A 57,671-nucleotide genomic window follows, 5' to 3' on the forward strand; every position below is an offset into this window, starting at 1 on the left:
GCTACTTAACTTGCAAGGTGTTTTGATCCCTGTCTCACAAAAGGGGTGCAGTCCCAAGATTCCTTGAGCGGGTTTTTGAATGCTAATCCTTATCGCTTTCACTTTATATAGCCCGCATCATGCCTTCCCGTCGCGCGGCTGTCTGGTTAAGAGCAGCATGATAAACGAAATGATAATAATAGAGCCGGTCCACATCCAGGCCATCGTCTGATTGCCCGAATCCACAGCAACATAGATCGCAGTGGGTACGGTTTGCGTTTTGCCCGGAATATTACCTGCGATCATGAGTGTGGCCCCGAATTCCCCCAGTGCACGAGCGAAACCCAGGATGAACGCCGTCATCAACGCTCTCCCTGCAAGCGGAAGTGAGATATAACGAAATACCTGCCATTCATTCGCTCCGATGGAGCGGCCTGCATCTTCCAGATCCTTATCAATCCCGCTAAAGCCGGATTTCATCGTCTGATATACCAATGGGAAAGCCACCACCACCGAGGCAATCACGGCAGCCCACCAGGAGAAAATGACAGGTGCGGAAAAGATGGCTTCAATCCACTGTCCGAGCAGGCTCTTACGCCCCAGTAACACGAGTAAGATGAATCCGACCACGGTCGGCGGAAGCACGAGCGGAAGCATAAATGCCGTTTCTAGAAAAATTTTGCCACGGAACGAGGTACGCGACATCTTCCAGGCCACAGCGATGCCAAACACTGCTGCGATCACACTGGACAGCAACGCAACTTGAAGAGAAAGACGAACCGGTGGCCAGAATACCGCCCAGTCTATTGCGCTCACATTCATTTCGGAATGGAGAACCCGTATTTAGCAAATACATCAAGCACTTCAGGCGTTTGCAAATACGTGTAGAATTGTTCTGCTTCTGTCCGGTGCTTCGTACCTTCAATAATCCCTACTGGATAATTGGCTGGTGTATAGCTGTTCTTGTCCACTTCAAATGCAATTTTCACCTGATCAGAAGTGAGTGCATCCGTTTTGTACACAAACCCCGCATCTGCATTGCCGGTTTCTACATATTGCAGAACCTGTCTGACATCCTTGCCCTGTACAAGCTTACCTTCCAACTGATCCCAAAGTTTGGCATTGGTCAGTGCTTCCTTCGCATAGGTTCCTGCAGGCACACTTTCCGGTATACCAATCGCTACGGTCTTGATAGAATCAGCCGTCAGATCCTTCTCGCTTGTTACGGTATCTGAACGATCCGCTGGAATGATGGCTACCAATGAATTTTGCAGCAAATTCGTCTGATCACCGGATGCAATCAGCTTCTCATCCACGAGCGCGTTCATATTTTTGGTCGCAGCCGATACAAAAACATCTGCTGGCGCGCCTTGTTCAATTTGCTGTTGTAATGCACCGGATGCACCAAAGTTGAAGTTAAGCTCCACATTGGGATTCGCGGCTTCAAAGTTCGTTTCAATTTCCTTCATGGCATCCGTGAGACTGGCTGCGGCTGAGATGGTTAGCTCCACCTTTTCCTGAGGATCTGTTGCCCCAGCCGTTGAACTCTCACCTGATGTCGCTGGTGTTGTACCCGTTTGTTCCATTGCTGTGGATGTATCTTTACTGTCTGTGCTTGCACCACAACCGGCCAATACGAGAGCCATTCCAAGTGACATACTCCCCAACACATATCCAATACTCTTTTTCATCTACTTCTCCCCCGATGTTATGTTTAGTTATAACTAGATATAATTAATTATATTTCATTATACATAAGATCATTGAAATAGGAAGGTAGTCTTTGACGCGTCTGTTGATGGGCAAGCCATCAATAGCTGAATTGTGGTGGGCGAGTTTATCCCCTCTGGCTGTTAATGGTATAGTACAAGAGACCCCAGCGTTTATCTGGGACGATGAGCGTTGATGAACGAAACGTTATATGATCTGTACCTTGAAGGAGGATCTTCACTGATGACGGAGGAGCAATCCTATACCACCGAAGAAATATCCAAGCTACTCAAAATATCCAAACTGACGGTCTACGATCTAATTAAAAAGGGAGACCTCGTCGCTTATCGCGTCGGCAAACAAATGCGTGTTGACGCCACCGATCTGGAGGCTTATAAACAGCGCTCCAAGCAGCTTCAATCGCCAGCGCACCGGGCCGCTGTGGATTCAGTTCCCCCTTCTGAGTCTTATTCCGGGACGGGAAGTGATCCGACCACTCATGTCGTTCATTCCGCTACAAGTACATCACCTCTATCCAGAGGGACATTCGCAGCTTCAAGCTCCATGACGAGCAACCCTTCGACAGCGCATTCGGCCCGTCATCTGGTCATCACGGGACAGGATGTCAGCCTAGATATTCTCATGCGATATATGGAAAAACAAACACGGGATATTCGTCCGCTGCGTTCGTTCATGGGCAGTCTCGACGGCTTGATATCCATGTACCGTGGGGAATCCGATCTGGTCAGTACCCATCTGCTGGATGGAGATACAGGAGAATATAATCTGCCCTACATTCGCAAAATCCTGATTGGCTGGTCATATGTCGTCGTGAATCTGCTAACACGGCCTGCCGGGCTGTATGTGCAACGAGGTAACCCGCGGGGCTTGCAAAACTGGACAGATCTGAAGCAGCCTGAGCTGCGATTGGCTAACCGGGAGAAAGGGTCGGGTGCACGTGTATTACTGGATGAACAATTGCGTCTGCATGGTATCCCTGCTTCCCAGCTGATTGGGTATGACGTGGAAGAAACCAGTCACATGGGTGTAGCTGCCAAGGTCAGTTCCGGTGAAGCCGATGTAGGGATCGGCAGCGAGAAGGCTGCACGACTTGTCGGTCAGGTTGATTTTATTCCACTTGTTCAAGAACGTTACGATCTGGTCATGCTGAAGAAACAAGGGAACGAAGCGTGGATCGAATCAGTACTGCGCATTCTGCAATCACCGGAATTCAGGCAGGAACTGCAATCATTTGAGGGGTATGATGTATCCCGAACGGGTGAAATTTTGTATGAAGTCTAGTGCAATGGCACTTGGATTGCTCATAGGATCGCTAAAAAAAACAGAAGAACCGCCGCTGAAGCTCTGACGGTGGTTCTTCTGTTTTCTCTTCATATTGTAAAGTGATATAAATGAATTCCTTAGCCCTCACACTATCGTTATCTCGACTTGTCATATACGATACGAGCTACGGCATCATGTTGATGAATGGACTCTTCATTTTTGCAGTCTACCTTAAATTTATTTACCCAGTGCTTCTCATACAGATCTGCCGCCACCAGCCGGACGATATCTTCCACAAATCGCGGGTTCTCATATGCACGTTCCGTGACCCGTTTCTCATCAGGTCTTTTGAGTATGGGGTAAAGACAGCTGCTTGCATTGGATTCGGCCACATTCAACAGCCCTTCCTTCCAATAGCCCGGCAGTGCTTCTCCCGGGTTGGCTTGTACCTGGATACGCAATAACCCCCGCTGATTGTGCGCGCTATATTCGCTGATCTCCTTCGAACATGGGCATAACGTCGTGACCTGTATATGTAAACCTGTTCTCAAAACAGGGGATTTTCCAGCTTCCCAGATGACATGAACCGTAGCCAAAGAATGATTTAGTCCAGACAAACCGGTTACGGGGGCGGTTCGTTCGTAGAACCAGGGATAGGTCACTTTCAGCTCTGCCTTCGCCTGATTCATCTGTTCGGCCATCTGCTGCGTCAGCGCAACCAGATCCGGAATCCGGTCACTTAACCCTTCTCCGCGACTGTGCTGAAGCTGCTCCATCAAGCGGCTCATGTTAATGCCTTTCGCTTCGCGATCCAGCGAAGTCGTCAGCCGGAACGTTCCGATGCTGGACAATCGAACGGGATCTTTGGCCGAAATGACATCCAAAGGATACTTCACCTGATCAATACCGACTTGCTGCAGCCCAAATAGAAAATCATTTTTGCTATTCTGCAAATCTTGCATCTCTTCTTTCCGTACAGGCTTATCTCCCTGTATCGGATCAACGGAGCCGAATAACCGCAAGCGCTCGGCTTTATCCGGCATGTTAAAGGAATCATTCACTACTCGGCTAATCCTGTTATTCTGTTGTACCTTTTGCATTACAAACCCTCCCTCCAGCACATATTTGCGTTAAAAACCGTCCATTCAGCGCCAGAACAGACCCGCTTCGTCCCGCTCAACCTGCTCCAGCAGATCTTCAAAATCAGGATAAGGCTCAATAACGTCTACCACATTCCAGCTACTGTGTTCGTCTTTGGCATATACCTTCCAATTATTCTCTTCCCAGTAAAATCGGGCAATATGCAGTTTGTCCCACTGATATCGTTCTTCAGCAGGCCTTTCCTCGGTCAAAATCAGTTCATTGTCATTCATCTCATACGTTAATTTCACCATGGTGCGCAGTGGTGCCGGGACTTTCTCATGGATATAACCGTTCATCACCGATTGAATTCTTCGAATGGTAAACAAGTCCAGCATGGAGATCACACCCTTTCATCAACATCGTTATGCAATCCAGTTCCATAGCCATGCCAGTACAAATGCACTGCCCAGTGATGTTACGAGCTGTTTGCCTGCCAGTTGCATGCCAAAGACTGTTCCCAACTCCTTGCGAATGGTCCACATCGTCACCAAACATGCCGTTAACGTGGAAGCCAGGTACACAAGAATAAACAGCTGCCCGCCGCTCAAGTCTTCAACGAAGGAACCCTGATCCTGATTCAGCACCAACAACCCGTCTTTTCGCAAAATGGAAAACAGAACGCCGCCCGCGGCATCGCCCGGCAGATGAAAGATTGCAAGTGCCGGCGTCAACTCGTCAGACAAGGGCAGACAGTGCCCCTGTCTGCTCCAGCAACGTGGCCACCACACAAATACCGATGAAAATAGGCATCGCCTGTACGAGAAATTGTTTCATGACAGACCGAACACGCCAGCTAATAGAGCGCCATGATGGCTTTTGCAGAAATGTACGGTTGGCATGTAACGGGAGCGTGTCATCCAGCCGATTTCGATTCCACAGACGTGTATGCAGTGCGCCTGCAAGTACCAGTACAAGCATATAAGGAAAGAACAGCCACGGCTTGCCGCCGGAACTGAATATGGATAGAGAAGCTCCAATCTGGTAGCTACATGCAGAACCGAAGGAGATCATTGAAACACAGGCCTTTCGTGTACAGGAGCTGCAGGTACGGCTCTGGAACACAGCCACGACATTGCATCCAAAACCACTGAGGACTGGAATCAGATCTTTGCCGTTCAAGCCGATTTTGCGCATCCACCCATCCAGCGAGTCGGTAATCCGATCTTTCAGTCCACTTTCCTCCGTCACTGCCACACTAACCCCAATCAGGAATACGACCGGAAATGCCCATATAAACGAATACAAGCCCAGACTAATCATGCCGTAATCTCCGAGCATTATCGCCTGCAGCGGGCTCCATAATCCCGCAGTCATGCGATGGAGCGGTTCAAGAATCCAGGCATCTGCGAGCGGTTGTATCCAGCCGGAGAACAGATAGGCCACATACACTGGTGCTGCAAATAATAATATCAATGCAGCCAAAGCCAAAAAACGTCCCCAAACCGTATGCTCAAACATCGTAGTCTGCGGTTCGATCACAGAGGATTCAGGAGGTGATGCGAGCTCAGGATGCCTCTTCATGGATCTGGCGGCAACAATCGCACGGCATATCAGGTCTTGAGCGTTTCCATCCATTTCCCTTGTATTGAGCGGCAGAACGGAAATGCCCAGACCTTTACGGTAATAGTTAACCTGAGCCGATAATCCGGGACCACATTTGTCGGCAAACGTAAGCACCAATACAGCATTTTTGCCTGTGACATCCAGCATACCGAGCAGTAAAGGCAGTTCCTGCACCACATCCGTGCCGCGGATGACCAAGATCACTGTGTCACCAGCTGCGAGCTGATTTAACGTCAGCATGGTCGTGACACTGTCATCCTTCATCCGGATTCCAGGTGTATCGAGTAGTTCAAGCTGGTGCTCAAGCAACTCCGCCCTGCGGACGGTCACCGTGGAGCCCCGCACATTGGATTCCTCGCCTGTATCTCTGCCCGTAAGTCCCCGAAACAGAGCCGATTTGCCCGCGGATTCGAAGCCAACCAGCACCACTTTACGAAGTTCTTCAGGTTGCTCCACAACCGAATTCAGCATGTGCAGTCTTCACCGCAGCAGGACAGATCATCAAGGAACATGCCTTCATTGCGATAGGTTTCCAGCGGAGCCAGATCCAACCCAAGTCTCTCACCCATGGCCTGGGCCACAACCGCAAAGCGCTGTCTGAATTTATAAATGAAGCAAAATTGGAGTTGACCATGCATGACCTGTGGTCCAGTAATGAACAGTCCGGGGGCAATCGTCGATTCATCCGCCGCTCCCAATTGCAGCTGACCTTCCTTGTTGCGCTCGACGAGATTCTCAATCAGGTGCAAACTGCTGCGGAACCCGGTCGCCAGAATAGGAGGCTGACCCGTCTTAAGCAAGCGGGACTCTCCGGAATCGTTCTCGCAATAGAGAACATAACCGCCCGGTTCATCCGGTTCAATCCACTTGACCTCATAACCTTGCATCATGTGTATTCGCATATCCATCATCGCCGCGCGCAGGCGATCCTTCGTATAGGGACTTAGTTCCACACTTGGATCACTGCTGCCCTTGGCGAGTCCTCGTCCGTTTCGGTCGATTACCGTTACGTTTTTCCCTAGTTTACTCAGGTGAATAGCTGCATCCACACCGCTCTCATAGCCACCAACGATGACACATTCTTCTCCTTGAACCGCCGTCCAGCTAGAAAATAAACTGCTGTGCACACCATACTCAGCCCCAGGAAACAAGTCCAGTCTCGGATATTGAAATTCACCTGCTGCCCAGATGACATAGCGTGTCCACAGTTGTCCATTGGATGTCACGACCCTGAAGCCTTTCTCCTCCGGAATAACCTCCGAAACATCTACTCCCGTTTGCACAGGCAATTTCTTGAACTGGCTCACCACCTGCAAATACTTCGCATACTCCAACCCTGTTGGGTGTTCTGTTCCTAGTGTGTACGCTGGAGACGTATTCAAAGCCACGGCGTTCAGATCCATCATGCCATAGGCATTACTTGTGAACGAAGGGGTGATCAGACGCATTTCCTCCGGCCACGCCAGAAAAGTTGCCCCCACCTCACTGCGTTCCAGCACAGTAAAACGAGACATTCCCAGATCCTGCAGGACAGAGGCCATGCCGATCCCCGCTGGCCCCCCTCCAACAATTACACAATCATAATCAAATGGATCATGCATGTGTCTTACCAGCTTGACTTCGTGACGCCCGGAATTTGCCCTTGATGAGCCAGCTCACGGAACACAATCCGCGATACCTTGAACTTGCGCAAATATCCTCTCGGACGGCCTGTCAGTTCACAGCGATTTTTCAATCGGGTTGGGGAAGCATTGCGCGGCAGTTTCTGCAGCGCTTCATAATCCCCTTTTTCTTTCAGTTCCCGGCGCAGCTCCGCATATTTGGCTACGGTTGCTTGACGTTGTTTTTCACGTACCACTTTTGATTTTTTAGCCATGGTTTACAGCTCCTTTTATAAATTTATTTTTTATACGACTTCAACTGGCCAAGGCAGAGGATTGTCGAAATGCCCCCAATCGGCCTGCATTTCTTCATCACTGAGCAGACATTGGTCAAGTTCGTCTTCAATGATGACGCGTTCCATTTCAATCCCGATCATGACCAGCTCGGTCTGACGGTCTCCCCACTGCGCATCCCACTTCTCCAGCACATCTGGCTCCGCACGCAAAATTTCTTCCTTATCAGCTTCCGGCAATGCCGCAACCCAATGTCCGGCAGGGCCAAACTGAATCGACGATCCCGCCTGACTCAGACTTGCAGCAACATCCCCTTTAGCCGCGAGCCAGACCATCCCTTTGGCACGCACCACTTCTTCCGGCCAGTAGCTCATGAATTCAGCCAGACGAGAAGGATGGAATGGTTTTCGACGACGATACACGAAGGAGCCAATACCGTATTCCTCGGTCTCCGGTGTATGGGATTCCTTCTCCAGCTCCTGAATCCACCCGGCGGACATGCTTGCTTTCTCGAAGTCGAAGAGACCTGTACTTAAAATTTCAGACGGGTTGACCTGTCCGTTCACAGTCCGAATGATTTTGGCCTTAGGCTGAAGCTTGCGGATGACACCTTCAAGCTTGTTCAGCTCCACGTCATCGACCAGATCACATTTGTTCAGCAGCAGAACATCACAAGTCTCTATCTGATCAATCAGCAGGTCCACAACATCGCGGGTATCTTCCTCACCTGTGGCCTGGTTCCGATCCAGCAGACTCTGCCCTGAGGCAAAATCATGCCAGAATCGATGGGCATCCACGACGGTTACCAGACAATCCAGCTTCGCCAGACTTGTCAGATCAATACCTGACTCCTCGTCTGCATATGTAAAGGTCTGTGCTACCGGCACAGGTTCACTGATGCCTGTGGATTCAATCAGGATATAATCAAACCTGCCTTCGTTCACCAGCTTCTCAATCTCCTGCATCAGATCATCCCGCAAGGTGCAGCAGATGCAGCCATTGGACAGCTCCACCAGCTTTTCTTCGGTGCGCGACAACGTCGCCTCACCCTTCACCAGAGCGGCATCGATGTTGACCTCACTCATGTCATTAACGATGACGGCGACCTTGAGCCCCTGCCGATTGTGCAGTACGTGATTAAGAACGGTTGTTTTACCTGAACCGAGGTAACCGCTAAGAACAGTTACCGGAACCTGCTTTTGTGTCATGTGTATCTACTCCTTATGGTTGTGGTCCATATACCCCTGACCTTAATAGTAATTATTACGATTAACAACAATGACTATAATCCTGTTGAACCATGTTGTCAAATCATTTTTGTTTTTCTCGCGCGAGGTGGCCGCTTGGGTCACGGATCGTCCTCCGATCGTTGTTGTCTCATATCTGGAATCGGCAGGCAGCATATATGACAAATAGGTCATCGTTAAAAACACCCCCGCTCTCCTTCACGGTCGATACCATATACAGCGGAAGAAAGGTCGTGGTGGCTCCAAATACGTATGAAGCAAACAGCATGACTACACTGCTGATCAGCCGTGGTCTGCTGCGCCCGATGTCAGAATGATCCCGCACTCTTCGTTCATACAATATGGAGAACCACAACTACTAAATTAAAAATACGGAAACAGTAAAAAACGGTCACCTGATTGAGGTCACCGTTTTTTGCGTCATTCGCTATTGTATTAGCATATTAACTTATTAATTAATCATTAAATTAATCACTTATTCACGTAACTGTTATCGGTTACTCGCCGTTTGACTGCAATTTCTGCAGTGAATCTTCAGCCAGCGCTGCCAGAAGATGTGCGCCAAGTGGCAGTGCCCGTTCGTCCACATCGAATGCAGGATGATGCCATTCGTGTGGGCCTGACGTTCCGAGGAAGAGGAACAGTCCCGGAACCTCCTTTTGGTAAAAGGAAAAATCTTCGCCAGCCGGGGAAGGTATCGGCCGGATACTGTTCAATCCAACTTCGCTCGCGACTTGCTCAGCCGCTGCAGCCAATGACGCATCATTGACCACGGCAGGTGGTCCCTGAATCCAGCGCACGGTAGCCCGTGTCCCATAGGCTGCTGCGACACCGGCAACCACCTGATTGAAACGCTCGCGAATCCGGGCACGCACCTTCTCGTCAAAGGTACGCACGGTGCCGTCCAATATGGCTTCTTCGGGAATGACGTTCCAGGCGGTGCCGCTGTTAATTTTGGTCACACTGATCACGGCGCTCTCCTGTGCTCCAACATTACGACTCACGATGGCCTGTAATGCAGTCACAATATGAGAGGCCACCACAATCGGGTCAATGCCCGCTTCCGGAACTGCCGCATGGGTTCCGACACCCTCCACTTTAACCACAAAACCATCTGCCGCTGCAAGCAGCGCTCCTTCACGGATACCTACCGTACCGACCTGCAGATCCGGTTTGTTATGCAACCCAAAAATAGACTGAACTTCGGATAGCGCTCCGCTCTGAATAACCTGCCGTGCCCCCGTCGCCTTCTCCTCCGAAGGCTGGAAAATCAAACGAACCTTGCCCGGCAGCCGGGACTCTCGCTGTTTCAACAATCGTGCAGCACCGATCAGAATGGCGGTGTGTGCATCATGACCGCAGGCGTGCATCCGGCCAGCGATTTGCGAGGCATACTCCAGCTTCGTTTCTTCCTGGATCGGCAGGGCATCAATATCTGCGCGTAAGGCCACTACCGGGCCATTACCCTGCCCAATTTCAGCGATAAGGCCCGTTCGCAGTGAATATTCATCTGCGATCCGTACCCCTTCCTCCACCAACCAGCCTCGAATAGCTTCTGTCGTTTCCCGTTCCTCTCCGGATAGCTCGGGGTTACGATGCAAATGTCGCCGAATCGCGGTTAAGTGCTCTGCAAATCCTTCATCCTGCCCAACGTAAAATTCATGCTTGCGGCTCTGTTCTTCTTGCTCTGCCTGTTGCTCAGGCTGTTTCAGATCACTGCTCACGACATTGCCTCCTTTTATCATCGTATGTGCCATGTAAGATGGGTTAATATAATACACGGGTCACTTCAACAGGTATGCTCTATACCATGTATATGCCTAACCGATCACCGCTTGCGCAGGTGTCGACTCATGCGCAAATTCGCCCAGTCCCTGCTCATCCAGCGCCTCACGCAATAATTCAAATGAACGAATACGCTTGGCAAAATCACGTGTGGCTGTGGTAACAATCAGTTCATCCACGGCAAAATCCTGCTGGAACTTCGCCAGAGTCGGACCAACCGTTTCCTTCGTACCTCTCGTCACACTTGGCTCCAGAATCTCGATCCGATACTTCTCGTTCGATTGCCGTCCGAATTCTTCCGCCTGCTCCACGGAACCAACCGTCAATACCTTGCCATTCTCCAGATGGATCTTGACCAGCATGTGTTCACTTGCCAGTCCTTCCGCTTCTTCCGCACTTTCCGCCACAATCAATGATATAGCGAGGATGGCATATGGCTCCCGTCCATGTGAGCGGTCGAATTGTTCCCTATAAGTTCGCAGAGCCTCCAGAGCAACCTCCGTATTGCTATTAATAAACAATGAAAATACATAAGGCAGTCCCAATTCTGCCGCCATGCCTGCGCTATCGATACTTGCTCCAAGCACGTATAGCTCGGCCGGGATTTCGGATACCGGCGCAGCGCTCAAGCCGGCCAAAGGATGTGTTTCGTCTTCATACGGTTCATTATGAATGAACTGCTTCACCTGATTGATTTTCTCTTTCAGTGAAGCGGCCTCCTGAATCCCTTGCTGTAGTGCCTGCGTGGAGCGGGGCAATCCTCCCGGTGCACGTCCAATACCCAGATCAATTCTCCCCGGACCAAGCGCAGAAAGCACATTGAAGTTCTCGGCCACTTTGTAAGGACTATAATGTTGCAGCATCACCCCGCCAGAACCGAGACGAATCCGCTCTGTATGCGCCAGCAAGTGAGAAATGAGCACTTCCGGTGAGGAGCCGGCAACATGACCTGAATCATGATGTTCCGATACCCAGAAACGATGAAATCCAAGCTGTTCAGCCCGCTGTACCAATTCAATCGTATGCCGAAAAGCATCAATCGGCGTCTCCCCCTCAAAGATCGGGGTTTGATCTAATATGCCAACACGAATACCCATCATATTCTCCTCCTTCGATCATGCCGAACCTGACTTTTTAAAATCCGTTCTTACTTCCGTTAATAAGTCTCTATAGCTGCCGCAGCAGTTCCCCGAAAGGCTCTGCAAAAGGCGAATGTTCTTCTTTTAACGTAACGACGCTGATCTGCAATGATACACCTGCAACCTCATGTACCTGAATAGGAAACAGCTCCTGATCCTGCACTTCCTTTTGCACTGTCAGACCTGGGAGAAACGCAATACCTGCTCCTTGCTTCACCAGCTTCTTCGCCGTTTCCGAATTATCAACGTGATATGTAATATCCGGCGGGTGCTCCAGCGAGTCAAAGGCCCGGTGAATGCGCAGCCAGTCCAATGAACCACATTCAAAAAAGACCAGCTGCTCATTCCTGATCGCCTCCATGCTGACATGCCCGCGTTCAATAAATGGATGGCCTTTGTACACGTATAACTGGATTGGATCTTCATAAAAAGCAACCGTACGGATCGCAGGATGCATGACCTTCCGCACAAAAGCAAGATCGATTTCCTGACCCAGCAGCTTGGCGACGAGTTGGTCCGTCGTCGCTGTAGTCAGTTTGATGTTCACCTCAGGGTAAGCTTCCTTGATTTTGGGCAGAAAGTCGGGAATGACATAGTTAGATACGGATACCGTACTGCCGAGTCGAAGTGCATCGGGCGTCGTACGGCGTTGCTGTATTTTCTGTCTGCCCTTCTGAATCACTTGCAGCACCTGCTGGGCGTAGGGAAGGAACTTTCTCCCCTCTTCCGTGAGCACAATCTGTTTGCCAAGACGGTCAAACAATTTGCAGCCGAGTTCACGTTCAAGGGACTGAATACGAGCGGTGACAGAAGGTTGGGACAAAAAGAGTACCTCGGCAGCCTTATTGAAGCTTCCGTAATGATTGATGTATACAAATGCTTCAATGTTCTCAATATTCATAAGCGCCCCCCGAATCCACGTCCGCAGACGTTATCTATATCTATTTATCCAATGAATTTACTTGGTTTTATGATATCGTAATACCATTCTTTTCCAGAGTCAATATCAATTCTTCCAGGGAACGATTCAATCTTGTAGTAATGTCCGCCGAAAGCACATATTTTCCGTCATCAAGTCGATCAATTCCCTGATCAACTGCATATACTCCGCCGAGAATATGTCTTCCGCCAAGTGCTGCCAGAACAGGCTTCAATGCATAATCGATGGCGAGCAGATGGGCAATCGAGCCGCCGATGACTAATGGAAGAGCCAGCTTGCCTCGCAGTCCTTCCTGTGGAATCAGATCCAGGAACAGCTTCAGCACGCCAGAGTACGATGCTTTGTATACCGGTGTTGCCACGATGACTGCATCCGCGGCTTCAACAACAGCGAGCGCATCCCGAATGAATGAGCTATCGAACTTGGCCTGCACCAGATCTTCCGCTGGCAGGTCGGCTACATGAATCACCTCAACGGTAATGCCTGCCTCTCTTAATTTATTGCTGCTGTAATCCGTAAGGCCTGTCAGACGCGAACGTTTGGAAGGCGATCCGGCAATAATAACGACATGTGACATCATGATTCCTCCTTGGAATAGCGGTCAAGCCGCTCCATTTACTTTGGGGTCCAGCCGATCGCGGATATCGTCTCCAATCAGATTAACCGCCAGTACAAACATGGTAATTGCCAGTCCCGGGAAGGTACAGATCCACCAGGCAACCGTCAGATAACCTCTCCCTTGAGAGAGCAACGCTCCCCAGTCGGGAATTTCCTTCAACACGCCAAGTCCGAGAAAGCTGAGCCCGGAGCCAGTCAGAATGGAGGTACCCACGCCCAGCGTCGCCATAACCAGCAAAGGTGACAACGAATGAGGCAGTACATGCTTCCAGAAAATACGGGCATTGGAGCCCCCAAGTGAACGTGTAGCTGTAATAAAAGGCAAACCTTTAACGGACATGACCTGCCCACGCATTACCCGTGCATACCCCGGAATGGAGGATACCGCAACAGCCAGTGCAATGTTAAGCAGTCCAGGCCCCAACGCTGCCGCGACGGATAATGCCAGTAACACACCTGGAACAGCCATCAGAATATCGACGGCTCGCATGGTGATTGTATCCAAACCCCCTCCGGCATAGCCGGCAATAATGCCAAGGGCACTGCCCACAAGACCACCCACCAGTACCGAGGCAAATCCAATCAGCAGTGAATCCCTGCTGCCATGCACAACCACACTGAAGATATCCCTGCCAAAATAATCGGTCCCAAACAGGTGCGCAGCAGAGGGAGCCTGCAGGATGGCATCCGTCATCATCTGAGTTGGATCATAAGGAGCAATCCATCCCGGCACGATTGCACAAGTGACGGTAAACACCACGACCAGCAAAGCTGCATAAAAGAATAAACGGGATACCGCGAATGAGACGCGGTGACGCAGGGGACGGCGACTCCAGAGGCGTAAACGCCCTGTTCTGGCCGTCCAACCTTTTTCGTCACCCACCAATGGTTTCATGCTCATAAGACTCCTCCTTCCTCACTACACGTTCAGATGTTTCAGACTGTTCCATCCGTCCTCACGTTCGGACTGCACGCCTAACTCTGGGATCAATGTACGCATAAGAGATATCCACCAGTAAATTCAACACGACATAGATAATTGCTGTGAAAAAGACTACGCCCTGCACAACAGGCAGGTCTTTGGCCATCAACGCATCCGCGATGATTCTGCCTATGCCCTGTCTGGAGAAGACCGTCTCCACCACGACGGTTCCTGCAAGCAAATCACCAATCAACATGCCGATGACCGTCACCGCAGGAATCAGTGCATTACGCAGTGCATGACCGTACATGATGGTCCGCTGTGAAAGACCTTTTGCTCGTAATGCCACGATAAACGGCTCGTTCACCACTTCCAGCATGCTGTTACGCACCATACGTACGATGAAACCCGCACCGACGAGGCCTAGTGTTGCAGCAGGAAGCACCAATGAACTGAATCCGTCTGAGCCCATCGCCGGGAACCAGCCAAGCTGAACCGAGAACAACAGGATCAACAGAATGCCGGTCCAGAAGGTGGGCATGGAGATGCCAAACAATCCAACGAGCCGGGCGATGAAATCAATCACGCCATTACGATGAATGGCAGACAATACGCCGAGCGTAATACCAATGGTTATCGCTATGATTGAGCTGAGCGCGGTCAGCGCCAGTGTGGCAGGGAAATGTTCCAATATTTTGGGCAGCACCGGGTCGGAATTGATCATTGATTTGCCGAAATCGCCGCGCAGCATGTCTCCGAAATAGTTGGCAAACTGGATGTAAAACGGCTGATCCAGTCCCAGCTGAACCCGCAGGTTCTGAATCATCTCGGGTGTTGCCGATGACGGGTCCAGCATAAGCAGGACCGGATCACCCGGCAGCAGATACATGATGCAGTACACCAACACCGAAGCTCCCAAAATAACCAGAAGCGATGTAGTAAGTCTTGTCAGTATCGTTTGAACCATACCGGGTCGTCTCCTTCCTGTCTGCATAATTGACGTTTCGTATTATGGCTGAATCCGAACATCGTTGAACAACGGATAACCGAGTGAATCAAACTTGATGCCCTGCACCGACTTGGATGCAGCCACCGTATAAGGGAACACATAGATTGGCAAAATTACAGCCTGCTCGATCAGATATTGTTGAATCTGATTATAGATATCCACGCGTTTATCCGGATCAGTCTCCACCGCTCCCTGTTCCAGCAGTTTATCGATCTTCGGATCAGATAAACCGGATAAAGTCGGACGTTCACCTTCTGCACTCGTATGATAGAAGGCATAGAGCGCATTCGGATCAGAATTGACCTGGCTGTTGCCATAGAGATCATAATCCCAGTTCTGATAAATGACCGTAGCAACGTCCTTCGTAATTTCAACCTCAACAGCTATACCCACCTGCTTGAGTTGCTGCTGAATAATCGCTGCAATGTCGTTACGCTTCTCCCGGTTCGGCGAACCGTCCACATAATGCAGGGTCAGCTTCTTACCATCTTTTTCACGAATGCCATCTGCTCCCTTGACCCAACCTTGCTCATCAAGCAGCTGATTGGCCTTGTTGATATCCGGATTGATACTTCCTTCCAGAGAAGTATCATAACCGAGGATTCCCGGAGACAGTGCAGACCACGCGCGTTCGTAGTTGCCCAGATACAGTGTCTTCACGATGGACTCCACATCAACTGCAGATTGCACCGCCTGTCTGACTTTCACATCATCCCAAGGCGCTTTGCGCAGATTGAAGAAGAGGGTATACGGCAAGCCAACGGTATTGGCTTGAAGCAATTGCTGGTTCGGATCGTTCTTCAGGGCAGCAATATTTTGCGGCGGAACAGTCTCCGCTGCGAGTACTTGCTTACTCTGAACACTGCCGATACGCGTTGCTTCTTCCGGTACAATTTTGAACGTAATCGTATCAATATGCGGGGCACCTTCGTTTTCAACGGTTGCGGGAGCCCAGCTGTAATCCTTGTTTTTGGCGACAACGATATCCGCATTTTCATCCCATTTCACGAAGGTATACGGACCAGTCCCCACCGGATTTTTACCCAGTTGATCCCCATATTTCTTGGCGGCTGTAGGTGATACGATTCCTAGCAAGGCCTGACTCAAGTTACCGAGAAAAGCTTGCGAAGGTTGTTCCAGATTCACCTTAATGGTGTATTCATCAATGACCTCCGAGGAGCTATAAGGTCTAATCAAGGCAAGGGAATTGGCGGCTTTGGTGGCCGGATCGATTACCCGATCCAGATTGAACTTCACGGCTTCCGCGTTAAATGGTGTGCCATCATGGAACTTCACATCTTCACGCAGTTTAAAAGTATAACTTTTGCCATCCTCCGATACACTCCACTCCTTGGCTAGCCAAGGTTTAATGGAACCATCCGGCAGCTGTACCACCAGATTGTCATAGATCGTTCGGATCGCGCGTACGGTTACGGCAAGGCCACTTCGATGCGGGTCCAGCGTATCCGGCGATGTGGCGAGTGCGTAGGTCAGGTTCCCACCTTCTGCTTGCCCAGCCGCCTGCTCCCCACCGGAAGCCTGAACTGCACTGTTCGAGTTACCTGCCGCTCCGCAACCGGATAATACCAGTACCAATACTGCCGCCAATGCCATATATTTCATCCATGAGATAGACCTGTTCATATAGCTTCCCCCTCTGTGTATACAGGTGTCATTGATTCATTGAATTAATGATTTAATGAATTATAGATTTTTTATCAACATAACCTATCCGTTAACTTGGTTTTAGGTCATCATTCGGCACCTTCCGCATATGCAATCCGAATATTTCATCCGGATACCTCATTCCTAGACTACTGCCGAATTTCAGCTATCTAATTGTTTCTCAAGCCTCGGTTCCAACTTGCTCCCGGGCAGCCGTGTAACGATTCACCGGAATTTGCACACCGAGATTGCCACGCAATGTGTCATGCTCATATTCGGTGCGATAGATGCCACGCTCTTGCAGAATCGGAACAACCAGTTCCACAAAATCGGCCAATCCACTTGGCAGTTCGGAATGAATAATGAATCCATCCGCCGCTTCGGCTTCGAACCATTCCTGGATCTTGTCAGCCACCTGCTCCGGTGTACCAAGGAATTTGCTCTTCGGTGTTGCTGCCCGCAGGGCTACTTCACGCAGCGTCAATCCTTGCTCTTTGGCATCCCGCTTGATTTTGTCCGTACCACTACGGAAGCTGTTGCTACCGATGCCATTCAATTCAGGGAATGGTTCATCCAGCGGATACTGGGAGAAGTCATGATGCTCGAAGAAACGTCCCAGGTAATCCAGCGCTTTATCGATAGTGACCAGGCTGGCAATCTCCTGATATTTCTGTTCTGCTTCTTCTTCTGTCCGTCCGATAATTGGATTGATCCCTGGCAAAATGACGATATCCTGTGTGGAACGTCCATAGGTTGTTGCGCGGGTTTTGACATCTTTGTAGAAGGCCTGTGCATCCTCAATTGAATCATGTCCTGTGAAAACAGCATCCGCTTCTTTGGCAGCAAGGGTCTTGCCATCTTCTGAAGAACCTGCCTGGAAAATAACCGGCTGCCCCTGCTTTGAACGTGCAATGTTAAGTGGACCCTGTACGGAGAAGAACTCTCCTTCATGATTGAGTGTGTGCAGCTTGGATGGATCGAAGAAAACGCCGCTTTCTTTGTCTCTTACAAAAGCATCGTCTTCCCACGAATCCCATAAGCCCTTGGTCACCTGCAAATATTCCGTTGCAATCCGGTAACGTTCCGGGTGGGTAGGATGGTTGCTTTTACTGTAGTTTTTGGCTGAGCCTTCAAGCGGGGATGTAACCACGTTCCAACCAGCGCGGCCATTACTGATCAGATCAAGGGAACCGAACTGTCTGGCAACTGTGAATGGATCACTATAGGAGGTGGAAAGTGTTCCAACCAGACCGATTCGTGACGTAATGGCGGCCAGGGCGGACAACAAACTGATTGGCTCAAATCGATTCAAGAAGTGAGGTATGGATTTCTCGGTAATATAAAGACCGTCAGCGATAAAAACGAGATCGAATTTGCCTTCTTCTGCCTTCAACGTTTGGCGTTTGTAAAATTCAAAATTCACACTGGCATCCGATTGAATCTCCGGGTGTCTCCAAGTCGTCATGCTACCTCCGACACCGTGGACAATCGCTCCAAATTTCAAACTGCGCTGAGCCGTCATATTACATTCCGCCTTCCTTGGATTAGGATATATCAAGAAATTTCTAAAGTCCGATCTGATATGGATTACGAATGAAGAAAATTCAAAAGTTAACTATTCCTATGAGTTTGGTCAGCTTTAATTTCACAAATCTTATCACTGCCCCGCACATCGGTCAACAGCGTTGCTTATAGAACTTTTCTATATAAGGATTGGATATCTGAATAAGAGGATGGATTAGAGCTTATAAAAGTCCCCGACTGCTGCACACTGATATGTCAGCCTTTAGCAGCCGGAAACTGCTTTATCAAGAAATCCGCCACGTCCGGTCAGACTGCTGCTTCATCAGGCTGGGCGAGAAGTTCCGCCAGTTTCTCCAGATCGGGCTCCAGCAATGCTTCATACTTGCCGTCTCCACCCACCTCAATGACAGGTACATGTCGAATGCCATATTTGGCTTCAAGCACGTCCCTCAGCACATCGTTCCCTTGCACTTCGATGTTCTCAAAAGGCTGGTTGCGGGCCGTTAGGAATGCCTTAACCTCTCCGCAGAAATGACAGCCTGTTTTGCTCCAGAGCACTACTTTTTTCGATGTAGAAGACATCGGCATACCTCCTGATTGATTCATTGTCAGATCAGGATGGATTACCACCCAGACCATTAATTCCTATCTGTTAAATAAGAATTATGGCTATAAATGTACTCCTCACCTCTTCAAGCGTCAATGGATCTTCCAATAGAATAAACCTATAAGAGGATAGAAAGATTAAATTTTAAATTTGAAAAGAGCTCTGCAAGAGCTCCCATTATCCCTTGAACGCATCCCTAACCATGTTGAAAATGTTCGGATGACGCTCTTGGAGTTTATACCAAATGCTCGTGGAAAAGTAATTTGCTAATCTCTCTATCGTTTCATTTCGTGATTCGTGATATATGTATAGTTCGGATGCGGACAGATGTATAGCGATACGCTTTACATCACATTCCGCATCATGCTGTCGTGCCGATATACAAGGCAGCCGAACCCGGTCATTACAAATCTTCGTTCAAGAGCTGGGGAGGAGCTATAATGGGCCAGCCTTCTTCGATCGTACGCAATTGGTTCGCAGATACATGAACGATATGCCCGAATTGCACTCCCCACCGTTCCGCAGCATAAGGGGTTGCAAACCTCCTGCGTTTATTGCCACTAATCTGGTACCATGTATCCCTTTCATTCGTCGCGGCAACAATCATGCCTTCCTCCAGCGCATCCCGGTTGCTCTGAACGGGTTGAGCATGAACATGACTTCTTTCCAGGGGCCAGCCCTGTACCTCACCCGCAGATACCAGCGGCTCACCTGCGGGTACGCCGAGCAGATCCGGTTTTGCAACCAAAACAGGAGAAATGCCGCGTGGAACCGGGATATTCAGCTTACGTCGCTGTCCACGCATTAGTCGATAAACATCGCCCTTGATATCAGAGATGAAACAACCCTCCGGGTAAAAGTCCGTACTGCGTCTCAGCTTATGAGTTACATCGCTGCTGCCCTTAGTGGAAATGCGCTGTCGCAGGTCAGGGGTGTCTGTCTTGCCCAGGGGTGTCTTGTTCTCCTGCTGACTGGTCGACACCTTGGCACGCAACGAGAGCCGGGAAGTATCGGCAACCAACGCATGGGGATCTCCCCATTTTTGAGTATAAAACTGTTCATTATCCTTATTTACGACTTCATAATCCTGTTCTCCCAGCGCCTTCATGCTTACACTTCCGTAGTGATGTATGAAGGCATCTCCGGCTACCCCCAGCCTGTATCCCGCCAGCTTCGCCCGAATGATCCAGTCGTCATCTTCAAAATTGCCCACGGCGTAACCTTCATCAAGATAACCTACCCGCTCCAGCAATTCCCGTGAGAACAGCCAGCAAAATCCGACCAGCCTGTCGGTCTCCCGATGTTTCGTGGCATCCGGGCGATTATGTCGGGCAGCAAAAGACCACATGTCCTCCACATCACTGTACGGGACTTCAATCTGCTGATCTCCGCCGATGTAATTTGTAACCGGACCCACAACTCCCATCTCGGGATGACTGTCAAGACAGGTCATCATGTTTTCCAACCAGCCCGGGGTGACCAGTGTATCGTTGTTTAGCACGACGATATGTCGCCCCCTAGCCATCATCAGTCCATGATTGACACCGCCGGCAAAACCACGATTCTTATCCAGCGCAGCGACCCTTACCATGCCACCTTTGCGAAGCATGGCTTCCGCCGTGCCATCCTTGGATGCGTTATCCACAACAATAATTTCAAAGGGGGCCGGTGTATGCTTTTCAATACTGGACACACATTGCAGGACATATTCGCGCTGGTTATACGTCGGAATAATAATGCTAACGCCTTCGAATACCAGCCCGAATGAGCTTTCCCCCTGTCGCACGCCCTCATCGTAGCCTCTATGGTAGCCCTGCTTATACAGTTTTGCGTTCTTGGCTGCCCGTTTACCTGAGCCTTGGCGTCTAATCTTCCCTCCACTCCGGCTTCGAGCTGCATGCAAAACAACGGTTTCAGATGACGATGCTTTCCGCTGTTTTGAACGTCTGCCTGATGTGCTCATGTTGCTTCCTCCATTTCCCCTCGTCTGGATACACATTACGATGAACGTTGCACCAGACCGTCCATTAGAGATGAAGCTCTCCTGTAACCAATTTGTCAGCCAAATGTCCAAAATCTATGGCAACCCGCCCCAGTTCACCAGCGATTCGGCGGCACAGAATGACGGCCGGAATTCCCGCTGCTACCAGAGCGATATCGAACGAATGCTCCGCAGTCTGCTGCATCACTCTCTGGATATCCACAACACCATCCACTGTTCCTATGATGCCTGTCACTTGCACCCCGTGGCCGTTCAACAACGCCCCGAGCTCTGCAGCTTGGCTTCCAATCAGCAGCACCCGGCGCCCCTGTACCACAGGCAACAACAGACCCGAATGATGCAGGCTGTAGTTAATCGTGGAACTGGTCAGATTCAGACGGGACCAGTCAATGCCGAAATGGCGCAATACTGGAAATAAAAGTCCCTGAAAAGTAGGCGCACGCGAGATGGGGACACCGATCCAATCCGCGCCGCGAATGGCTTCCGCGAGCTCAGCGCGGATGTCTGGGGTGGAGCGTGGCACCCCTGCATAAGGCAGAAACGGTGCCAGCTCCTGCACTTGCTCGCCGGGCAGCACCGTATCGGCTGCCAGGGTCAGCAGTTCGCCATCTCCGAGGCGAACGACAGACAGGGGGCGCTGCGCATCCAGCGCCCCCTGGATATGGACAGCCATCTCATGAGGGCTGGCCAGCCGGGTTAGGGTGGGCGCATATTGGCGGAATCCCGCCTCGATCAGATCTGCCGCCGCCACGGCAGGCAGAATATGATCGGGCGGGATGTGCTGCGCCACCAGCGCCTCCCCGCCCGCGAACACGCCGTCGCGGAAGCCCTCGGCGTAGCCGCTCTCGGGCGCTGCTGCCGGCTGCGCAGGCGCCATTGCCCTTGCGCTGCCAGCATGCGCGGCAGCGCTTTCCCGCCCCGCGGGGGCGACACCACCGTGTCGGTGTGTCGCTTGCGGCGGGGCGGGGCCAGCACCGCTGGCAGGCAGCGCCTGTGGCGTGCTGGCTTGCGGTGCTGGCCCGGGCGCACGCTGCGCAGCCGTGCGCTGTTTGGCGCGGGCGCCTGCGGCCCGCCCGCCCCGCGGCGCAGCATGCCTGCGGCCTGCAACTGCGCGCTTGCCCGTTTTGGCTCGCGCCCCTTTACGGCCACGGCTCACGCCTGTACGCTCGCCTGCTTTCACGCGGGTGCCTGCAATGCCACGCCCTTCGCCTGTTTTCGCTCCCGTTTTGGTTCGTGATCCAGCGCTCGCACCACGTCTTGCGCCGGTGCGCCCGCTGGCTTTGCCTTTCGGTTCTGCAAGAAGCTTGCGCTCTATTCCTGCGAGTTCCACATTCCCCTGCTTCGCGCCTTGGTTTCCCCATTCGTGATTCGAACTTGCTTTGGGCTGCACTCCCACAGATACGTACAAGGAGCCGGCATGACCGCCCAGTGTCTTCTTCCTGCCCAAGTCGCTGCGTTTTGCTACTCTCACGGCATTCCCTCCCTTGGCATGCACGAGGAGTGCCGCCGCTGCACAAAGCGCCGGAGCATTCTTCCGGCTCCGGCGCAGGTTGTTCTGCTCTCATGGGACCTCTCACAGCGGCAGCATCAGGCGCATATATTTTAGGGCAGTTGACCCTTCATGCGGATGGCTGCTTCCTGAAGCGATTGGAACGTCCCGGCATCACTCCAATATTTTTGCAAAATATCGTATTCCAGTCCTCCAGCTGCTGCATAATGATTGTTCACGTCCGTAATTTCGAGTTCGCCGCGTGCAGAAGGTGTAATGTTCTGAATGAGGTTGAATACACGGTCATCATACATATATATGCCAGTAACACAATAAGAGGTCTTCGGATCACTCGGTTTTTCCTCAATGTATGAGATTCGCTCCGGATGCTGTGGATCAAACACCGGCACCCCATACCGCCGTGCATCGTCCACTTCTTTGAGCAAGACACGAGCTGTACCCGCAGGCTGCTGCATATACTTATCCACATAGGGCTTCAAATCGTCGCTAAACAGATTGTCTCCCAGCAGCACAACGAATTTCTCTCCAGGAAGGATAAACGATGTCGCCAGATCCAATGCTTCGGCAATTCCGCCTGCCTTTTCCTGAATCCGATACGTCAGCTTGACGCCATGATCTGCTCCACCACCCAAATACTCCGTGTATAACCCAGCGGAATGTTTGTTGATCACTATCAATATCTCTTCAATGCCTGCCTGGCGGAGTCTGTCGATGCCATACATAATCATCGGATGCTTGCCGACTGGAATCAGATGCTTGTTAATCAGCCGGGTCAGAGGATACAGTCGTGTTCCTGTTCCGCCAGCAAGAATTACACCTTTCATTCCACTATCCCTCCTTCATCGGATGTCTCAATATATTTAAGGGGATCGACATGCCATTTGTTGATAAAAATGGATCGATTGCGCTCAAGCAACTGTTTCCAAGCTACAGGATCGGTCTTCAGGAAACTCGCGCTGCCGCGATGATGTACCAGGACATCCCCGCATACCAGCAAACGATAACCTTTCTGGCAGGCCCTGTAGCAATAATCGTCATCTTCATAGTGTCCCGGCGAATAGACTTCGTCAAGCACACCAATGTCCTCCATCACACTTCGCCGCATGAGCATACATAAGCCGACAATCCGTCTGACTTCCTTCCATCTGGAAGAATCGACTACATTGTTGGCAGCAGCCAGTTCCTGAAAATGTACCATGTCCCGGAACTCAAGCTCTACCTGCTGGATACCACTTGCATAGTTGGTCACCGGACCTGTAATACCAATGTTTGCATCACTGTAGAGGGCTGCCCGCAGATTTTCGAGCCAGCGGGTGGTAACTGTAACATCGTTATTCAGCAGCAATAGCTCATCACCACAGGCTGCACGGAGCCCGGCATTGCAAGCCGCCGGGAAACCCCGATTGTCCGGCAACCGAACAAAACGAATTCGTTCCCGTGCACAATACGCTGCTGTTCCGTCAACCGAGCCATTATCCACAACGATGATTTCATAAGATGTATGAGAATCGGTATATTTTCGAATGGCATCGATACACGGCTTCAGCAGTTCCAGCCCGTTGTACGTCGGAATAATAATACTCGTCAGTGTCATCTGGCGTTCCTCCTGTAGGCCACTTCAGCACGAGAAATGGATCGGGCTTGTGACTTATTGCCGCCCATATCCAGCCAGGTTGCAATCGCCTCCAGATGGTCGCCAATGATCAATCGGGCGACTTCGTTGCCACTGCCCGTATTGGTGGAACGCAGGCGATTGGAACGAATGACATCCACTTGACTGGGTGCAGTCACTTTTAATCCATGCTGGATGGCTAGACTTTGCGCCTTGGGAGGAACGGCCAGCGCCTCCGGTTTTACGATCTGGATCATCTTACGTGAGAGGGCATGAGGTACAGCCGTCAACGAATTGGAACCCAGATCCGAACGATTAAGCACACGGTTGAGATATGCCTTGATCCGGCTCACTTCATCCTGGCGGGCAAATGGAGGCAACAGCGATGAAAGATTGTTCAGTGCCACGTCATCTCCCCGATCGACCGCATACAGAAACGGGGCGAGTTGCTCTGCCGGGACGACCATATCCCCATCCACAAAGAGAAGAGTCTCGGCCTCCGTCATCTTGGCTCCCAAGGCGCGGCCTACATCATGTCCCGCCCGGTCAGGTTCATAGACCAGCGTGATGCCAGACTGTTCAAGCACCTGTGTCAGACTGTTGTCCGTTGTTCCATTCAATACCACAACGATATCTGTCAGCGGTAAACGTTTCAGTTGTACAAGTACTTGCCCCAGCGTAAGTTCCTCATTGCAGGCACAGACGACTGCAGCGGCAGGTTTATTCAGGGCAAGTGGAATAATATTCAATGAGCGTCCCGCAGCTTGAGCATAACCCTGCATGAATGCTTTCCCTGCCTGCATTGCAGCAGAATAACTCCTTAGCTCCGCTGAGATCGCAGCCCCATGCTCCTGCCATGTTGAACGCGCATGTTGTTCAATCGATTGTTCATTTTCCAACGTCATGCGTCCTGCCCGTTGCCCTGCGCTGAATGCTTCATGCAATACGGACTTGTTCATTGCCAACCTGCTCGATGCTGAACTCTTTAGCGGCGATTTAGTCAGGCTCTTCCTGCCCATGGTTCTGGTTCTGTTCCTTGGTGTTCGTCTGCCTGCCGTCCGTTGACGACGGACACCCCCTGAACGCTCCTTCATTTCCTCACCTCCAGCGTGCTGCATCTTTTGACGAGGTTTCTTTCTTGTTTTAGGCAACATGCTCACCTCGTCAGGCTACGAACACGCTGCAGATCGGAATGTCCTCCGCGTGGGCCAAGTGTATCGGTTATCCACCTGATCGCTGTCAGATGATCATTCCAGACCACTTGACTGAGCGGGTCAGGTCCGCTTCGTTTCTTGACTCGAACTGCGTTCATTTTGCCTACAGGCACATGATGGACGGCACGCACCTTCAACCCGTTGGTAACCGCCTTTGCATGTGCCAATGGTGGAATCTCCAGTGTGTCCGTCCCAATCACTTCAAGTGCCCTGCGACTTAATGCATGCGGAATGGCTGTCATGGAAGCCCCTTGCAGATCAGGTCTCGCGAGCATGCTGTTCAGCGCATGTTTGGCTTCTATCACAGGGTGAACAGGGATACGCGCCACCGGTCCGTTATAATCATTAAGCGCCACATCCGTCCCTTCCAGAACCGCTCGCACATAAGGCGCGAGATGTTCTGCCGGAATTGGAATGTCTGCATCCGTGAACAACAGCACCCTGCCACGAGCTGCCGCTGCACCGACTCTTCTTCCTCCATCATGTCCCAAAGCTTCGGCATAACGAAGCACCTGTGCCCCTGCCCTTTTTGCCGCTGCTGCCGTCCCATCCGTTGAACCATTCACAATAACAAGCACTTCAGCATCACGGCATATCCGCAGCGACTGACGCACGACTGCACCAATGGTTCGCTCTTCATTCATGGCAGGTATAATGACCGAAAGCAGTGGTTTATGCGAGTACGTCGAATCCTGTGCAAGTGTCTCTCTCATCGCATGCTCAGCTCCGAATGCTGGCAATTCCGTTTGCTCCACGGGTGGAATTACGTACTTGTAGGCCTTTGTACCCTTTTTGTAAGCAGATTTCAAACGACGCTTCTTTAATTGCGCTTTTCTTTGTGCCAGATTCGATTTGGCTGCATAAAAAGCTGTATTGCCGCGTTTTTGCAACACAGTCACCTCCCGGGTGTACATCATCGGCATGCAAAGGGAGTACACGTTATTCTATGTATTCATGGAGCAGTGGAAACGGCGTATGTCCTTGAACCGAGCAGGTTCTGTCTGCCACCCGGCTCAGTCAATCCATTTATTTAGACAGAATTCGTCAAAATATGCGAAATATGCTACGGCTCCCCTACTTCAGACACAATTTTAAAAAAAATTTAAAATTGCATCTTTTCCAAACTTTTACATTGTGATAATATACGTTGCAAGCAGTGGATTGACAAAAAAATCCTAATAAGGAACGAATGTTCCTTAGTGATCTTTTTTCATTCCTGTTAATTGACCTGGGGTTAATTATGCGTACAGGATGATACAAGAGGCTGTTTTTGCTCTGTTGCATGTACCTTGAGAGGAGTGATGCCGTTCAATACGTAGTTCAGGCTCTATTATGTGAACCCGGAACGAACACCCCGGCTCCGTAAGAACATCTTCTGCTTCGCAAGTGGACAAGACCCCTGGCTTCTGAAAGAGGAACCACAATGAACGATTAAGCCTCATGGCTGAACCGGATAAACGGTACTCCTTTGACACGCCCAACCACAGGCATACAGGATCTGCCGACTTTGTTCCTTATCGTTTCTTGTCATATTCCACGTTTCAGATTCAGCCCCACACTCCGCGCTGCCCAAGTTGCAGACGGAACTCCAACCGAGATTGGCATAATTATGTGTTTTCCAAAAAAATCATATTGAGAATGGGAGAGTTTACTATGAAATTTGCTAAAGTTATGCCAACAATTCTTGGAGGAGCTCTTTTGCTCGCTTCCGTATCTTCTGCTGCTGCAGCTCCATTGTCTGATCAGTCCATTCCATTGCAGGCCCCTTATGCCTCTGAGGAGGGTATCCCGTTGAACAGCGGTTCTGACGAAACAATCTTTAATTTCCTTGGACAACAGGAACAATTCCTGAATTCCGACGTGAAATCCCAACTCAAAATTATTAAAAGAACTACGGACACCTCTGGTGTAAGACACTTCCGCCTGAAGCAGTACATTAAGGGAATTCCAGTCTACGGTGCCGAGCAAACGATCCACCTAGACAAAACAGGCCAGGTTTCATCCGCACTTGGAGATCTCCCACCGATTGAAGAACAAGCCATCCCTAATGACGGTGTCGCTGAAATCAGTGCAGAAGATGCGATCAAGATTGCATCGGAAGAAGCCACTTCCCGCGTTGGAGAGCTTGGCGAACCACAGAAAACCCCTGAAGCGGAACTAAACATTTACCACAACGAGGAAGATGACCAAACCTACCTTGTTTACATTACGGAAGTCAATGTGCTGGATCCCGCCCCATTACGTACCAAATATTTCGTGAATGCCGTTGACGGCAGTATCGTATCTCAATATGACCTCATCAACTTCGCAACAGGAACAGGTACAGGTGTACTTGGTGATACCAAAACCCTTACAACCACCCAATCCGGCAGTACCTTCCAACTGAAAGATACCACTCGCGGCAATGGGATTGAAACTTACACTGCAAACAATGGTTCCTCCATTCCAGGTACACTCCTGACAGATTCCGATAACGTATGGACTGATCGTGCTGGCGTAGATGCCCACGCCCATGCTGCTGCCACGTATGATTTCTACAAAAACAAATTCAACCGCAACGGTATTAATGGCAACGGTTTGCTCATTAAATCCACTGTGCATTATGGCTCCAACTACAATAATGCATTCTGGAACGGAGTACAGATTGTATTTGGTGACGGTGATGGAACGACTTTCCGTTCACTATCTGGTGATCTGGATGTAGTAGGCCACGAATTGACTCACGGTGTCATTGAGTATACAGCCAATCTGGAGTACCGCAATGAGCCTGGTGCATTAAATGAAGCCTTCGCTGATATTTTCGGAAATACGATCCAAAGCAAAAACTGGTTGCTTGGCGACGATGTCTACACCCCTAACATTGCAGGTGATGCACTGCGCTCCCTATCCAACCCTACATTGTATGGACAACCTGACAAATACGCTGACCGTTATACTGGAACAGCGGACAACGGAGGCGTTCATACCAACAGCGGTATCATTAACAAAGCGTACTATCTTGCAGCTCAAGGCGGTACACATAATGGTGTCACTGTAACAGGGATCGGGCGTGATAAAGCCATTCAAATCTTCTACAGCACACTCGTGAACTATCTGACACCTACATCCAAATTTGCTGCTGCCAAAACAGCGACAATCCAAGCCGCTAAAGATCTGTACGGAGCGACTTCGGCTGAAGCTACTGCAATTACCAAAGCTTATCAAGCTGTAGGACTGTAAGAATCATTCGTTGTTGAACTCATATTAAATCGTTCAGGCACCCCTCATCGTCCGAACGGAGCAAGCTTATATATGAAAAAAAGCGGTGTCCCGGACATATCCGGGAACCGCTTTTGTCTATTTAAACATGTGTCCTCATTCGTCTACAGATGTCTTGAATGAGGACACATGATCTCGCATTCTTACACGGAAGGCCCAGCGGCAATCCATGACAACAATCCATAGGTGTGTGTGGAGCCCGTAGTTCGTGACACTTCCAGTACGGCTTCATCCTCACTCTGGGAGAGGAGCGATACCTGGAATCCCCGATCATTACACATGGCTACAATCACATAATGCTCCGATATAAACGACTCCTCAAAGGCTACCGTTACTTCCACGCACTGTTCATCCTCAGGCAATATAAAGGCCTCCATACCGAACTGCTGCACCACAGGCTGACGGCCGACACTCCGCACAGGCTGGAATGCCAGATGTTTGGCCTGAACAGCTCCGGATTGCAGCTGATCGCTGCCCACCGCCTCATCACTCAAATGCTCCTGCTTAACTGCTTGCTCCCTCAGCTTGAACTCCTTAATTCCATCGATCTCATGTGAAAATTCAGGCTGTGGTAGCGGTAGCTGTGGCTGGACCGTGCCAGCTGTCGTCAATGAATCTCCAAGCTGGTTAGCTTGCGATGGATGCTCTTGTTGTTGCCCCAGCTCCTGACCCGACGTCTGGATAAACTGCGTTTCCTTCAGATCGACACTTGAGGGTTCCACGACAATTGCTGGCTGTGATGGCGGTACAACCTCATTTTCTGTTTGAAGCAATCCCTCTTGTCTTTTGATAGCTGCCAGTTGTTCCAGCGTTTCTCCACTGAACTGACGAATCGCATTCCATATCTCTTCGCTCAAATGCGCCGGACCTACAATCCCCGCATTCAAATGATTAGAGGTAATACTCTGCTCACTCAGTTTGCTGCCGTTCACGCTGCCATCGGCCAATTTGGCACTTGTGACGGACCCATTCTGTAGATGGATCCCGCTTACTGCTTCCTCTTCCAGATGGGTTGTGCGAATACTGCGTTCCTGAATATGATCAGCAAGAATCGTTCCATCCTGAATATGCCGAGATTGCACACTTTTGTCTGCTATGTGGATAGCCGATACCGCACCTTCAAGCAATTTATTACCGTTTACACTGCCGTCAGCCATTTTGGCACTTGTTATGGAACCATTGTGCAGATGAATCGAACTGACCGATTCCGCTTTGAGGTGGGAGATTCCAATGCTTCGCTCTTGAATATGGTCAGCATGGATGGCTCTCTCTTGGATATGACTGGATTGCACACTTCCATTGGCAATATGGACATCCGACACCGCATCTTCAAGCAGTTTGCTGCTGCTCACACTGCCATCGGCCAGTTTGGCACTCGTTACGGACCCATTTTGCAGATGAACCGCACTTATTACTTCCTCCTCCAGATGGGACGTACCAATGCTATGCTCCTGAATATGATCAGCAAGGATCGCTCCTGCCTGGATATGGCGAGTTTGCACACTTTCCGACGCGATATGGCTCCCCAATACAGCATCTTCGAGCAATTTGCTGCCGCTAATGCTACCGTCAGCTAATTTAGCACTCGTTACGGACCCATTTTGCAGATGAACCGCACTTACTGCTTCCTCTTCCAGATGGGTTGTGCCTATGCTTCGCTCCTGAATATGATCAGCTTGAATGGCTCCTGCCTGAATATGCTCGGATTGCACACTTTCCGAGGCGATATGAATCCCGGATACCGTACCTTCGAGTAACTTGCTGCCGGTTATACTGCTATCCGCCAGTTTGGCACTCGTTACAGATCCATTTTGCAAATGAATGGCACTTACCGATTCCTCTTCCAAATGTGCTGTGCCGATGCTCCGCTCTTGAATATGATTAGCAAGGATTGTTCCCTCTTGAATATGACGGGATTGCACACTATCGTCTGCAATGTGGATATCCGATACTGCTCCTTCAAGTAGCTTGCTGCCGGTTACACTGCCGTCGGCCAACTTGGTACTTGTTACAGATCCATTTTGCAGATGAATGGCACTTACTGCTTCCTGTTCCAAGTGAAGCATGCCAATGCTGTGCTCCTGAATATGGTCAGCAAGGATTACTCCTGCCTGGATATGGCGGGATTGCACACTTTCAGAGGCGATATGGATTCCCGACACCGCATCTTCGATCAACTTGCTGCCGGTTACACTGCCGTCGGCCAGTTTGGCACTGATGACAGACCCATTTTGCAGGTGAATCGCACTTACTGCTTCCTCCTCCAGATGGGTTGTGCCGATGCTCCGCTCCTGAATATGGTCAGCATGAATGGCGTCTGCCTGAATATGCTCGGATTGCACGCTTTCGGACGCAATATGAATCCCCGATACGGTTCCTTCAAGCAATTTGCTGCCGTTTATACTGCCATCCGCCAGTTTGGCACTTGTTACAGATCCATTTTGCAAATGAACCTCACTTACAGACTCCTCATCCAGATGAACTGAGCCAATACTGCACTCTTGAATATGATCAGCAAGGATTGCTCCTTCTTGGATATGACGGGTCTGCACACTTTCATTGGCAATGTGAGTAGCCGATACGGTTCCTGCGGCTAATTTACTGCCATCCACACTACCAGTTGCTAGTTTGGAGCGTGTTACAGATTCATCCTGCAATATAATCGTACTTACCGCTTCTTCTTCCAGATGAGACGTTCCGATGCTGCGTTCATGGATATGATGAGGAAGAATCTCACCATCTTGAATATGACGGGAATGCACAGCTCCTTGCTGCAGGTGAACAGCACTTGTCGACTCTGCCTGAAGATGCAAACCACTAATCAAACCTGGCTGAAGATGAGCCGCTGTAATGGATAAAGGTGCCAGATGGTCTGTTTCAACAGATCCAGGTGCCAAGTGATGCGATGTGACCACCTGTTCAGCAATATGCTCCTCATGAATGATGTCTGCCTTCAGATGCTGTGAGCTCACTACTTGAGTTCCCAAATGGTCAGATTTCACGCTGCCTTCAGCCAGATGGACGGATTGTACAACGGATGGCTGCAAGTGCTCGCTACCTACAGCAGCCTGTTGTAGTTCTGTCCCCGATACCGAGTCTGCTGTCAAATGGTCCGCACTTATGGAGTCATGCCGAAGTTTGTTGCCGGTAATACTGCCATCAGCGAATAATTCCGGCGAGCGTATTTCTTCCGACAAATGTTCCAAGGAAACGGCATGCTGCTTCAGGTGATATCCGCGAATGGTTCCTGATGGAATATGTTTGGCGTTAATGCTCTCTGCCATAATCTTGGAAGAAGTCACGCTGCCGTCTGCCAGTTTAGCTGACGTGACAGCAAAATCCGCCAGTTTATCTGTGGCAACACTCTCTGGTGAAAGCTTGGGGGAGGTAACCGCATGATCTGTTAGATGAGGCGGAAAAATGGACCCGCCAGCCAGCTGGGCTGAAGTTACACTATCAATAGCCAATTTATCTGTTGTGACCGCGGCCCGTGCAATCGCATCCGTTTCAACACTGCCTGGCTGAAGATGAGGCACACCTACGGCATGTTCTGTCAGATGTTCCGATTTCACTGCATAAGGTCTCAGAGCCTCGGAACCCACGCTGCCTGGAGCCAGATGTGTACCTGTGACTCCACCACTCGCAAGATGCGAGGATATAACACTTCCCGGGGCAAGCGCTCTGCTACTCACCGATGCCGTTCCAAGCTTTTCTGTTGTCACACTTCCATCCGCGAGTTTAACGTCTGTAACGGCAGCATCCTGCAATTCATACGTACCCACGGCCGACTCTGCAAGATGCCGCTCACACACCACGTCGTCTGCGAGAGCATCTCCGGACACACTTGCGGTAGATAGATGAGTTGCCTCGATGCTCCCACTTGCAATGTGAATGGAGTGAATTGCGGAATTGTCCACATGTACCGGTGTAATTCCCCGATTCGCAATGTGTTCCGCACGAATGGACCCTTTGGCAAGATGTTTACCTTGTACGGCTTCATCCGCAATTTTGGAAGAAATGACGCTCTGATCAGAGATCTTGGATGCCGTAATGGACTGCTCCAGCAATTTTGCTGTTCCCACAGACTGGTCTGCCAGTTTGCTGCTGGTTACTGCACCTTCCGTCAAATGCTCACTGCCCACTTCTCCATTGCCAATCTGCTCCTTGCCAACGGAATGAGCGCGAATCTGGCTTGATCCGATTGAACCGTCCAAGAGATGTCTTCCACTTAGTGAACCCTCAGCTAAATGTCTTGTTTGTATGGACCCATCCTCTATCTGGTCACTTCCAATACTGCCATTTAATAGTTGTGAACGACCGACAGACCCTTCTGCCAGATGTGTCTGTTTAACAGCACCTGCCTGAATATGGTGAGACTCGATGGATAGTTCTTCTATTTTGCTGCCTGTGACAGCAGCTTCCCGAATTTTGGATGTAGTCACTGCATCGTCAGCCAGTTTGGAGGTATTCACAGCTCCCCCCGTGAGATGTCTTGTATCCACCCCGCTAATCGCAATCTTGTCTCCATTTACGGCATGATTCTTGATTAATTCTTCCGTTACCAGCATGCGGCTGAGATGTCTTGTGCCGATGGAACCGTCGGCAATTTTGGCCGAATCGATGACCTGGTTGCCAAGCTTCTGAGAAGTAATGCTGCCATCTCTGATTTTCTCACCTGCAATAGAAGCATTTCGTATTTTATGACCAGACACAGAGCCGTCAATCAGGTGCTCCTCAGATACAGACGCTTCCGCAAGTTTCGCTGAAACAATGGCCCCGTCTGCTATGTGTATGCTGGTCACCGCATAATCCTGCAATGCTTCACTGCCGACCGCATCCGGTTTCAGCTTGGAGGCATCCACAGAGAAAGGAGCCAGTTTGCTCTCCGTAACAGCAAATTCACTCAAGTCGTCCGTGTAGATATAGTGTCCGGTATGACCAGGCATCTGGTTCTGGTTCAGGATCTGCAACCGGTCCCTGCTTGCTGTTTCTTGCTTGTTGATACCCAGCTCTTCTTCCAAAACAAGCGGAGCCACGCTGCTGACCTGAATCTGCTTTTCCAGGATATCTTGCGTCTCGACGACTTTCTCGCTATCAGACTCTACGGGTTCCGGTTTGATGGCTTTGGTTACGATCTCCAGGTCTTCCAGCTCGTTCGTTGAAGCAGGTAGCTCCATTGATTCGGATAGGAATTCTTCTGATGCCTGAATGGCCTTCGAATTCCGTTTATTTGTATTCAAGCGTTCTTCCCTATTCGAAGTGAAACCTGAGTCCATTGTGTCTGACCGTCGATTGGTCAGATCCAGTTCCTTAAATTTAGGACTCACATGCCGCAGTTTTGGCGTAGGAACCTTCTTATTGCCTTTTTTACTCATGCAGCTAGCTCCTTCCTCTAACGTTCGTCTCCGGCATCATATGCGTCAGTATGGGCATCTGCCACTGTAATTCATGACTTTGGTGGGTTACATTTTCATCGCTGCACAAGCTTCAAGGTATGAATGATCGAGCTGTCCCTATTGAAATAGGCTGTACCCGTTCACTTATGTAAGGCGGCTGTCCACGCCCCTACCCCAGAGATGTCATACGATATCATGTAAGCCATTTGCATAAATCCATATGATGCAAATGGCTGGAAAGAGCACTCTTTGATGCATATCGAAGCATCATGATTCCGGTCTGCGTTATCGTGATGTCCAACCATGCGGTGACAGGCCGGCATTCCATGGATGGACGATCCATGGTCGCGATAACATTGAAGGAGGAACGGTCATGCTACAAGAAACGATCGGTATTCTGTTCGATTCACGCATGTACCGGGGGATACCGGCTGGAAGGACGGGTCAGGAATCACTCGCGAATGTTGAACAGGCAGCGGCCTGTTATGGATTAACTCCTTGTTTTTTGCGGCTGGAAGACGTGGATGCGGACAACAAAACCTGTATGGCTTATGTAAAAAAAGAGGGTATATACGTTCGTCAAAGGATGCCATTGCCCTCCGTTATTCATAACCGGGCTCTCCAGCTTCGCCGTTCGGAGCAGCATCAGGTGACCAAACTGCTGTTGCAGGGCATACAGGTTTACAATGTCCGCAATCGATACCGCAAAGACCACATTCACGAGATGCTTTATCAGGACCCCGGTCTCAGGCAACATCTCCCCCGTGCGGTCAAAGCTACACCTGATTCTTTGGCATATATGATGGAACATTACGATGATCTGGTGATCAAGCCATGCAGCGGAAGCATCGGTCACGGCATTATGCGGATATTCCAAAAGGACGGTCAATGGAAACTGACATGTGAGACAAGGACTTCACGCAAGGGATGGGCCACCTTTCGACTGAATAAGGGACAACTGCCATCAGCCACCCTGCGCCGTATTTTCCGGCATGCCTATCTCATTGAAGAACGCATACCTCTGGTTCGTTTTGAGGGAAGACCTGTAGATCTACGGGTATCCGTGCAACGAGGAAGTGACGGATTGTGGGCGATCACAGGCATATTCGCCAAGGTGGCTCCGGCGCATACGTTTGTCACGAATATCGCCCAAGGCAGCAAAGTCATGAAGCTGGCTGAAGCTCTTGACTTGCAGGCAACCGACTGGCATGCACTTGAACTGGAGGCCAGAATCCGGTCAGTCGGGCTCCGAATCGCACGGACGCTGGCTTCGAGCCTGCCTCATCTTGCGGACCTCGGACTTGATCTGGGGATCACAGAGAAGGGCCAGATTTATTTTATCGAATGCAACGGAAGGGATCAGCGCTACGGTTTCCGCAAGGCCGGGATGACGGAGACTTGGAAAGCCAGCTACCGGCAGCCGATGGCTTACGGACGTCTTCTGCTGGAGCAGAATTCGCGCATACCAAGGCAACCCCAGACGTATGATCGCGGCCTATATTGATTTCGTGGGCATTCTGTGTCAATATTATGCAGAACGGCCGGCCCTGCCGGCCTTGAAGTTCGCACTAACCCTAAGGGGGATATTCATGGCAAAAACGCTGTTGCGGTTAATGACCGAGCTTTCTTCTCGCAAATGGATCTCCCGGACTGTGGGAGCCTTCTCCAAGAGCCGGGGAAGCAAGGCATTTATCCCTTATTTTGTCCGGACCTACGACATCCCTGTTCAGGAAGCTGAGAAAGACTGGAAGGAATATCGTTCATTGAATGATTTCTTTACCCGTAAACTTAAACCGGGCATGCGCCCGCTTGAACTTTCAGAACATGCACTGATCAGTCCGGTCGATGCCAAAATCACGGCAGCCGGTCCTGTATCTGCTGGAACGCTCCTGAATGTTAAGGGACAAAATTATACACTTGCTGAATTATTAAACCACTCACCACATCTGGAGAAGTACAAGCACGGTTATGCCTTTGTCCTGTATCTCAGCCCACGCGACTATCACCGCATTCATGCTCCTGTTAGCGGTCGCCGCATTGAGAGTGAACATATTAAGGGCAAGGTTTATCCCGTAAATGATTTTGGTCTGACCCATATGAAATCGGTGCTGAGTCGGAACGAACGGCTCATTACGTATATTGCTCATGATTATGGAGAAGTTGCTGTCGTGAAAGTAGGCGCAATGAATGTGAGCAGCATACAGTACGCTGGTGCGGATGTAAGTTCATGGGCACAAGGCGATGATCTCGCATATTTTGAATTCGGTTCCACCGTCGTACTGTTAACACAGAGCGGTACATTCGAACCGGACCCAGGCTTGCAGCCTGGCGACTCCGTCAAAATGGGAGAATTGCTCGGTCGGTTAAAACCAATCCATTGAGCAATACGCAGATGATTCCTGAATAACAGGAGTCATCTTTTTTAATTTCTGATCTAAGAAAGAGACCACACAGAACTTGGCCTATATAAAAAATATAAAAAGGTACTCACAGCCGGAACACCTTTTAAGGGTAAAGTGTCCAGGCTATGAGTACCTTTTCCGATCAGAGAATCCGATTATCCGCTTCAGAGCTATGTAGAAGTCAGGATGATTACCGTTCCCATTCCATGTATACATGCAATACGAAGCTAAGCTTCGTCATATTGGTTTTCTGACCATTCCTTAAAACCATACGTCCTGCATTTCCTCTGCCGGTTTGGAGCGGCGCAGGCGGTTCCGGAAAATATTAAAGCCCCTGATAGAGCATCCCCGGTTGCGGACCCGACGTTTTCCGTTCATCACAAGTTCCCCCTTTCGATCGTCTGGAATGCTACATACTTACCCCTGCTTCCCAGAATTGAAACGTTACCATATTCTACCGGACAGAGAGGCCCTAACGAATCTCGGACGGACTTTTGCCGGTATACTGCTTGAACTGACGACTGAAGAAAAAGATATCGCGGTACCCCAGGGCATCTGCCACTTCGGTCACATTCATGCCGGTATGCACCAACAGATGCTCAGCCCGCTCAATGCGCATGCGAATGATATAGGATTGCACGGACGAACCAATCAATTCCTTGAACTTGATCGAGAAGTATCGCGGCGATAATCCAGCCCTTGCAGCGAGGTCTTCCACGCGATGTGTTATCCCCGGATGCTGGCGTACATAGTTAGCTACCTCCTGGATGACATCGGACAACTGGTTGCTCACCTTTTTCTCCACAGGAGCTTCTGTATCTGCTCGCAGCAAATGAATCATCAGCTGTTTCAGAATCAGTCGGCTCTCCTCATCCCGCCCATATACATCGGATAGGAACAGTCTTACATAACGAGCCAGCAAGTGCTCGAATTCCACCGTTTCCAGTACCTCACGATAGGACTGGGGAACATCATTAACGGGTATATCTACATCAAAATGAATATACGTTAGTACCAACGGTTTTTGCTTATTATGTGTTGCAGTAGGATGATCGCCTGGCCTGAATAGAAAACAACTACCCTTGCCAACTTCATACGACCGGTCATTCAGCACAACGGTCCCTTCACCACTCCATACATAAAATAAGTCATAGTTTTGCATCGGTTTTTCCCGCTTCTGCCACTTCCATCCCGGTTCGCAGACAATTTTGGCGACGGCGGGCAAAATAACAAAAGATGACGGCGATGCCTGCAGCATGTCGCCACTCCCCCTTGAAAGTTAATCTCTTTTGCATACTGCATCAAAAATGATGCGATATGTGTTTATATATTTCTGCTCCTGCTGGAGCGAAACGTCTTATTCCATTATACAGCGGAATTCACCGAAACGAAAATGTGCACTTCTCCCATGCTAACCGCATTCGCCTTATCCCCTCTTCAATCTCCTCTTTCTCCAGATGTGCAAAGCCAAAACACACAGCCGGCGGACCTGGAGTCAGCCAATAACGAACCGCATCACGGAATACGACACCTTCTTCCTGAGCCAGTGCCTTGAACCGCTCGTAACTGTCAATATCCCCTTTCCACGTAGCATAAATATGCAATCCAGCATCCCCAGGCTGCATGATGAAAGGTTCCGGTAATTCCCGCTTCATCTCACTGACAAAAAAAGCATGCCGTTCCCCATAGAGACGGGTTAACCGTCTTAAATGGCGCAAATACCCTCCTCGGGCCATAAACTTCGCAAGTGCACGCTGCTCTAGAAGGGCAGGAGGTACGGGTTCGTACAGTGCTTTTGCAGCGATCAGTGGCTGCACCAGACTGGGTGGCAGAACCGCGTAACCAAGCCGGAAGGATGCAACCATCGTTTGTGAGAACGATCCGACATAAATGACCCGTTGTTCACGATCGAGTACTTTGAGCGGTTCAATCGGCCTACCTCCCCAGCGAAATTCACTATCATAATCATCTTCAATAATGACGGCATTTCGCTCCGAGGCCCATTCAAGTATGGCTCTCCGTCTGTCCAGACCAAGGACAGCCCCTGTAGGAAACTGGCGGGTAGGTGTCACAAATAACGTCTGTGCTTCCCAGGAATGCGGAATAATCCCCCCGGTATCTACTTCCGCTGGAATAATCTTTCCTCCGCAGGACTTAACGGCATGAGCAATTCCCTGATATCCCGGGTTTTCCAATACAACAGCGGCCCCCTCAGGGATAAGCAGCTGTGCTATCAAAGTGATGCCCTGCATGGAACCACTAAACAGTACGATCTGTGATGCCTCAGCCTGAATGCCCCGTGTCCACCTCAGATGTGATGCGATGGCCTCACGTAGTTCAAGGTCTCCAGCAGCACCACTTCGTTCATGCGATCCGCTCCGATGAACGGCGGCCAGCGCACTTTTCCATTCCGCTTGTGGGAAATGCTCGGCAGGCATACGCTGTACATGGAAGTTGATGATCCGTTGCTCCCGGTCAATGGCTGACGGTTTTTCCTTTTCATTCTGAATATTCAGCGTACTCACCCGCTCTCCCCATGGAGAAAGTTGAATCATTGCCTCCTGCTCTGCATGGTCCTGTGCTGTTATGGTGTCCGAAACAAAAGTCCCTCTTCCCCTATGCGCTCGCACGTAACCATCAGCCAGCAGCATGTCATATACCTGTGCCACGGAGCCGCGTGACATTTCATATTGACGTGCCAACTCTCGAGTGGAAGGCAGTCTTGTGCCTCCAACCAGCGTCCCTGCATGAATGGCGTCACGCAAAGCATGGTACAATGCCTCGTATTTGTAACGGTGTTGAACCACGTATGAATCCATAGGCAGCCACAATTCCATCGTGCACCTCTTTTTCCAAATAAATTGGTCTATTAAAGTGAATGTAAATTGGATCTTTTTATATGTCAATGCAAGTTCTATTGTTATGGCTAAGGTACAGTGATTTAATCCACATGCTATTCAAGGGGGAACACCGATGAGAAGAAAAGAATTCAATGTAGATGAAGAACAGGAAATGATAACATTTCTGGACCAATGCTCCTTTGGTTTTCTGGGAACGGTTAGTCCGGACGGGCAGCCACGGGTAACACCGCTAAACTTCGTATATATGGACGGTTGTTTTTATTTCCATGGCAGTCTTGCCGGAGAGAAAATGAAACAGATCAAGCAGGATTCCTCCGTCAGTTTTACCGTGGCAGAAGAGTTTTCCCTAATTCCATCTTATTTCAGTGATCCCGAATTAGCTTGTCCGGCAACTTCTTTTTTCAAAAGTGTAATGGCATTCGGACAGGCAGAGCCGGTTCAGGATCTGGACGTTAAGGGCCAGGTTCTTCAACGCTTTATGGAGAAACTCCAGCCGCAGGGCGGATATGTTCCCATTGATGCAGCTGATCCCCGCTACAAAGGTAATCTCAAAGCCGTTGCTGTGGTTCGCATTGTTCCTGAACGGATCAGTGCCAAGTTCAAATTTGGACAGAACCTCTCGGCTGAACGCTTTGACCATATTAGCGGCGAACTGGAACAGCGTAACGAAGGACGAGATGCAGAAACTGCCGAAATGATGCGGAAATATTGTCCTTTTCATCAGAAATAACATTCATTTTCCATAGTATAATCAATCGGGAGAAGTAACATTAACCTCACTCAAAAACACCCGCAACAACGCGGTGAAGTGATAAAACTGTCATTATGCGTAATTTCCGTGACGGGGGCAAGGCAAGGTGTTATAATGTTAGGCAGTTGAATCCCAAAGACTTGGAAGGATGAAAAGAATGAATCCACTGGCTGAACAGTTGAACGAAAGTATTCAGGCAGGCAGCAGTCACGTCTACTCCATGCTGTCGCAGCTCGGCAAAGAAATCTATTTTCCAAAAGAAGGTATCTTGAGTCAGTCTGCTGAAGCAGCAAGTCTGGCCAAAACCTACAATGCTACGATTGGTATTGCTCTGGAGGGCGGTGTGCCGATGCACCTAGCTGTTATTCAGGATAAGCTGTCCGCATACCAACCGAAAGATTTGTACCCTTATGCTCCGCCTGCAGGGAAGCCTGAGTTGCGGACCGTATGGAGAGACAAGATGCTGAAGGAAACACCTTCCCTTGAAGGTAAAACATTTGGTAACCCCATTGTGACTAACGCATTAACTCATGGACTGAGTATCGTAGCCGACCTGTTCGCCGAAGAAGGGGACGCTGTTATATATCCGGATAAAAACTGGGAAAATTATGAGCTGACCTTCGGAATTCGTCGTCATGGCGAGTTAGTTCATTATCCCCTGTTCGATGATCAATTGAACTTCAACAGTGCTGGCCTGCTCGAAGCGTTGCTTGCGCAGAAGGACAAAGGCAAAGCCATCGTGCTGCTGAACTTCCCGAACAACCCGACAGGTTATACGCCTGGAGCCGAAGAAGCAGATGCAATCGTGGATACGATCCATCAAGCGGCTGAGGCTGGTGTGAACGTCGTTGCTGTGACAGATGATGCCTACTTTGGTCTCTTCTTCGAAGATTCCATTCACGAATCCCTGTTTGGCAAACTGGCGAACCTCCACCCACGTGTGTTAACTGTTAAAGTTGACGGTGCCACGAAGGAAGAATTCGTATGGGGCTTCCGCGTTGGATTCATCACGTACGCCCATGAAGATGCTGCAGTTCTCCATGCTCTGGAGCAAAAAACACTCGGTATTATCCGGGCAACCATCTCCAGTGGTCCGCATCCTTCCCAAACTTTTGTATTGGATGCGCTGAAAGCACCTGAGTTCGAAGCACAGAAGCTGGAGAAGTTTGAAATCATGAAAGGCCGCGCCAACAAAGTAAAATCCATCCTCGATAGCGGTAAATACGGTGAGGTATGGGATTACTATCCGTTCAACTCCGGTTACTTCATGTGCCTGAAGCTGAAGGATGTCGGCGCAGAGCAGCTCCGGACCCATTTGCTACAGAAATACGGCGTCGGTACGATTGCGCTGGGTGAGGCGGATCTGCGAATCGCCTTCTCCTGTATTGAAGAATCCGGACTGGAAGATCTGTTCGACACGATCTATCGTGGAGTTTTGGATCTACAGACAACTTAATTTATATGCAGTAATGCTAATCCAAATAAATAAGTCAGGGAGCGGACTTGCATCCGTTGCCTGACTCAAATACGAACCCCTTTGTATCCTGATGAATGTCTCTCGATATAAAGGGGTATTTTGTGTTCCGCTTTGAAAACGTGTGGCTATCTTGACGGGCAAAGGCCCAAAACGATGAATTTTCAGGCTCTACCGGGCAACGGCCCAATCAGCCTATCCCCAAAGCACATAATATACGATGTACGCAAGGGCGTGCCCAACACCACTTGAAAGGGGAATGACCATGTCTGGAGTAGTTGAAGAAACAAGAGGCGGTTATGGATGCGGCGGTTACGGTTACGGAGGAGGATTTACAAATACAGGTGCCATTCTCGTTCTGTTCATCTTGCTCGTCATTATCACAAAATCGTTCCTCTGTTAGTTCATACGTCCTCACCAGGAGTCGGAACAAGGTAAGCTGACTGTAGCACAAAGAAGGGTATTCCGGGATACAGCTCGGAATACCCTTCTTTTGTTATGTTACGCAAGCGTCCCTAGTCGGCGTTGCCATTGAACGTTAACTAGTCAGACGCTCGATCGTTCATTCATCCTCTTCTTCCTTCAACCACTTGTTGCCCTGAGAACGTCGCATCAAGTAGATGACCAGCACACCAAGAACCAGTGCTGCTCCGATCATGCTCAGTCCATTCCATCCCGCAACCAGCATCGGCAGCCACATGAGCAAGGCAGTCAGTGCATGCAGATTCGAGATGAACCCCAGCACCTGGGAACGACGACTTTCTCCCGAGATGGGATAAATCATAATCCAGAACGATTCACTATGACTGCGACGCAGTGCACCCAGTTGCACACCCACAAGCAGCAGGAAGAACAGGTATACACCAATCCCGAAATAACTGCCTGCCGTCCACCAGGACAGCAGCATGCCCAGTACAACCAAGCGCACAACGATAGAGAACACTTCAGTTCGGATGAACGTTTTGGTGATCAGATAGCGATAGGCTTTCCCTGCGTTCCACGGGAGGCCACTCCCCCATTTGCTGAGCCAGCGGCGAGAACTTACTTTTTGGCCTGATGAAGGCACATCTACGAACCATCCCAGCGTGCGCATCACTCGTCCAGCCTGGCCCTGCTCCACCTGAATGAGACGGTCCCATGAAACCCGATGTTTCAGAGGGATACGCAGAGCAACGATATAAACGACGGCCAGCAGCAGCAGGAACCAGATACTGCGCTGTGGAGGCTGCCACAACCAGGCGGCAATCGCCAGTATAGCCAAAGCCCATCGGAGCAAACGATATCCTCTAGCGGCACCGATTTGCACCATGCGTAGTTCTTGCCAAGCCCCATAGCTCGATAACCCTTTCCACAACAGAAGAAGCAGGATAAACCAGCCAAATGGCCTTGCATCCTGATCTGCTCGAACATAGAGCGGCCACAACGTTACAAATACGAGCAGCATACCCAAGGTTTTATAGATAATGCCACGAGCAAAGCTGTTTTTCAGATATTCGTGCATCCGATATTCCTGCGGACGTAAAAATACGATGTCTGCCGGATGCAGATATGTACGATAGCTGCTAAACAGCACCAGTGGCGCCAACAATAGCAACGTTATCCAGCGAATCGGAAATCCCTCCGGAATGTGCTGTACAAACGATGTATACCAGGCGGAGAACGCAATGACGAGAAATAAGAACACCATGGCTACGCCGCTCTGAATGACATAACCCAGATAAGGAAGAATTCCATTCCAGAATCCCGTGCGTCTTTGCTTCCATAACTGCTTGAGATCCATGCTTAATCCCTGCCTTGTACAAGGGAATAGAACATATGCTCCAACGTGGCATCCGATTCCCCGAATTGAGTACGCAGCTCATTCAGCGTCCCTTGAGCAATGACCTGTCCTCGATGCAGGACAATAAAACGGTCACAGTAATTTTCAATGGTGGACAGAATGTGTGAACTCAACAAAATGGATGATCCCGAAGCCTTCATTTCAAGCATAAAATCAAGCAAAGAGCGGATTCCGAGGGGGTCAAGTCCCAAGAAAGGCTCATCAATGATATAGAGTGGCGGACCCGCCACAAAAGCACACATGATCATGACCTTTTGCCGCATACCTTTGGACAGGTGGGTCGACAGACTGGTACTTTTCTCATTCATGCGGAACAAGTCGAGCAGTTTCTCCGTACGCTTTTTGAAATCAGCCTCAGAAACGCCATATGCTCTGGCCGTAAACTCCAGATGCTCCATGACTGTCATCTCGTCGTACAGCTCAGGAGATTCCGGTACAAAGGCCATGGCAGATTGATATACCTGTGGATCTTCGTCCCGCTTCTTGCCCATGACCCGCACTTCTCCCTGTTGAGGAGTCATCAATCCTAAAATATGCTTCATCGTAGTACTTTTGCCAGCACCGTTTAATCCGATCAGTCCGACCATTTCTCCGCGCCCAACTTCAAGATCGATGCCGTGGAGGACGGGCCGTTTGGCACTATATCCTCCGCTTAGCCCGTTGATTTTCAATACGGGTGGTTGAACGTTTTCCATCTATCCCTGCACCTCTTTCGTCAGGTTTTATTCTTCAGAGCGTGGCTCTTTACCTTTGCTCCATTTAGGAGCGCCCTTGTTCTTACGATCCTGGTCCCGTTCTGTTCTGCCTGTATTGCCAGCTGGCTTGCCGCCCGCCGGACGTTGATTCGAAGCAGCAGTTCTGGCGCCGCCATTGCGGCTGGCCTGACCAGGTTTACGATCCCGGGACTGCCCTGGTTTTCTGGAGAAAGAATGTCCTTCAGGCCGCGTATCCGGACGCGGATCAGCCTCCAGCACTTTACCCCCGAACAATACACGTTCCGGCAATTCGATTCCAAGTTCCCGCGCAAACTTGCGCATAATGAAAATTTGCGTTTCGTCCACGATCGACAACACGATACCACTGCGACCCATACGACCTGTTCTTCCTGCACGGTGAACATAGTGTTCCGAATCAAATGCAGGATCATAGTTAATGACCATCGGCAAACCTTCAATATCCAGTCCTCTGGCTGCAACCTCACTCGCGATCAGCAGTTGCAGTTTCCCGTTACGGAAAGCGGATAACACGTTGCTGCGGGTCACTTTGTCAGCATCTCCATACAGCGCAGCTGCCGAGAAGCCCAGATGATTCATTTTCGCTTCAACCTCGCCAATATCCTCGGTAGCATTCACAAAGACGATGGCACGATCCGGGTTATACTGTCTAACCAGACGGCGCAGCATATCAATTTTGTTGCGGTTTTCTTCTACAAAATAAAAATGCTCAAGTCCCGCCGCAGTTGCCCGGTCCGGTTCAATTCCGATCTGTACCGGCTCTTTCATCTCCCGCTTCGCAAGTCCAGCAGTGTGCTCATCAATCGTTGCTGACAAGAAAATAAGCTGACGGTCGCGCAGGGCACTGCGCAATACGAAGTCCACGTCACTTACCCCGCCGAGCTGGAATACCTGGTCTGCCTCGTCAATAACAATCGTGGAGACATTGTGCATTTTCAGCTTTTTCAGCGTGATCAATTCCTTCAGACGTCCTGGCGTTCCTACAACCAGTTCCGGGTGCTCACGCAGCTTCTCGATCTGACGTTTTACTGCAGCGCCGCCAATTAGCCCCAGAACGCCAATTTTGCGTTCTTCCCCATAGCGCTGTGCTTCGCGGACAATCTGCATCGCCAGCTCTTGTGTAGGAGCAATGATGAGCTTCTGTGTCCCTTTTATATCACTTTTGATGGATTGCAACAGTGGCAGCAAATAGGCGAGTGTCTTGCCTGTTCCCGTCTGCGATTTCGAAACCACATCGCGACCTTCCAAAATAACCGGGATTGTCTGTGCCTGTACCGGTGAAGGTTCGTTGATGCCATGTCTGGCGAGTACAGCCTCAAGATCCTGTTCTACGCCAATTGAAGCAAATGTTTGATTCGTCATGTATGTCCATCCTTTAAATTTATTCGTTATGACGCTATATACATTCAACTAATAAATATTTACACTAACACTCCGATGACAGAACAACCTTCCGATGCAGCTTTCTTTCAGAAAGCTTTTTGGCGAAGTGGATGCTTTCGAAGTAGCTTTCTTGCAGAAAGCTTGTAGCTTCGCTTCTTCAGGTTATTTCTGTCCTCTCCGTTATCGTGTAAATGTTTAGTTGAACATATATAGCCCTGCTTGTACTAATAAAACCGAAGCCTGTCATCACATTACCTTTCATTATATGCGAAAAAAGCCTGCGGACCAAATCTTATTCATGAAACATGTCTTTGCACAAAAAAAAAAGAAAAGCCCCTCGGCGGAGCCCTTCTTTTATCCGATATATGATGCCCATTGTTGCATCTTACTTCTGATTCATTACACCGTGCGACAGCCTGTCAGCGAGACGCGGAAATAGCTGATACAGCCACACTCCAGCCGAAGCCAGTCTGGGCAGATTCACTTCTTCCTTGCGCTTCTTCATCGCCCGGATCATATGCCCCGCAACCTCTTCCGGCTTCAGCATCATCCAGCGTACATTATTAACATAGTTACCGGAGGGGTCTGCCCGTTGGAAGAACGGTGTATCGATGGGTCCGGGATTAATGGTCGTTACCGTGACTCCGGTCTTGCGAAGTTCCTGGCGCAGGGCATTGCTGAAGCCAAGTACGGCATGTTTGGTTGCCGTATATGAAGCGGATTTTGCAGTTCCGATCTTGCCAGCCATGGAAGCTACATTCACGATTTGCCCTCTGCCTCGTTGTAACATCTGCGGCAGCACTGCCTTGGTGCAGCGAACAATGCCCATGTAATTAACGTCCATCATCTCATCGAATTCCTGCACAGACATATCCGTCATCGCTGCAAATTTTCCGTAACCAGCGTTATTCAGCAAAATATCGATTCGTCCGTATTTCTGCAACATCGCATCCACGGCTGTCTGAACTTGCTCAGTATTCTTTACATCTAACGTGAGTAGTTCATGTTGCCCTTTCAGCGAAGCACCAATCTCTTCCAGCTTGTCCCGCGAGCGGGCAGCCAGAATCGGGATGGCTCCTTCTTCTATCAGCATCTGTGCACAGAGCGCACCAATTCCGCTCGACGCACCTGTGATAAAAACAACCTGATCTTTCAACATACCCGATGTCCTCCCGTATTGAACACATATTGCCCCAAGAGGCGTATGGTTCTATTCTACGAGATCATCACTTGAATATCCATCTCACCGATTCCGTCCATCAGCAAAGGAATGCTCAATGCCTTCGTTGCACTAAAAGAACTCACGTATTCAGAATTCATCACTTGTGGAGGTGTAATATCAACAACGACACCCTGATTGGACAGGATGGTACTTGCATTGCCGCTAATCATATTGCCAAGTTCAGAAATAGCACTTTTACTCATTTCGTCCATTTCTGTAATGACAAAGCCGCCCATCATGGCAGAAACGATTTTCAATGCTACCGACTCTTGTATTCCAAACACGATGTTTCCGCTCAGTTGTCCAGTCATTCCGATCACGATCCAGACATGGTCTGCAATGTACTCCACATTTTTCACGCCAAGACTCCCGGTGGAAGGCGAAACCTGGATGAGCTGTTCGAATACGTTCCGTGCGGATTCCAGGAAAGGATTAATCACTTCCGCTTTCACTGTCTAATGTCCCCCTTACACTGGGTTATTGGTCACACACCAAAAGTCCCATATTCAATAAATTTATTATACTTTATCACGTACAAGAATTCACCAAGAATTCGGTAAGGCATGTGTACTATAATTTATCGTCATCGGCGGGGCAAATGTTTATAGCTGATTCTAGCGAAAAAACGAGGCTTTTCGCATCTGTTGCAAGAACAATTGCCATAGAGAGGCATGGCAAAAGGCATTTAGGACTTTTTTACTGTTTCTTAAAATGTTAAAAATTTAATTTCTTGAAATAAAATTAATTTCTCGTTCTAATGGACCTCCCCAAATCCATGATGTTCCCTTCATTGCCCTGCTGTCCTGAATCACCTATAATTTAAGGAACGGAACAATGACCAGTTACGGGATTCCACCTATGGATAGACAGAAGACATTTTACGTGCAAGGAGGCCATACATGAATATCAGTCAACTGGAGACGCTGATTACCATCTCGAAAACGATGAGTTTCCGCAAAGCCGGAGAACTTCTAAATCTGACTCAACCCGCCGTCTCGGCCCAGATCAAGAGCTTGGAGGATGAATTCAGAACCGTTCTTGTCGATCGGAACCAACCGGTCACCCTCACCGATCGCGGACAGGTATTTCTTCAACATGCCGAACGTATGCTGGACATCGTGGGGGAGCTGAAACAGAAGCTGATGGATCTCGATGAGACCCCTCAGGGACATATCAGACTCGGTACAACCACATCCATTGCCATTCAGATTTTGCCACGGGTCTTATCCTACTTTCAGGATCAATTTCCACTCATCAAGACCAGTATCCAATCCCTGCCTTCCTCCCAGATCTATACCCAGGTCGAGAATGGTATGGTCGATATCGGTATCGGTTATCTTACAGAGCGTAATCCTAACCTGAATACGTCTGTGCTGTATTATGATACTTTCGAGCTTGTGGTATCTCCTTTCCATCCACTGGCGAAGCAAAAGCATGCCGCGGTGGATGTCCTGCGCAGCACACCTCTGATCTTGCTATCTCCGGATACAGTGGGGCGCCGCTTTACGGAAGGCATTTTCAAAAAACATAATATTGAGCCCAATATCGTTATGGAGTTGTCGAGCAGCGAGGAAGTAAAACGGATGGTTGAGATTAATCTCGGGGCAGCCGTTATATCCAAACAATCCGTTGCCCACGAGTTGCGGCAAGGCACACTGCGCATGATTCCACTGAGTGAACTGGAAGTCAGTCACCCTGTCGGAGTCATTTACAAATCAAGTCGTTATGTGAATTCGGCCATGCAGCAATTCCTGAGCGATCTCAAAGGCATGCCGGAGACCCAGTTCATCAGTTCAGAATGATAAATGAGCCATGAGAAAGGAAGGATTTCCATATGAAATTTGATCTTCACACCCATCATTTTCGTTGTGGTCATGCAGACGGCAATATTCGCGACTATATTGAGGCAGGTATTCAATCTGGACTTCAGGTCATCGGTATCTCAGATCATACACCTTACTTCGGTAGTGACGAAGAACAGGCTTTTCCCCGGATCGCGATGGGCAAGTCGGAATTGCGTCATTACGTGGAAGAAGTACTGGCTCTGAAGGAAGAATACGCGGGCAAAATTGATGTGCTGCTTGGCATTGAATCTGACTATTTCCCCGTCCATGCCGATTTGTATCGCAATACACTGGGGCAATATCCTTTTGATTATATTATTGGTTCAGTTCATCATACGGAAGATGTCAGCATATTCAACAAAACCCGCTGGAACGGATTAAGCAATGCACGTAAGGTTGAAGTGAAAGAGAGTTACTATGCTTTAATTCGGCAATCAGCCCGAAGCGGAATGTTCCAGATTCTCGGACATATTGATGCCATGAAAGGAAATTATCCACCTTTCTCGGATATTATCGCGGATCAAGCCATCGATGAAACGTTGCAGGTCATTGCAGAATCGAACGTGGCTATTGAAATTAATACATCGGGTAAAACCAAACTCAGTGGGGGCTGGTACCCTTCCGATGCCATTCTGGAGCGTGCGCATCATTACGGAGTTAAAGTGACCTTCGGATCGGATGCCCACAAACCGCAGCGTGTTGCTGATGAACTGGATGACGTTCGTACACGTCTGCAAGAGATTGGATTCACCGAATGGGTATACTTCAAGCAGAAACAAATGCAAGTTGTACCGTTTTAAACATAGAGCACCACAATAGCCCTCACGGCGGCGTAAAAAAACGCTGTGGGGGTTTTTCTTTGTATCCTAATATAAAAAAAGATGTTATATACGTTCAAATAAATATTTACACAATAATGGAAAGTAGTTCTGTCATCGGAGTGTTGGCGTAGAAATTCCATAGTTAAACTTATACAGACAAAAAAAATGAACCCGCTAAGCGCGGGTCCCAACAGCATTATCTATTATCAAAAAGGGGGTCATGAGATAAGTTTACCCGCTGTCTGTTAGAGTTCAATTGCAGCTATATTTCATTTGTGTAACAAATAATTGAAGTTCGTTTCAAGCCCCTGCTGTTTCATTAAAAACGATCTATATTTTTCTGATTGAAATACGCTCTTTGGATTTATGCAATATACTCTATTCTATGTTACTCGTGCTTGTCGGATACCAACGTTTGCAGGCGATTTTCCCAATGAGAACGGACATGCTGTTCACGATAGAGACTATACACTTTAACATCCAGCAGGGTTTCCGGCGTCTCACCATCCTCATGATTCAAAACAAACGAGGGCAGGGTTCGTTCATAAATCATACCGCTTTTACAGAGAACCCGTTCGGATGATACATTTGCCTCGTAACAGCGGGCTTCTACTTTACACAAATTAAGCTCAGCAAAACCGAATTCCAGCAAACGCTGCACTGCCTCAGTCGCGACTCCCTTACCCCAGCAGGACCTGTTCAGAATATATCCGATCTGTGCGGTACCATTCTGGTCGTTCCAATGCTGGAATGAAGTGATGCCGATGATCTGTTCGCTGCCTTTCCAGCAGATGCCGTAATGCAATGAATCCAGCTTGGCACTGCTGCTGCGGATCTGATTCAATAATCGCCGAGCCCGGATTGGCGTGGGCTGACTCCCCCTGTTTACATAACGGATCACCTGCGGGTCGGAAAACAGCTCCGACAACGTGCTGTAATCACTCTGACGTAATGATCGAAGAACAAGGCGCTCTGTCCATAAAGCAGGCAATCCTTGGCCCAGCATTTTTCGGGTCAGCATGACAATCGCTCCTTTTGCCTAACGGGTTCTAGTCCGGTAAGACAAGCATGCTCTGAGGATGATCCGGCGCAAATAAAATACATGGATAAACAATAACATCACTATACTCCACAATACCCGCTCAGTAGCCCGAACATTAGTATGCCAATTCATTACAGCGGTTTATTCCTGACATAACTAATCCGTTTGCAGCCCGCGATAAACGCCTGTACGAAGCTCTCGGATATAAAAATCAAGCGAAGGCACCTGAGCCTGCTGAGCAATCTCTACTTCCTGCTCAATATCATAAGGCACCCTTACAAATTGAAGGTTGAACGGGGTGTTCCGATCGTTGCTGTTCTCTCCTTCAAGAATACAGTAAGAAGCCTGGGTAAAATCAAGCGGGTTACCCACGCTGCCTGCATTGAACAACATTTTTCCATTCATAAATTGCAAGTATGCATTATGCACATCCCCATATCCCACGACATCCGCCATACCAAGCTCAGGTTCATCTGCCGGAGGATCGAACATGGCCAACCTCTTCTCAATCTCATCCCACGGCTGTACACGGTGATATACACTTTGGGGAGATGCGTGCACCAGACGGATCGTACGACCACTCAGCTCTAATTGGTGGGTAAACGGCAAGCTCTCCAGATATGCCAATCGCTCCTTACCCAGCCGCTTCGCTTGCCAAGTAAAATTTTCATTGTCCTGATTAACCGCAACCAACTCATCCCAGTTGCCACGGATAACTTGCTCACATGTCTCTCTCACCAGATCAACAACCTGTACTGGATCAGGCCCCTTGCCAACGAGGTCGCCAAGACAAAAGATTCGCTTCAATCCGCGACTCCGAATATCTTTTAATACCGCTTCCCAAGCAGTCATGTTGCCATGAATATCGGATACAATCGCAATTCGTTCCATCTGGCTAACCTCCCTTTATGCTCTATATTCTTTATGTTGCTAACCCTTTAGTTCCAAAACCGTCAATTCCGGCCTGCACAAAAAGCGAATCGGCAGTTGGGTCATGCCAAAGCCTCGGTTCACATAGACTGGCATATGCTTATCCCCAGCGTAATATAACCCTTGAATATACTTGAGTGAACCTCTTGGTGTAGTCAGTGCCCCAATCCAGGGAAAACGCACCTGCCCGCCATGACTGTGTCCAGAGAGCTGTAGTCCGAAACCGTAAGGTGCTGCAATGTCTGCATAATCGGGCTCATGCATAAGCAGCAGTTTCCAGACCTCTCTACTCAACCCCTTGATTGCTACAACAGGATCAGGTCTGCCCGTAAGCGCGTCATCCAGACCTACTATCGCAATACGTGAATCCCCTCGTTCAATCAGAACATGGCTGTTTCGAAGCAACGTGAACCCGGCCTCTTTAAACATCAGCTCCACTTCATGCTGCTGCTGGCCTCGATAATCATGGTTCCCCAATACGGCATATTTGCCATACTTCGCTTGCATTGATGCCAGTGCAGGAATACATTCACGCATCGGTTCTGCTTCCCGTTCAACCATATCTCCGGTAAAACAAATCAGATCAGGCTGCTGTTCCCGTATCGTTTCAGCCAGCTTCTCCATTTGTTTCAGCCCCGTATGGAATCCAAGATGAGCATCACTGAACTGAATCACACGCAATCCCTCGAATGCTTTTGGAATCTTGGGCAGTTTCAATTCAACGTGCTTGATCTCCAGATGACGAGGCTCCCATAACCAGGCATATCCTCCTGTGAGTATACTGGCACTCGCCGTCATTAAGATCATGCGCAGCAAAAAACTGCGCCGGGAGGGATCATGATCCTTTTCCTCTCCGGGAAAAATGGAGTCCTGCGAATCAGATCCATTCTGTGAGCGCCGGGGCGGCGAGATCTTGCTGCCCTCACGCGGTGTTTCTCCCATGCGTCCCCCTCCTTCTTCCGCTACAAATCCATCCCCTTAGTATACCATATTCTGCATGACTAGCCCGGTTCCTTTGCGAGTACAGAAAAAGAAGCCGGGATCTTAGGCTATATGTGCCAAGGATCACGACTTCTTCTAATGGTGCAGATCCGAAGTTCTGCATTAAATATGACTAGATTACACACCCAACCAGCGTTTGAACATGTGTTTGGTTGTTTGTTTGTTCATTTCGGCAATGGAGGTAGTCAACGGAATACCTTTTGGACAAGAGCGTACGCAGTTCTGCGAGTTACCACAGCCCTCAATACCTCCGTCTTCCATAAGTGCTTCCAAGCGGTCTTCAGCGTTCATCTCCCCTGTTGGGTGAGCATTGAACAGACGTACTTGAGAAAGAGCTGCCGGACCGATAAAGTCTGTTTTTTCATTCACGTTCGGGCACGCTTCGAGGCATACACCACATGTCATACATTTGGACAGCTCGTAAGCCCACTGACGTTTCTTCTCAGGCATCCGCGGACCTGGACCAAGGTCATAGGTACCATCAATCGGAATCCACGCTTTAACCCGTTTTAGAGCGTTAAACATCCGAGTACGGTCGATGACGAGGTCACGAACCACCGGGAAGGTTTTCATCGGTTCAATGCGAACCGGTTGTTCGAGCTTGTCGATCAGGGCTGCACACGCTTGACGCGGCTTGCCGTTGATGACCATGGAGCATGCTCCACAGACTTCTTCGAGACAGTTCGATTCCCAGCAGACCGGGGCAATGGACTTGCCTTCTGTATTAACCGGGTTCCGCTGGATCTCCATCAGGGCGCTAATAACGTTCATGCCGGGACGGTACGGAAGCTCAAACTCTTCGTTGTACGAAGATGACTCCGGGTTGTCCTGACGGGTGATGATAAACTTGACGGTTTTTTTTGCTGTAGCTGTGTCCGTCATATCGTTGTCCCCTCCTTTGAGTGACGATGATTGGTGTTGCTGATGCGCAAAGTTACTCTTTTGGTGCACGGGTGGCGCTCCGGCAGCGGAATGCCCTTCTGATCGCTGTTATCCCCGGATTTTTTTTATCAACCCTTCCCAGGGTTAAAATCCGGTGATAAAGGCGAGCGCTTCGCTTCTTCTGGGCATTTCCGCTTCCTCCGCTACGTCGTGCACGCAGGGTCACTTTGCTGGAAACTACACTCCATTCATTCTGGTGGCAGTAACATTGAGAAGCTCCGTGTACGCTTTGCCTCTATGTGTCTAGTGCTTTTCCGTTAAGATGCTAAGTCTTTAACTTTATGAATAGACCGAAATTTCGCTTTACTTAATCTTTCGAGTAGTCCCGGATCCGTGGTGGGATCAGGGAAACGTCTACAGGCTCGTACGAAATTTTTGGACCTTCCTTCGACCAGCTTGCGATCGTTGTTTTCAGGAATTCCTCGTCATTACGTTCGGTGAAGTCTGGTTTGTAATGCGCTCCACGGCTTTCGTTACGCAGCAGTGCGCCCAAAGTCATCGCTTCTGCCAGTTCAATCATGTTCCACAGCTGACGGGTAAATGCTGCACCCGGGTTGTTCCAACCGGAAGTGTCGTACATGTTGATTTTGCCGTAACGCTCTTTCAATTCCTTAATTTTGCCGATGGTCGCTTCCAGCTTATCGTTGTAACGTACCACCGTCATATTCGCCGTCATCCACTCGCCAAGCTCTTTGTGAATGACATAGGCATTTTCATTGCCCTGCATGTTCAGGATGCCTTCGTATTTATCGGTTTGGCGCTTGGTATAACCTTCGAATACGGAAGAACTGATATCTGCGGACGATTTTTTGAGTCCTTTGATATATTCAACTGCTTTCGGTCCAGCCACCATACCACCGTAGATTGCCGATACCAGGGAATTTGCACCCAGACGGTTCGCACCATGATATTGGTATTCACATTCACCAGCTGCGAACAGTCCTGGAATGTTGGTCATCTGGTTATAATCTACCCACATGCCGCCCATGGAATAATGGACTGCCGGGAAAATTTTCATTGGGATTTTACGTGGGTCATCCCCCATGAACTTCTCGTAGATCTCAATGATTCCGCCGAGCTTCACATCCAGCTCCTTCGGATCTTTGTGTGACAAGTCGAGATATACCATGTTCTCGCCGTTCACGCCTAGGCCCATATCCACGCAGACGCTGAAAATTTCACGCGTCGCGATATCACGCGGAACAAGGTTACCGTATGACGGATATTTTTCTTCGAGGAAGTACCAAGGCTTACCGTCCTTGTACGTCCAGATCCGTCCACCTTCACCACGAGCCGATTCGGACATCAGACGCAGCTTGTCATCGCCTGGAATGGCTGTCGGGTGAATCTGAATGAACTCACCGTTCGCGTAATTTACACCTTGCTGATACACCGCACTTGCGGCAGTACCTGTATTGATAACCGAGTTGGTTGTTTTACCGAAAATAATGCCAGGGCCGCCGCTCGCCAGAATAACTGCTTCAGCCGGGAACGTCTGTACCTTCATCGTTTTCAGATCCTGTGCTACAATGCCGCGGCAGATGCCTTCGTCATCAATAACCGCCTGCAGGAACTCCCAGTTCTCATACTTGGTCACGAGACCGGCCGCTTCCCAGCGACGCACCTGCTCATCCAATGCGTAGAGCAATTGTTGTCCTGTCGTTGCACCGGCAAACGCTGTACGGTGATGCTTCGTTCCGCCGAAACGACGGAAATCAAGTAAACCTTCCGGTGTCCGGTTAAACATTACGCCCATCCGGTCCATCAGGTGAATGATGCCTGGTGCGGCTTCACACATCGCTTTGACTGGAGGCTGATTCGCCAAAAAGTCACCGCCGTATACTGTATCGTCAAAGTGTACCCATGGGGAGTCGCCCTCACCCTTGGTATTTACCGCACCGTTGATACCGCCTTGGGCACATACGGAATGGGATCTTTTAACGGGAACCAGTGAAAATAAATGAACATGGACTCCGGCTTCAGCCGATTTGATCGCCGCCATCAATCCCGCGAGACCTCCGCCCACAATAATTACATTAGATGATGCCATTGCTGTTCACTCCCTTATAAGTCAGCATTTAAAGTCCAAATGCTTAAATCAGAACTGTCTTAACTGCGTCAATCATCGAAGTGGCTACCTGGAAATCCATGCTCCGGAAAGCAAGCAACGATACAATAAACATGATGGCTACGATAGCAAACAAGCTCATGCAGATGTAGGAAGATACACGCTGCGCACGCGGACCGACGGTAATTCCCCAGCTAACCAGGAACGACCACAAACCGTTGGCAAAGTGATAGGATGCCGCAACCACACTGATCAGATATAAAATAAACGTTACCGGGTTCATCACGATGCCATGTATGACACCGCCAAGCTCTTCGTGTGTGACATTCCCCAGCGCAACCTGGAAACGAGTCTCCCAAATATGCCAGATGACGAACACAAACGTAATGACACCGCTGACGCGCTGCAACGTATAGCGCCAGTTGCGCTCATTGCCAAAACGTCCCACGTTAGGCTTGGCCTGATAGGCAATGTACAAACCATATACACCGTGATAGAACAGCGGCAACCAGATGAGAAACGTTTCAAGTACAATCACGAGCGGCAGGCCATTCAGAAATGCAACTGCATCGTTAAAGCCTTCTTTGCCGCCTTCAACTGCCGAGAAGTTCGTCACCATATGCTCAATGAAAAACAGACTGAGCGGAATGACGCCAAGCAAGGAGTGCAGCTTTCTGGAGTAAAACCCTTTCATAAAATGTCGATCCCCTTTCGCTAAATACAACGTTTTCATAAATAAAATTCGCTTATCATGACACAAACCTTTCCCAAGGAAAGGTTCGACAAATTGTTCCGTTTTCTTCAGGTGTGAACAACTTGTGTCACGATTCATGTTACTCCTTTTTTTCTTATAAGGGAATTGCAATATAATTATTAAATGTTATAACCTATAGGTATAAGTTATAAACATCGGTCGTGCAGGCCATACAACATGGAGAAATATTTGACAAGGAGATGCCTCACGCAAAGTACGTTCATACGTTCATTAGAAAAGAGGTTAGTGCTCATGTTCGAGGAATTAAACGCTTTTGCGGCGGTTGTAGAGCAGTCCAGTCTGAACCGTGCATCGAAATTGCTGAATCTGTCACAGCCCGCGCTGTCTCGCAAAATCTCCAAATTGGAGGATGAGCTCGGCGTGGCGCTCTTTCATCGCCGTGGTAAACGACTTGAATTAACCAGCGTAGGCCAGTTCGCCTATACTTTCGCGGTAGAGCAGAAACAGCAGCAACAAAAATTTCTGACCATGCTGGCCCAGTACAAGGACGAAGAACAAAGCTCCATTACGCTTGGAGCCAGTCTGACAACGCTTCAAACCACATTGCCACCGCTGGTAAATGCCTTTATGGAGAAACATCCGAATGCGGAAATCAAGCTGGTGACGGGGAAAACACATGAAATTGTCTCTTTTGTGCGGGATAAAAAAGCTGATGTAGGTATCGTTGCCTCTTCTATAAGTGAAGCCGGGCTAAACTGTGTGCCACTCTTTGATGATCATCTGGAGCTGGTTGTGCCCTTAACGCATCCCCTATCGGGTAAAGAAGCCGGAATGGAACATTTGCAAGATCTGCCGATGATTACGTTCTCCAAAGGAACCTGGTATCGAAAATTAACCGACGACCTGTTTCAGCGCTGCGCCGTGATGCCTGATATTCGCATGGAGATTGATTCCTTTGAAGCGATTGTCCGTCTTCTGCCTACCTGCAAAGCAGCAGCCCTGTTGCCCAAGTCGTATCTCCGCCCTCAATTGCTTGCGGACAATGATCTTGTCTCGGTATATCTGCCGCAACTGCAACAGACCCGGCGCACAACCTGCATGATCTATGGGGAAAAGGAAGACCTCAGCCAAACCTCCAGACAGTGGGTCAGGGAAACGGCTGCTCTCTTTACAGCAAAGGCGCCGCTGCCCTCACGGAGGACTACGACGCCTTAGCATTCATATTAATCAGCCGAGCTCAACGCTCTGCTTTCATTTAATAGACTCAGCTCTAGCTCTCTTGGCTGATCACTTCTTCCTCAAAACGGTCAATGTCATCATTCATGCCGATAATCACCATGATATCACCCATCTGAAGCGAGTCCAGTGCAGTCGGGGCAATGATAACCCCGGCTTCCTTTTGCAGAGCTACAATGCTGCAACCAAAGCGTACTCGAGCATTCAGAGTGGACAGCGTTTTATTATGCAGACAGGCTGGAACCTTCATCTCCACAATACTGTAATCATCGGACAATTCGATATAATCCAGCAGATTCGGGGTGACGAGCTGATGGGCAACCCGGATTCCCATATCACGCTCAGGATAAACGACACGATCGATCCCCAGCTTGTCCAGTGC

At 49.5% G+C, this 57,671-nt stretch carries 51 protein-coding genes (1 of these 51 running past the window's edge); 11 read left to right on the plus strand and 40 right to left on the minus strand.

Annotated features, from left to right (window positions below; translation table 11 throughout):
- Positions 1 to 117 precede the first annotated feature (117 nt).
- Together modB and modA are read right to left on the minus strand one after the other, a co-directional pair.
- Positions 118 to 801, minus strand: a complete 684-nt coding sequence (modB, locus tag AC4PM4_RS25895; protein ID WP_170867947.1) for a molybdate ABC transporter permease subunit — start codon at positions 799 to 801, stop codon at positions 118 to 120.
- The gene (gene modA, locus AC4PM4_RS25900) at positions 798 to 1,670 is read right to left on the minus strand and encodes a molybdate ABC transporter substrate-binding protein (protein ID WP_090954636.1); all 873 of its coding nucleotides are present in this window, start codon (positions 1,668 to 1,670) and stop codon (positions 798 to 800) included. The genes modB and modA overlap by 4 nt, the downstream gene beginning before the upstream one ends.
- Before the next feature lie 262 nt (positions 1,671 to 1,932).
- Here modA and AC4PM4_RS25905 point away from each other — a divergent pair, with 262 nt between their 5' ends.
- The gene (locus AC4PM4_RS25905) at positions 1,933 to 2,991 is read left to right on the plus strand and encodes a helix-turn-helix transcriptional regulator (RefSeq protein ID WP_491614933.1); all 1,059 of its coding nucleotides are present in this window, start codon (positions 1,933 to 1,935) and stop codon (positions 2,989 to 2,991) included.
- A 137-nt stretch (positions 2,992 to 3,128) separates the two neighbouring features.
- Here AC4PM4_RS25905 and folE2 read toward each other — a convergent pair whose 3' ends face one another.
- The 8 genes from folE2 to AC4PM4_RS25945 are packed head-to-tail and all read right to left on the minus strand — an operon-like array spanning position 3,129 to position 8,995.
- Positions 3,129 to 4,073 carry a GTP cyclohydrolase FolE2 gene (gene folE2, locus AC4PM4_RS25910; protein ID WP_491614850.1) on the minus strand — a complete coding sequence of 315 codons (945 nt, stop codon included), beginning with the start codon at positions 4,071 to 4,073 and terminating at the stop codon, positions 3,129 to 3,131.
- 45 nt (positions 4,074 to 4,118) lie between these two features.
- Positions 4,119 to 4,451 carry a DUF3024 domain-containing protein gene (locus AC4PM4_RS25915; protein ID WP_400348800.1) on the minus strand — a complete coding sequence of 111 codons (333 nt, stop codon included), beginning with the start codon at positions 4,449 to 4,451 and terminating at the stop codon, positions 4,119 to 4,121.
- Between the two features lie 27 nt (positions 4,452 to 4,478).
- Positions 4,479 to 4,799 (minus strand): hypothetical protein, encoded by a 321-nt coding sequence (locus tag AC4PM4_RS25920; protein WP_491614851.1) that lies wholly within the window; start codon positions 4,797 to 4,799, stop codon positions 4,479 to 4,481.
- Positions 4,792 to 6,150 carry a nucleoside recognition domain-containing protein gene (locus tag AC4PM4_RS25925; protein ID WP_491614852.1) on the minus strand — a complete coding sequence of 453 codons (1,359 nt, stop codon included), beginning with the start codon at positions 6,148 to 6,150 and terminating at the stop codon, positions 4,792 to 4,794. The genes AC4PM4_RS25920 and AC4PM4_RS25925 overlap by 8 nt, the downstream gene beginning before the upstream one ends.
- Positions 6,144 to 7,280 (minus strand): NAD(P)/FAD-dependent oxidoreductase, encoded by a 1,137-nt coding sequence (locus AC4PM4_RS25930; protein ID WP_491614853.1) that lies wholly within the window; start codon positions 7,278 to 7,280, stop codon positions 6,144 to 6,146. Before AC4PM4_RS25930 ends, AC4PM4_RS25925 begins: the two co-directional genes overlap by 7 nt.
- Positions 7,281 to 7,285: 5 nt before the next feature.
- Positions 7,286 to 7,555 (minus strand): 30S ribosomal protein S14, encoded by a 270-nt coding sequence (gene rpsN, locus AC4PM4_RS25935; protein ID WP_063566651.1) that lies wholly within the window; start codon positions 7,553 to 7,555, stop codon positions 7,286 to 7,288.
- Between the two features lie 30 nt (positions 7,556 to 7,585).
- The gene (locus tag AC4PM4_RS25940) at positions 7,586 to 8,782 is read right to left on the minus strand and encodes a GTP-binding protein (RefSeq protein ID WP_488732142.1); all 1,197 of its coding nucleotides are present in this window, start codon (positions 8,780 to 8,782) and stop codon (positions 7,586 to 7,588) included.
- Between the two features lie 42 nt (positions 8,783 to 8,824).
- Positions 8,825 to 8,995 (minus strand): hypothetical protein, encoded by a 171-nt coding sequence (locus AC4PM4_RS25945; protein WP_176854759.1) that lies wholly within the window; start codon positions 8,993 to 8,995, stop codon positions 8,825 to 8,827.
- On the opposite strand from AC4PM4_RS25945, the gene AC4PM4_RS25950 reads away from it, so the two are divergent.
- On the plus strand, positions 8,980 to 9,138 hold the full coding sequence (locus tag AC4PM4_RS25950; protein ID WP_491614854.1) for a hypothetical protein: 159 nt from the start codon (positions 8,980 to 8,982) through the stop codon (positions 9,136 to 9,138). The two genes, AC4PM4_RS25945 and AC4PM4_RS25950, sit on opposite strands and share 16 nt — an antisense overlap.
- A 180-nt stretch (positions 9,139 to 9,318) precedes the next feature.
- Here the strand turns inward: AC4PM4_RS25950 and AC4PM4_RS25955 are convergent, their stop codons facing one another.
- From AC4PM4_RS25955 to AC4PM4_RS26025, 15 genes are all read right to left on the minus strand, one after another.
- Positions 9,319 to 10,545: an amidohydrolase gene (locus AC4PM4_RS25955; protein WP_491614855.1), complete on the minus strand. Its 1,227-nt coding sequence runs from the start codon at positions 10,543 to 10,545 to the stop codon at positions 9,319 to 9,321.
- A 96-nt stretch (positions 10,546 to 10,641) separates the two neighbouring features.
- Positions 10,642 to 11,703: an LLM class flavin-dependent oxidoreductase gene (locus AC4PM4_RS25960; RefSeq protein ID WP_491614856.1), complete on the minus strand. Its 1,062-nt coding sequence runs from the start codon at positions 11,701 to 11,703 to the stop codon at positions 10,642 to 10,644.
- Positions 11,704 to 11,773: 70 nt separating this feature from the next.
- Positions 11,774 to 12,646 carry a LysR family transcriptional regulator gene (locus AC4PM4_RS25965; protein ID WP_063566647.1) on the minus strand — a complete coding sequence of 291 codons (873 nt, stop codon included), beginning with the start codon at positions 12,644 to 12,646 and terminating at the stop codon, positions 11,774 to 11,776.
- Between the two features lie 67 nt (positions 12,647 to 12,713).
- Positions 12,714 to 13,262, minus strand: a complete 549-nt coding sequence (ssuE, locus tag AC4PM4_RS25970; protein ID WP_072735455.1) for an NADPH-dependent FMN reductase — start codon at positions 13,260 to 13,262, stop codon at positions 12,714 to 12,716.
- A 24-nt stretch (positions 13,263 to 13,286) separates the two neighbouring features.
- Complete coding sequence (locus AC4PM4_RS25975; RefSeq protein ID WP_491614857.1) at positions 13,287 to 14,204, minus strand: ABC transporter permease; 918 nt, start codon at positions 14,202 to 14,204, stop codon at positions 13,287 to 13,289.
- Positions 14,205 to 14,259: 55 nt separating this feature from the next.
- A complete protein-coding gene (locus tag AC4PM4_RS25980; RefSeq protein WP_491614858.1) occupies positions 14,260 to 15,192 on the minus strand; it encodes an ABC transporter permease in 933 nt (310 codons plus the stop codon).
- A gap of 42 nt (positions 15,193 to 15,234) precedes the next feature.
- On the minus strand, positions 15,235 to 16,878 hold the full coding sequence (locus tag AC4PM4_RS25985) for an ABC transporter substrate-binding protein (protein ID WP_079696643.1): 1,644 nt from the start codon (positions 16,876 to 16,878) through the stop codon (positions 15,235 to 15,237).
- 202 nt (positions 16,879 to 17,080) lie between these two features.
- Positions 17,081 to 18,421 (minus strand): LLM class flavin-dependent oxidoreductase, encoded by a 1,341-nt coding sequence (locus AC4PM4_RS25990; RefSeq protein WP_064635749.1) that lies wholly within the window; start codon positions 18,419 to 18,421, stop codon positions 17,081 to 17,083.
- Positions 18,422 to 18,729: 308 nt separating this feature from the next.
- Positions 18,730 to 19,029, minus strand: coding sequence for a glutaredoxin family protein (locus tag AC4PM4_RS25995; RefSeq protein ID WP_491614859.1), 300 nt, complete (start codon positions 19,027 to 19,029; stop codon positions 18,730 to 18,732).
- A gap of 404 nt (positions 19,030 to 19,433) precedes the next feature.
- Positions 19,434 to 20,993, minus strand: coding sequence for a glycosyltransferase family 2 protein (locus AC4PM4_RS26000; protein ID WP_488732141.1), 1,560 nt, complete (start codon positions 20,991 to 20,993; stop codon positions 19,434 to 19,436).
- Positions 20,994 to 21,057: 64 nt separating this feature from the next.
- A complete protein-coding gene (locus tag AC4PM4_RS26005) occupies positions 21,058 to 21,822 on the minus strand; it encodes a GT-D fold domain-containing protein (RefSeq protein ID WP_256338042.1) in 765 nt (254 codons plus the stop codon).
- A gap of 812 nt (positions 21,823 to 22,634) precedes the next feature.
- Positions 22,635 to 23,366, minus strand: coding sequence for a sugar phosphate nucleotidyltransferase (locus AC4PM4_RS26010; RefSeq protein ID WP_465117634.1), 732 nt, complete (start codon positions 23,364 to 23,366; stop codon positions 22,635 to 22,637).
- Entirely contained in the window at positions 23,363 to 24,136 is a 774-nt protein-coding gene (locus AC4PM4_RS26015) for a glycosyltransferase family 2 protein (protein ID WP_491614861.1), read from the minus strand. The genes AC4PM4_RS26010 and AC4PM4_RS26015 overlap by 4 nt, the downstream gene beginning before the upstream one ends.
- Positions 24,133 to 25,248, minus strand: coding sequence for a glycosyltransferase family A protein (locus AC4PM4_RS26020; RefSeq protein WP_240321611.1), 1,116 nt, complete (start codon positions 25,246 to 25,248; stop codon positions 24,133 to 24,135). The genes AC4PM4_RS26015 and AC4PM4_RS26020 overlap by 4 nt, the downstream gene beginning before the upstream one ends.
- Before the next feature lie 62 nt (positions 25,249 to 25,310).
- Entirely contained in the window at positions 25,311 to 26,261 is a 951-nt protein-coding gene (locus AC4PM4_RS26025) for a glycosyltransferase family 2 protein (protein ID WP_491614863.1), read from the minus strand.
- 760 nt (positions 26,262 to 27,021) lie between these two features.
- On the opposite strand from AC4PM4_RS26025, the gene AC4PM4_RS26030 reads away from it, so the two are divergent.
- Entirely contained in the window at positions 27,022 to 28,587 is a 1,566-nt protein-coding gene (locus AC4PM4_RS26030; RefSeq protein ID WP_063566071.1) for a M4 family metallopeptidase, read from the plus strand.
- Positions 28,588 to 28,769: 182 nt separating this feature from the next.
- Here AC4PM4_RS26030 and AC4PM4_RS26035 read toward each other — a convergent pair whose 3' ends face one another.
- Positions 28,770 to 34,001, minus strand: a complete 5,232-nt coding sequence (locus tag AC4PM4_RS26035) for a WIAG-tail domain (protein ID WP_491614865.1) — start codon at positions 33,999 to 34,001, stop codon at positions 28,770 to 28,772.
- Positions 34,002 to 34,395: 394 nt separating this feature from the next.
- Between AC4PM4_RS26035 and AC4PM4_RS26040 the strand changes: the two genes are divergently transcribed.
- Positions 34,396 to 35,526, plus strand: a complete 1,131-nt coding sequence (locus AC4PM4_RS26040; protein WP_269054088.1) for a YheC/YheD family endospore coat-associated protein — start codon at positions 34,396 to 34,398, stop codon at positions 35,524 to 35,526.
- 85 nt (positions 35,527 to 35,611) lie between these two features.
- A complete protein-coding gene (asd, locus tag AC4PM4_RS26045) occupies positions 35,612 to 36,403 on the plus strand; it encodes an archaetidylserine decarboxylase (protein WP_063566074.1) in 792 nt (263 codons plus the stop codon).
- A 493-nt stretch (positions 36,404 to 36,896) separates the two neighbouring features.
- Here the strand turns inward: asd and AC4PM4_RS26050 are convergent, their stop codons facing one another.
- Both AC4PM4_RS26050 and pdxR read right to left on the minus strand, forming a co-directional pair.
- A complete protein-coding gene (locus AC4PM4_RS26050; protein ID WP_053783204.1) occupies positions 36,897 to 37,682 on the minus strand; it encodes a helix-turn-helix domain-containing protein in 786 nt (261 codons plus the stop codon).
- A gap of 121 nt (positions 37,683 to 37,803) precedes the next feature.
- Complete coding sequence (gene pdxR, locus AC4PM4_RS26055; RefSeq protein ID WP_491614867.1) at positions 37,804 to 39,261, minus strand: MocR-like pyridoxine biosynthesis transcription factor PdxR; 1,458 nt, start codon at positions 39,259 to 39,261, stop codon at positions 37,804 to 37,806.
- A gap of 136 nt (positions 39,262 to 39,397) precedes the next feature.
- Between pdxR and AC4PM4_RS26060 the strand changes: the two genes are divergently transcribed.
- The 3 genes from AC4PM4_RS26060 to AC4PM4_RS26070 all read left to right on the plus strand — a co-directional run bounded on the left by AC4PM4_RS26060 (position 39,398) and on the right by AC4PM4_RS26070 (position 41,913).
- Entirely contained in the window at positions 39,398 to 40,015 is a 618-nt protein-coding gene (locus tag AC4PM4_RS26060) for a pyridoxamine 5'-phosphate oxidase family protein (RefSeq protein WP_064635740.1), read from the plus strand.
- A 178-nt stretch (positions 40,016 to 40,193) separates the two neighbouring features.
- Positions 40,194 to 41,492 (plus strand): aminotransferase class I/II-fold pyridoxal phosphate-dependent enzyme, encoded by a 1,299-nt coding sequence (locus tag AC4PM4_RS26065; protein ID WP_063566077.1) that lies wholly within the window; start codon positions 40,194 to 40,196, stop codon positions 41,490 to 41,492.
- A 283-nt stretch (positions 41,493 to 41,775) separates the two neighbouring features.
- Positions 41,776 to 41,913 (plus strand): hypothetical protein, encoded by a 138-nt coding sequence (locus AC4PM4_RS26070; protein WP_162842448.1) that lies wholly within the window; start codon positions 41,776 to 41,778, stop codon positions 41,911 to 41,913.
- 159 nt (positions 41,914 to 42,072) lie between these two features.
- Here the strand turns inward: AC4PM4_RS26070 and AC4PM4_RS26075 are convergent, their stop codons facing one another.
- From AC4PM4_RS26075 to AC4PM4_RS26095, 5 genes are all read right to left on the minus strand, one after another.
- Positions 42,073 to 43,290, minus strand: coding sequence for an ABC transporter permease (locus AC4PM4_RS26075; protein ID WP_491614869.1), 1,218 nt, complete (start codon positions 43,288 to 43,290; stop codon positions 42,073 to 42,075).
- Between the two features lie 2 nt (positions 43,291 to 43,292).
- The gene (locus AC4PM4_RS26080) at positions 43,293 to 44,045 is read right to left on the minus strand and encodes an ABC transporter ATP-binding protein (protein WP_063566079.1); all 753 of its coding nucleotides are present in this window, start codon (positions 44,043 to 44,045) and stop codon (positions 43,293 to 43,295) included.
- A gap of 27 nt (positions 44,046 to 44,072) precedes the next feature.
- Complete coding sequence (locus AC4PM4_RS26085; RefSeq protein ID WP_063566080.1) at positions 44,073 to 45,446, minus strand: DEAD/DEAH box helicase; 1,374 nt, start codon at positions 45,444 to 45,446, stop codon at positions 44,073 to 44,075.
- 406 nt (positions 45,447 to 45,852) lie between these two features.
- Positions 45,853 to 46,626, minus strand: a complete 774-nt coding sequence (locus AC4PM4_RS26090; protein WP_491614871.1) for an SDR family NAD(P)-dependent oxidoreductase — start codon at positions 46,624 to 46,626, stop codon at positions 45,853 to 45,855.
- A 56-nt stretch (positions 46,627 to 46,682) separates the two neighbouring features.
- Positions 46,683 to 47,141, minus strand: coding sequence for a chemotaxis protein CheX (locus AC4PM4_RS26095; protein WP_063566082.1), 459 nt, complete (start codon positions 47,139 to 47,141; stop codon positions 46,683 to 46,685).
- A 447-nt stretch (positions 47,142 to 47,588) separates the two neighbouring features.
- Here AC4PM4_RS26095 and AC4PM4_RS26100 point away from each other — a divergent pair, with 447 nt between their 5' ends.
- Positions 47,589 to 48,491: a LysR family transcriptional regulator gene (locus AC4PM4_RS26100; protein WP_063566083.1), complete on the plus strand. Its 903-nt coding sequence runs from the start codon at positions 47,589 to 47,591 to the stop codon at positions 48,489 to 48,491.
- 32 nt (positions 48,492 to 48,523) lie between these two features.
- The gene (locus AC4PM4_RS26105; RefSeq protein WP_491614872.1) at positions 48,524 to 49,333 is read left to right on the plus strand and encodes a histidinol-phosphatase; all 810 of its coding nucleotides are present in this window, start codon (positions 48,524 to 48,526) and stop codon (positions 49,331 to 49,333) included.
- Positions 49,334 to 49,742: 409 nt separating this feature from the next.
- Here AC4PM4_RS26105 and AC4PM4_RS26110 read toward each other — a convergent pair whose 3' ends face one another.
- The 6 genes from AC4PM4_RS26110 to AC4PM4_RS26135 form a co-directional block, all read right to left on the minus strand.
- Positions 49,743 to 50,375, minus strand: a complete 633-nt coding sequence (locus tag AC4PM4_RS26110) for a GNAT family N-acetyltransferase (RefSeq protein WP_090810516.1) — start codon at positions 50,373 to 50,375, stop codon at positions 49,743 to 49,745.
- A gap of 177 nt (positions 50,376 to 50,552) precedes the next feature.
- Positions 50,553 to 51,287: a metallophosphoesterase family protein gene (locus tag AC4PM4_RS26115; RefSeq protein WP_274568408.1), complete on the minus strand. Its 735-nt coding sequence runs from the start codon at positions 51,285 to 51,287 to the stop codon at positions 50,553 to 50,555.
- A gap of 39 nt (positions 51,288 to 51,326) precedes the next feature.
- The gene (locus AC4PM4_RS26120; protein ID WP_491614874.1) at positions 51,327 to 52,268 is read right to left on the minus strand and encodes a metallophosphoesterase; all 942 of its coding nucleotides are present in this window, start codon (positions 52,266 to 52,268) and stop codon (positions 51,327 to 51,329) included.
- 177 nt (positions 52,269 to 52,445) lie between these two features.
- The gene (gene sdhB, locus AC4PM4_RS26125) at positions 52,446 to 53,210 is read right to left on the minus strand and encodes a succinate dehydrogenase iron-sulfur subunit (RefSeq protein ID WP_063566087.1); all 765 of its coding nucleotides are present in this window, start codon (positions 53,208 to 53,210) and stop codon (positions 52,446 to 52,448) included.
- Between the two features lie 367 nt (positions 53,211 to 53,577).
- Positions 53,578 to 55,320, minus strand: coding sequence for a succinate dehydrogenase flavoprotein subunit (gene sdhA, locus AC4PM4_RS26130; RefSeq protein ID WP_063566088.1), 1,743 nt, complete (start codon positions 55,318 to 55,320; stop codon positions 53,578 to 53,580).
- Between the two features lie 43 nt (positions 55,321 to 55,363).
- Positions 55,364 to 56,032, minus strand: a complete 669-nt coding sequence (locus tag AC4PM4_RS26135; protein WP_491614876.1) for a succinate dehydrogenase cytochrome b558 subunit — start codon at positions 56,030 to 56,032, stop codon at positions 55,364 to 55,366.
- Positions 56,033 to 56,344: 312 nt separating this feature from the next.
- Between AC4PM4_RS26135 and AC4PM4_RS26140 the strand changes: the two genes are divergently transcribed.
- Positions 56,345 to 57,268: a LysR family transcriptional regulator gene (locus AC4PM4_RS26140; RefSeq protein WP_063566089.1), complete on the plus strand. Its 924-nt coding sequence runs from the start codon at positions 56,345 to 56,347 to the stop codon at positions 57,266 to 57,268.
- A gap of 55 nt (positions 57,269 to 57,323) precedes the next feature.
- Here AC4PM4_RS26140 and AC4PM4_RS26145 read toward each other — a convergent pair whose 3' ends face one another.
- On the minus strand, positions 57,324 to 57,671 hold the 3' portion of the coding sequence (locus tag AC4PM4_RS26145; protein ID WP_491614878.1) for a potassium channel family protein. Its footprint extends 324 nt past the window's final position; the window shows 348 of its 672 coding nt (coding positions 325-672); its start codon lies off the right edge, out of view; its stop codon occupies positions 57,324 to 57,326.

Source organism: Paenibacillus sp. MDV22-iso6, from assembly GCF_058408365.1.

What these genes read in the sequence shown, in the direction of transcription:
- AC4PM4_RS26020 (WP_240321611.1), bottom strand. Translation starts at nt 25,248, where the DNA reads ATGAAGGAGCGTTCAGGGGGTGTCCGTCGTCAACGGACGGCAGGCAGA.
- modB (WP_170867947.1), bottom strand. Translation starts at nt 801, where the DNA reads ATGAATGTGAGCGCAATAGACTGGGCGGTATTCTGGCCACCGGTTCGT.
- AC4PM4_RS25940 (WP_488732142.1), bottom strand. Translation starts at nt 8,782, where the DNA reads ATGACACAAAAGCAGGTTCCGGTAACTGTTCTTAGCGGTTACCTCGGT.
- AC4PM4_RS25990 (WP_064635749.1), bottom strand. Translation starts at nt 18,421, where the DNA reads ATGACGGCTCAGCGCAGTTTGAAATTTGGAGCGATTGTCCACGGTGTC.
- AC4PM4_RS26110 (WP_090810516.1), bottom strand. Translation starts at nt 50,375, where the DNA reads ATGCTGACCCGAAAAATGCTGGGCCAAGGATTGCCTGCTTTATGGACA.
- AC4PM4_RS25945 (WP_176854759.1), bottom strand. Translation starts at nt 8,995, where the DNA reads ATGACCTATTTGTCATATATGCTGCCTGCCGATTCCAGATATGAGACA.
- AC4PM4_RS26035 (WP_491614865.1), bottom strand. Translation starts at nt 34,001, where the DNA reads ATGAGTAAAAAAGGCAATAAGAAGGTTCCTACGCCAAAACTGCGGCAT.
- AC4PM4_RS26075 (WP_491614869.1), bottom strand. Translation starts at nt 43,290, where the DNA reads ATGGATCTCAAGCAGTTATGGAAGCAAAGACGCACGGGATTCTGGAAT.
- AC4PM4_RS26120 (WP_491614874.1), bottom strand. Translation starts at nt 52,268, where the DNA reads ATGGGAGAAACACCGCGTGAGGGCAGCAAGATCTCGCCGCCCCGGCGC.
- sdhA (WP_063566088.1), bottom strand. Translation starts at nt 55,320, where the DNA reads ATGGCATCATCTAATGTAATTATTGTGGGCGGAGGTCTCGCGGGATTG.
- AC4PM4_RS26070 (WP_162842448.1), top strand. Translation starts at nt 41,776, where the DNA reads ATGTCTGGAGTAGTTGAAGAAACAAGAGGCGGTTATGGATGCGGCGGT.
- AC4PM4_RS25995 (WP_491614859.1), bottom strand. Translation starts at nt 19,029, where the DNA reads ATGAATCAATCAGGAGGTATGCCGATGTCTTCTACATCGAAAAAAGTA.
- AC4PM4_RS26140 (WP_063566089.1), top strand. Translation starts at nt 56,345, where the DNA reads ATGTTCGAGGAATTAAACGCTTTTGCGGCGGTTGTAGAGCAGTCCAGT.
- AC4PM4_RS25915 (WP_400348800.1), bottom strand. Translation starts at nt 4,451, where the DNA reads ATGCTGGACTTGTTTACCATTCGAAGAATTCAATCGGTGATGAACGGT.
- AC4PM4_RS25980 (WP_491614858.1), bottom strand. Translation starts at nt 15,192, where the DNA reads ATGGTTCAAACGATACTGACAAGACTTACTACATCGCTTCTGGTTATT.
- AC4PM4_RS25925 (WP_491614852.1), bottom strand. Translation starts at nt 6,150, where the DNA reads ATGCTGAATTCGGTTGTGGAGCAACCTGAAGAACTTCGTAAAGTGGTG.
- AC4PM4_RS26050 (WP_053783204.1), bottom strand. Translation starts at nt 37,682, where the DNA reads ATGCTGCAGGCATCGCCGTCATCTTTTGTTATTTTGCCCGCCGTCGCC.
- pdxR (WP_491614867.1), bottom strand. Translation starts at nt 39,261, where the DNA reads ATGGAATTGTGGCTGCCTATGGATTCATACGTGGTTCAACACCGTTAC.
- AC4PM4_RS26100 (WP_063566083.1), top strand. Translation starts at nt 47,589, where the DNA reads ATGAATATCAGTCAACTGGAGACGCTGATTACCATCTCGAAAACGATG.
- AC4PM4_RS26115 (WP_274568408.1), bottom strand. Translation starts at nt 51,287, where the DNA reads ATGGAACGAATTGCGATTGTATCCGATATTCATGGCAACATGACTGCT.
- AC4PM4_RS26105 (WP_491614872.1), top strand. Translation starts at nt 48,524, where the DNA reads ATGAAATTTGATCTTCACACCCATCATTTTCGTTGTGGTCATGCAGAC.
- rpsN (WP_063566651.1), bottom strand. Translation starts at nt 7,555, where the DNA reads ATGGCTAAAAAATCAAAAGTGGTACGTGAAAAACAACGTCAAGCAACC.
- AC4PM4_RS26085 (WP_063566080.1), bottom strand. Translation starts at nt 45,446, where the DNA reads ATGACGAATCAAACATTTGCTTCAATTGGCGTAGAACAGGATCTTGAG.
- modA (WP_090954636.1), bottom strand. Translation starts at nt 1,670, where the DNA reads ATGAAAAAGAGTATTGGATATGTGTTGGGGAGTATGTCACTTGGAATG.
- AC4PM4_RS25905 (WP_491614933.1), top strand. Translation starts at nt 1,933, where the DNA reads ATGACGGAGGAGCAATCCTATACCACCGAAGAAATATCCAAGCTACTC.
- AC4PM4_RS25950 (WP_491614854.1), top strand. Translation starts at nt 8,980, where the DNA reads ATGACAAATAGGTCATCGTTAAAAACACCCCCGCTCTCCTTCACGGTC.
- AC4PM4_RS25960 (WP_491614856.1), bottom strand. Translation starts at nt 11,703, where the DNA reads ATGGGTATTCGTGTTGGCATATTAGATCAAACCCCGATCTTTGAGGGG.
- AC4PM4_RS26010 (WP_465117634.1), bottom strand. Translation starts at nt 23,366, where the DNA reads ATGAAAGGTGTAATTCTTGCTGGCGGAACAGGAACACGACTGTATCCT.
- AC4PM4_RS26040 (WP_269054088.1), top strand. Translation starts at nt 34,396, where the DNA reads ATGCTACAAGAAACGATCGGTATTCTGTTCGATTCACGCATGTACCGG.
- AC4PM4_RS26065 (WP_063566077.1), top strand. Translation starts at nt 40,194, where the DNA reads ATGAATCCACTGGCTGAACAGTTGAACGAAAGTATTCAGGCAGGCAGC.
- sdhB (WP_063566087.1), bottom strand. Translation starts at nt 53,210, where the DNA reads ATGACGGACACAGCTACAGCAAAAAAAACCGTCAAGTTTATCATCACC.
- AC4PM4_RS26030 (WP_063566071.1), top strand. Translation starts at nt 27,022, where the DNA reads ATGAAATTTGCTAAAGTTATGCCAACAATTCTTGGAGGAGCTCTTTTG.
- AC4PM4_RS26135 (WP_491614876.1), bottom strand. Translation starts at nt 56,032, where the DNA reads ATGAAAGGGTTTTACTCCAGAAAGCTGCACTCCTTGCTTGGCGTCATT.
- AC4PM4_RS26000 (WP_488732141.1), bottom strand. Translation starts at nt 20,993, where the DNA reads ATGAGCACATCAGGCAGACGTTCAAAACAGCGGAAAGCATCGTCATCT.
- asd (WP_063566074.1), top strand. Translation starts at nt 35,612, where the DNA reads ATGGCAAAAACGCTGTTGCGGTTAATGACCGAGCTTTCTTCTCGCAAA.
- AC4PM4_RS26015 (WP_491614861.1), bottom strand. Translation starts at nt 24,136, where the DNA reads ATGACACTGACGAGTATTATTATTCCGACGTACAACGGGCTGGAACTG.
- AC4PM4_RS26090 (WP_491614871.1), bottom strand. Translation starts at nt 46,626, where the DNA reads ATGTTGAAAGATCAGGTTGTTTTTATCACAGGTGCGTCGAGCGGAATT.
- AC4PM4_RS25985 (WP_079696643.1), bottom strand. Translation starts at nt 16,878, where the DNA reads ATGAACAGGTCTATCTCATGGATGAAATATATGGCATTGGCGGCAGTA.
- ssuE (WP_072735455.1), bottom strand. Translation starts at nt 13,262, where the DNA reads ATGTCACATGTCGTTATTATTGCCGGATCGCCTTCCAAACGTTCGCGT.
- AC4PM4_RS26080 (WP_063566079.1), bottom strand. Translation starts at nt 44,045, where the DNA reads ATGGAAAACGTTCAACCACCCGTATTGAAAATCAACGGGCTAAGCGGA.
- folE2 (WP_491614850.1), bottom strand. Translation starts at nt 4,073, where the DNA reads ATGCAAAAGGTACAACAGAATAACAGGATTAGCCGAGTAGTGAATGAT.
- AC4PM4_RS26060 (WP_064635740.1), top strand. Translation starts at nt 39,398, where the DNA reads ATGAGAAGAAAAGAATTCAATGTAGATGAAGAACAGGAAATGATAACA.
- AC4PM4_RS25930 (WP_491614853.1), bottom strand. Translation starts at nt 7,280, where the DNA reads ATGCATGATCCATTTGATTATGATTGTGTAATTGTTGGAGGGGGGCCA.
- AC4PM4_RS25965 (WP_063566647.1), bottom strand. Translation starts at nt 12,646, where the DNA reads ATGAATATTGAGAACATTGAAGCATTTGTATACATCAATCATTACGGA.
- AC4PM4_RS25975 (WP_491614857.1), bottom strand. Translation starts at nt 14,204, where the DNA reads ATGAGCATGAAACCATTGGTGGGTGACGAAAAAGGTTGGACGGCCAGA.